Origin of the sequence: Aureivirga sp. CE67, assembly GCF_015767245.1 — a bacterium.
GTDB lineage: Bacteria > Bacteroidota > Bacteroidia > Flavobacteriales > Flavobacteriaceae > Aureivirga.
Genome location: NZ_JADOTV010000029.1, coordinates 1 through 44,307, shown reverse-complemented (window position 1 = coordinate 44,307; position 44,307 = coordinate 1). Strand labels below are relative to the sequence as shown.

Genomic DNA, 44,307 nt, shown 5'->3' with positions numbered 1-44,307 from the left:
TTTTTTTTGGTAATTTTGTTTCCATGCTGTAATTGATTTTTGTTTGTGTCAGAGCCAACAATATAATCTTTTACAGCTTTTTTTATTCAATTGATTCTTAAATATATATTTTTAAACAGATTCAATTAGAAATAGAAAACCAAAAATATAAATCGTTCAACTTAAATTTAAAAAAATGAAAAACATATTATTAATTCTTAGTTTTATTTCATGCTTTAATTTATTTTCACAAGAATTACCGACAGAACCAGCAAAAGGTTTTGCATTTCCTTTAGGGAGTAAGTTTACAATTAAATTATACCCAACAGATTCTATTAACTTTAATTACAGCATAATCAAATTTGAAGAATACAGAGGAGTTGTAAATTTATTTGAAGATGAACTATTTTCTGAAACCGAAAACTATGAAGAAAATACTATTGAATTTTATTTTTGTTATGCCACAACTGGAGATACTGAAGAGGAAAAAGAAAAAAACATGAAAATAGTTTTAAAAGCAAAAAACAGAACCAAATATATTTTAGAATACGTTTCTGACATTCAAAGAGAGGAAGATGGTGAATTTGAGAATACATCAAATGTAGGTTTATTCCCAAATGCATCAGCAACTGAAATGTGGCCATATATGATTTACCATATTGGCTTGTCCGATTTTAAACTTATTGAAAAATAAATATCTCAAAAATCTCAATATATTTATGCGATTTTTAAAAAGTAAATAATTTATAATAAAATGAAAAAAATATTACTATCTGCTACAATTCTTCTTTTAACGATAAGCTGTGTCAAAGATGAAGAAAAACCATTGCTTACAAATTCAAGTGAAATAAGAATTGATAATAATATATTTACTTCTGGACCAAAGGATCCGTTTACAATAGACAATGCATATATTAATAATGATATTCTAACTATTACAATAGATTATGGTGGTGGTTGTGGAACGGTTTCTTATGATTTAGTAACTTCAGATAGTTATTTAACTACAGATCCTTTACAGAAAAATATTCGATTAGCTTTTGATGATAATGATAATTGTGAAGCTTTGAAAGAATTGCTTTTAAATTTCGATTTGAGTAAAATTCAAGATGAAAATTCTGATAAGATTATTATTAATCTGGAAAATTGGGACGAGCCTTTGGAATATAATTATTAAAATTCAGTTTATATATTAGTACACATTTGTTATGAAAAAAATGATTCTAGTTTAATGAAAGGAGGTTATTCTGGACCTGATAAACGTTAAATAAAAAACATATCTTTTAGCTTTTAAATCTCTATTTAAAGGCTTTTTTCTATTTTCACAGAATATTTATTACCAAAAAATTAAAAATTACTATGAATAAAATAATTAAGATTAGTTTTATACTAATTCTGTTATTTACAACTATGCACGTTACAGCACAAAATGTAACAGAAAATGAAAAATTCAAAAATTTTATACAAATCTGGGGATTATTAAAATATCATAATCCAAAAATTGCAAAAGGAGATTATGATTATAATAAAGAGTTTATCGAGGAATTTAATAAGCTTCAAAATATCTCAGATAGAAAAAAAATAAATCAGGAATTATTCGATTGGATTTCGAAATTTGAATCAGGAAAAGAAAAAATTAAACGAAAAAAGGATTTCATTAATAAAAAGAATATTTTCAAGTTAAACAACGATGTTAATTGGATTACTAATTCTGGTTTTGATGAAAAACTTGAAAGTAAATTAAAGCAAATAGAATTCAATCTTGTAAAAAAACAATTTTATGCTACGATAAATAGTATTACCAAAGATGTTTCTTTTGAAAATGACAAAAAACTAGAAAATTTTGATGTGAATAACATTGCTCATAGATATTTGTTTTTGGCTTCGTTTTGGAATCAAATGAAATACTGGAATGTCAATATTCATCTGACTGAAATAAAATGGTCAAAAGTTTTAAAACTTTCTATAATAGATTTTAAAAAAGAAGGAAAAGAAAACTTTGAAAAAGCAAAGGAAATTATCATTTCATATTTAAATGATTCGCATTCAGATTATAAATTTAGTAAGACTTTAAAATCTCTGAAATATTTCCCAAGTTTTGGTGGTAGAATTGTAAATGATTCTTTGGTGATTACTAAAATTCATAATGAAGAAATTTTCAGAAAAGACTCTTTGAATATTGGAGATGTAATTTATAAAGTAAATAATATAGAATTTAAAAATTACTATGAGAATAAATTTTCAAAAGTAATTAGTGCTTCTAATGATAATTATTTGAGAAGTTTTCAAGACATATTATTTCATTTAGCATCAAAAGAGGATTCGATTTATGTTGAAATTTTTAAAAAAAACGGACATATAAGTAAAAAGTACATTCAATTAAAATCGTACAAAGAAATATATAAAAACAGAAAAAAGAAGACAACATCCAAAAATTGGTTTGAAATTGAAAAAGGAATTGGCTATTTAAATCTTGAGAAAATCTCTAAAAAAGAATTAAAAAATGCTTTTAAACAATTCGAAAAAACAAATGGGATTATAATTGATTTAAGAAATTATCCAAAACAAATAATGCCAAAGGATATTGCAAAATATATTTATCCTAAAAAGAAAGTTTATGTAAAATACTTAGCTCCTATGTATCCTTCTTACGGAAAATATGAAAGTAATTGGAAATTTAATTTTATTATTGATAATTCAGCTGCAGGGAAAAATAATAAAAACTATTATAAAGGAAAAATTGTTTTAATTGTTGACAGAAAAACTGGAAGTCTTGCTGAATTTATTGGGATGGAAATACAGTGCGCTCCAAATTGTATCACCATCGGGGAACAAACTTTTGGAGCAGTTATGAATCGTAATCAAATTGATTTAATCGACGGAACTTATGTTGATTTTACGGGAATGGGAGCTTATTATCCTGATAACGTTGGTGTGCAAAGAAAAGGATTGAAAATTGATGTGAAAATATCTGAACAAGCTAAGAATAATAACTCTAATCTTTATATAGAAAAAGCAATTGAGATTATTAAAAAAGATAATTAACACCATTATTAAAATAACTAAAATACGTATTTTGGTTTGATTTTTGCTTTAAAGAGTGTTTTTTAACTATAATTTTATACGTTTTTATAAAGTTATAGTTTAATTAAATTATTTAAGCAAAATTTAAACTTCAAAAAAACTATGAAAATCATTAAATTACTTTCGATTTTAGCAATCGTTTTTAGTTTTAGTAGCTGTACTTTCAGAACGTATTATTTAAATTCAACAAAAGCTATTGAAAATTTCACTATAAATGAAGATAAAAAAATGGCTATTTATCCATTTATTTCTACGGATTCAAATGTGCGAAAAATAAGTACAGATTTATTTATTGAAAAATTAGATACAAGTCTTATTAAATCTATTATCAAACCTAAATCGGTAGATTCTATTTTTACTAAAAATAAAATATATGCTCTACCAAACAACATTCCAGATGAATTAATTGAAGACATCAGTAAAATTATAGATAGTGAATATTTACTTGTTGGATATATAATAAACTGGAACGAAACCGATGAAAATCATGAAGGTTTAGTAGAACAAAAATTAAGTATAATTGATTTAAAACAGAAGAAAGAAATTTGGAATATTAGTAATAAGGTTTACATCTCAGCTCCTGATGAAGACACTTATATTATTGACTCTCCACAATCGGCATATGATAAACTTGCGAAAAGAACAATAAAGGAGTTGAGTAAAATCAGTAATATTAAAAGGAAAACAATTTCTAATACTAAAGGAGCTTGGTAAATTTTAAATTTGAAAATATTTTATCAAAATAATCTTATAAAAGTCAAAAAAAAGCATGAATACAAAAACAAAAGGAATTTTAAGAAGTCTTTTAAACATAATAATTTTCATCATAGTTTATACTTTTATTGTAAAAATTGATTATCTCTTTAATGAATATTTCAAACATGACATTGATATTTTCCAATCCTCTATTACGATTACGAAATTTCAGATTTTTCTAATTTTTCTGTTTTTTTATATTTTGATTTTATTTCTAATAAAGCCTAGGAAATTAAGTGAAAAATTAAGTTTTATAAATAAAAAATATGTTCAAATTTTATTTTTTGGACCTTTGTTTGGGCTATTTTTAACTTGGAACTCTTATAATATCATAACTGGTGTTTCTTTGATGATTAATAAAATAAAAGATGAAGGTGAAATTAACCGAACAATTAAAATCGGATATTATAGTTATGAAACAAAAAAACTTTTCCTTTTAGATGATGGTTTTGAAGATATAGAAATGAGTGCAAAAACGTATAAAAGTTTGTCTGACACTACAAAAATAGAATTGAAATTCAAAAAAGGTATTTTACAAATTCCTTATGATCCTATTCCGACTGAAAGAAATTTTAAATAAAATTCCACAAAAAGAGTTGAAGAATTAAAACTTCAACTCTTTTTCGTTTCAATCTATATCAATCAAAAAAATAAACTGAAGAAAACAAAGACAATTATTAAAAAATGCTATAAAACTCAATGAATCTTCTTGACTTAAAATTTGAAATGTAAATACTAAAACGTATTTTTAATATGTTATACTTTAATAAAAAACGTATGGATATGAAAAGAACATGGCAGTTTACAACTTTATTTTTATTTTTCTCTTTTTTCATTTTTAGTCAAACATCTAATAACAAGATTTTTGTGAAAGAAATGAAAGGAATTAATGATTCTGAAAAAATTCAGAATGCTTTAAAAGAAGCTTATGATTCTAAAAAAGAGACGGAGATAATTTTTGAAAATAAAGAATACGTTTTAAGAGTAAAGGAAGAATCTAAATACTTAATGCAATTGAATAATTATCACGATTTGGTTTTAAACTTCAATAATGCAAAATTTAAACTAGACAATTATAAAAAACTAATTCATATTGAAGCTTCAGATCGTATTACTTTAAAAAATCTGTATTTCGACTTTAATACACTTCCTTTTTCGCAAGGAATTATTACTTCCGTATCAAAAGATAAAAAAACAATAAAAGTCCGAACAGATGAAGGTTATCCTGCTTTTCAACGAATTGTAAATAATACTGATATTTATTTTGGTTTAGTAAATGATAAAATAAGCGGCAAACACCCTAAAAAAGATACAAGACCATTTTATAATGTTTCGGAAATAAGTAGGATTAATAACTCCAATGCTAGTATAACTTTTCAAAACCCTGGAAATATTGAACCTGGAGATACATTTTTATTTATTGGAGCAAAAAAGGATTTTAAAGGATTGATTAATATCGAAAACTCAAATTCTATAAATATCCAAAATATCGTCATCTACTCTACTCCTTTTCACGTTATTAATATTGAAAATTCTGAAACAAATATTGATATGTTAAAAGTAAAAACAAAAAAGAATCGATTGTTTTCAGCTTCGGCAATGGGAATTATTGTAAAAAATAATAGAGAAAAGGTGTCGATTTCAAATTCTTATTTTGAAGCTTTAGGAAAAGATGTTGTTTCAGTAGAAAAAGATCCTTTGAAATTAAAAAAGAAATTGAGCGAAAATCAGGTGATTTTAAAAATAAAAAATACAAACAGCATAAATCTTCAAAAGGATGATATTCTTGTTTTTTATAATGAAAAAAGTGGAGAAGAAATTGGAGAAAATAGGATTTCTTCCGTTGTAAAACAAAACAATACAGATTATCTAATTACTTTTAAAAACAATACTAATATCAAATCTGATAGAAAAAGATATTTAAATAAAATTTTAGTTTATTCAAAATCTCAAAACAATCAAGGGTTTGAAATCTCAAATTCTATTTTTGAAAACAATCACAACAATGCAATTAGCATTTATTCTGGTGAAAACTTGAGTTTTGATAATTTAAAGTTCAAACGAAATGTAAAATATGCGCTTAAATTTGAAAAAAATATTAATCTAAAAAAAGGATTTGATATTGAAAATATTAGTATTAAAAATTCTTCGTTTAATGAAATTTACTCTTCAAGAACAGGAATTGATTTTGCTATAAGTTCGATTATTTTCAGCAATCCTTATGACGATAAAAATGACCTCATCAACTCTATAAATATTGAAGGAAACTATTTTAAACAACCTTGTAATATTAGTGCCATTACAATTCAAAACACGATGAATACCAATATTTCGAAAAACAAAGTAGAAATTGCAAAAAAGTGTTCCGCAGATTTCAGTTATTATCTTAAATATTTGGATGAGAATAATAAACTAACACAAAAAGACAATAATTTTATAATTGAATAAAAAAAAAGCTTAAACAATTTAGTTTAAGCTTTTTCTGTTTTTAAGACATTCTAATATAATTTAGAAATTCATCCTTAAATTTTTGTTCTTTAAATTTCCCTCGAAACTCACTTGTAATAGTATTACTAGAAATATCTTTAATTCCTCTTGAATTTACACACAAATGCTTAGCATCAATCATACAAGCTATATCTTCCGTTTGCAAAATATCTTGAAGTTCTTCTACAATCTGCAAAGTTAGTCTTTCTTGAACTTGCGGACGTTTTGAAAAATAATTCACAATTCGATTCATTTTCGATAATCCAATTATTTTTCCTGAAGAAATATACGCTACATGAGCCACTCCAATAATTGGAAGCAAATGATGCTCGCAAGTTGAATAGACAACTATATTTTTCTCCACAACCATTTCATTATATTGATACGAATTTAAAAAGGAAGAAGTGACTGGTTTTTTCTTCGGGTCCAATCCTGAAAACAATTCAAGCACAAAAGATTTTGCTACTCGTCGGGGGGTATTCTTCAAACTATCGTCTTTTAAGTCTAAACCTAAAACTTCCATTATATGTCTTACGTCTTTTTCTATCAATTCCATTTTCTCTTCATCAGAGATGTCAAAAGCATTTTCACTCATTGGCGTGATTGCAAGTTTTTTTGACGAAAATCTCTCTTTATTGTTTTTCATAAGTAAAATATTAGACTTGTATTCCTAAATTAAGAAAATCAACTATAAATTCCTAGATAACAAATAATTATATCTCAAAAGAAAAGTAAATTCATTTTTTCAAAACAATAACATAATATTTCACTATATTAAAGGTTAATAATTTTAAAGGGTCGTATGAGTAGATTTGTAGTGAAAATTTTATTGTTATTAAATGTTATTTTTTGTTTTTCGCAGAATAATAATGCTGAATATTTATACAATAAGATTGAAGATTCAAACAAAGCTCAATTTCAATATTATTTAAAAAAATATGAAGATTCGATTCAAAAAAATCCTGAAGATTTAGAAAGTCAAATTCAAAGATGTCTTTTTCTAGAAAAATATATAGAAAATCAGGATAATTCAGATTCTTCCAAACAAGAAAACCTTCGGAAATTAGCACAATTTCAAAACCAAATTTATAGTCAATTTAGAAATCATCCTAAAACGATTCTTTACCAATTAAATCATCTTTCTCCTGCAAAACATAAACAAATTCTAGAAAATGCGGAATATTTAATTAAAACTAATAAAGGAAATTGGACTAACAATCAAAAAAGTATTGTTTATGAGCATTTAGCAAATTTATATTTAGAAAAAAACAATAAATTAGCTATTAAATATGCTGAAAATGCTGCACAATTTAATCCTAAAAAAGACTATTCTTTTATTATTGCAAGAGCTCATTATAAAATGGGTAATAAAAATACCGCAACTGAAGTTCTGACAAATAGCTTGGATAAAAATCATCATATAAGCGAATTAAGCAAAAAAGCGAACTTATTATTTGAAATAGGTAAAGTTGATTTAGCTTCAAATACTTATAAAAGAGTTTTAAAGGAAGATTCTACTTATGTTTTAAATAAACATGTAGCAAAATTATTCGAACAAAATCATGAGTATAAATTAGCCAGAAAATTTTTGGTAAAAGATACTGTTGGAAATTGGAATAAAATTGCGCATTTACAAGAATTATTAAACTTTGACATTAAATATTCAGACCCAGAAACTACAATAGAAACTTATAGAAGATTACAACAGTTAAATCCAAAAGATGATTTTTTCGGAATTAAACGCCTTGATATTTTCTTTAAAGATCCTACCTCAACATGGAAATGGTCAGAAGTTCTTCATGTTTTGATTTTTATAGGATTTATAGCTTGCCTCCTATTGATTCCTTTTCTATGGATTTTACCAATTATTGGACTTGAAGTTGTTTTAAAAAATCGAAATATTAAAATTATTCGTAAAACTCCTTTTGATTGGTCAATTCGATTTTTCTGGTATGTAAGTTTTTGTTATTTATTGGCAACTTCTTTAGTTGTTTTCGTTTTTGAATATCAAGATTTTATTGCTATTTATTTAAAAGTTGGAGAAGTAGAAAGTTATACTGAGCAAGCAATTTCGACTTTAGCACAAGCTCATGAAATGATTTTCTTTGTCTTTCTAATGTTTATCACTACACTTTTTACTTTAAACAAAAAAAGACTTGAATATTATTATAACTCAGATTTTAGTATTTATAATATGGTTCTTTATGGTTTTATTTTCGTGATTTTTAATAGTCTTTTACTAAAAGGTCTTGATTATATTTTCCATGTAGAAGAAGTTGTAAATATATCTTATTTCTCAGCAGCAAAAGAAGAAGTTGCAGCTGTTCTTAAAGAATACGGTTTTCCAGTAGCTTTCCTACTTGTAGCGATTATTGTGCCTATTTATGAAGAAACAATTTTTAGAGGAATCATTCTTGGTTCTGTAGAAAAACATATTGGTTTTAGATTGGCTAATATTTTTCAAGCTTGTCTTTTTGGTTTAGTTCACGGAAGTCTACAACTTTTTATCTTCTATTTTATTTTTGGTTTTATTCTCGGAATCGTAGCAAAAAAAGGACAAAGTTTATTAGCAAATATTGTTTTTCACGGAATAAATAATATGGTTGTACTCTATTCTCTTACAAACTTCTAATTTTTGATAAAAAATATTTTCAAATTTTAACACTATAAACTGACATTTCTCATTGCAGTAAAAATTAATCCGAATTACACTAAAAACATAAGGTTTTCTTAACAAAATTTTGCTTGTTTTCTAAGGTTAAAAGTGAATTAAGAAGTATCTTTGTATCACAAAATTTTTGATTATGAGTAAGGCGATTTATATTGCAACAAGCGAACCAAATAGTGGAAAATCCATCGTAACACTAGGTCTAATGCGTATGCTTTTAGGACGAACTGCAAGTGTTGGATATTTCCGTCCTATTATTGATGATTTTAAAGAAGGAGAAACAGATAATCATATTGATACTGTTTTATCTCATTTTGAAATTGACTTAAAATTTGAAGAAGCATATGCATTCAAAAGAAGTGAGATTGTTGCAAAACGGAACAGTGGAAAAGTTGGTGATGTTATCGATACAATTATCCAAAAGTTTAAAGCCTTAGAAGAACGTTTTGATTTTGTTTTAGTAGAAGGAACGGATTTTTCTGGTGAAGGATTGGTAATTGAAATGGATGTAAATGTTTTAGTCGCTAAAAACCTTGGAATACCAGCAATTATTGTTGGTTCTGGTATCGGAAAAACTTTAGAAGAATTGGTTGGAAGTATTCATATTGCTTATGATTCTTTCAAAGAAAAAGAAGTGGAAGTTCTTTCTGTAATTGCTAATAAAGTTGAAGTTCAAAATATTGAATTAGTTAAAAACGGAATTGAAAATAATCTTCCAAAAAATATTATTGTAGAAGCAATTCCTAAAATTGCTGCACTTTCGAATCCTACTGTAAAGGAAATTGTAGAAGCTTTGGAAGCTCATGTGATTCTTGGTGAAGAATATTTAAACAACCAAGTTGAAAATGTGAATGTTGGAGCAATGCAATTAAGAAATTATCTGACGCATTTAAAACAAGATAATTTAGTAATTACACCAGGTGATAGAGCTGATATTATTTTAGGAGCTTTACAAGCAAATTTATCTGCAAATTATCCAAAAGTTTCAGGAATTGTTCTGACTGGAGGATTGATTCCAGAAGATTCGATTGTAAAATTAATTGAAGGTCTTTCTCGAATTGTTCCTATTATTTCTGTAGAAGACGGAACTTTCGCAACTGCAAACAAAGTAGGATCAATCGATTCGAAAATTTACGCAAATAACAAAGATAAAATCTTAACTTCTCTAAAAACTTTTGATGAATATGTAGAGCCAGATCGTTTAGCTGAAAAATTAATCACATTTGAGTCGAATGGAATTACACCTAGAATGTTCCAATACAATTTAGTACAAAGAGCAAGAAAAGAGAAAAAACATATCGTACTTCCAGAAGGAGCTGATGAAAGAGTTTTAGAAGCTGCTGCACGTCTTTCGTATGTTGATATTGTAAAAGTTACGCTTTTAGGAGATATTGACAGAATTCAGAGAAAGGCTGCTGTTCTTGGAATTACAATCGATTATGATAAAGTAGACATCATCAATCCTGTGGAGTCAAAATATTATACTGATTTTGTGGAAACTTTCTATAATTTAAGAAAACACAAAAATGTCAACATGGATATGGCGAAAGATATGATGGCAGATGTATCTTATTTTGGAACGATGATGGTGTATAAAGGTCTAGCTGATGGAATGGTTTCTGGAGCTGCACATACAACGCAACATACAATTCGTCCAGCATTACAATTCATTAAAACAAAACCAAATGTTTCTGTAGTTTCTTCTGTATTCTTTATGTGTTTAGAAGATAGAGTTTCTGTGTTTGGAGATTGTGCGATTAATCCAAATCCAACAGCTTCTCAATTAGCAGAAATTGCAATTTCTTCAGCAGAATCAGCAAAAGCTTTTGGAATTGAACCAAGAGTTGCAATGCTTTCATATTCTTCAGGAACTTCAGGGAAAGGAGAAGATGTAGATAAAGTTAGAACAGCAACAGAAATCGTGAAGAAAATGCGTCCAGAACTAAAAGTTGAAGGACCAATTCAATATGATGCGGCTGTAGATTTCAATGTTGGTAAGAGTAAATTGCCAGATTCGGAAGTTGCAGGACAAGCAAATGTTTTAATTTTCCCTGATTTAAATACTGGAAATAATACTTATAAAGCTGTACAAAGAGAAACTGGAGCTTTAGCAATTGGACCGATGTTACAAGGTTTAAATGCTCCTGTAAATGATTTAAGTCGTGGATGTACGGTAGATGATATTTATAATACTGTAATTCTTACTGCGATTCAAGCGCAAGGATTATAATTTTAAACAAAAAGAATCACTCGATATGAATATATTAATTATAAATAGTGGAAGTTCTTCTATTAAATACCAATTAATTCAAATGCCAGCCGAAACAGTAATTTGTTCTGGAATGGTGGAAAGAATTGGAATAGCAGACTCACAAGTTCATTATAAAACAGATAATAACTCTATTTCTGAAACGCTTTTTATTGAAAATCATAAAGTTGGTTTAGAAAAAATTACAAGCTTTCTTTTAGATGAAAAAGTTGGTGTAATTAAGAGTAAAAATGATATTCGAGCAGTTGGACATAGAGTTGTTCATGGAGGAAGTACTTTTTCTAAAACAACAATTATTGATGAAGAAGTAAAAGCAAAAATCAAAGAATTATTTTCTTTAGCGCCACTTCACAATCCAGCAAATTACCAAGGAATTGAAGTTGCTTCAGAATTATTTGATACAGCAATTCAAATTGCAGTTTTCGATACGGCTTTTCATCAAACTATGCCGACAGAAGCTTATAAATATGCAATTCCAAATAAATTCTTAGAAGAAGAACAAATTCGTTCTTATGGTTTCCATGGAACAAGTCATAAATATGTTTCTGAGAAAGCAATTGAGATGTTAGGAAAAGAAAATTCTAAAATCATCACAATTCACCTTGGAAATGGTTGTAGTATGACAGCTATAAAAGATGGAAAAAGTATGGATACTACACTTGGTTTTGGTCCGATGAATGGATTAATTATGGGAACTAGATCTGGAGATGTAGATCAATCTGTGATTTTCTATTTGGTTGAAAAACTTGGAATTTCTTTAAAAAAAGTAAATACTATTTTACAAAAAGAAAGTGGAATGCTTGGTTTAACTGGATTTAGCGATTTGAGAGATATTGAAGCAAATGCTGAAAATGGAAACGAAGAATGCCAATTAGCTCTTGAAATGAATGCTTATAGAATCAAAAAATATATTGGTTCTTATGCAGTAATCATGAATGGTTTAGATGCAATTGTATTTACTGCTGGAATTGGAGAAAATTCTGATGTAATCCGTAAATTAGTTTGTACAGATATGGAATATCTTGGAATTGAATTAAACACTGAGATAAACGAAATTCGTTCTAAAGAAAATAGAAAAATTAATACTGAAAACTCAAAAGTAGATATTTTAGTAATTCCTACAAATGAAGAAATCGAAATAGCGAAACAATCTTATGAATTGATTGAATCGTAATTTTCTTAGAGCTTGTTTAAAATTGTATCAGAATTTATTTTATAGTTTATTAAAATGCTATTTTGAAGTATTTTTTGGAGTGCATAGCATCGCTATGGAGGAGAAAAAATACAAAAAAGAGCTTTTAAGAAGCGTTTAAACTGTTTTGATATAAATTTAAACAAGCTCTTAAAATTATCTTCATAAAAAACATAAATAAAAGAGATAGAATCACTTAAATCTATCTCTTTTATTTTTTACCAAATCTCACTTTTATTACATATTTCTTTTATTAAAAAAATTAAATGTTATATTAGTAAATTCTAATTTATTTATAATAAATTTGGAATTGTAAACATATTTTCTGACTAAAAAATTAAACAAACATACTTTTATTAATGGAAGTAATTGATATTATTGGATATACTGTGCCTGCCATTGTTACTGCTGGTGCTTCATATTATATTATGGCTAGTTTTTTAAAAAACGACGAAAAAAGAAGGAAGTTTGAACTTTTACAAGAAGGACAAAATACCGCTTTGCCATTAAGACTACAAGCTTACGAACGAATGACTCTTTTTCTTGAGAGAATAAGTCCGAATAAGATTGTGATGAGAATTCAGCCTATAAGCGAGAAAAAAGAAGATTACCTTAACTTGTTAGTTCAAAATATTGAGCAGGAATTCGAACATAACTTAACCCAACAAATCTATTTAACCAAAGAATGTTGGAATGCTATTTTAACTACAAAAAATACAACTATTCATTTATTAAAGAAAGCAACTGCAAACGTTGAAGTAAAAAATGCACAACAGTTGAGAGAAGAAGTTCTAAAACTTATGATTGAAGGAGAATCTCCGACAACTACTGGTTTAGCTTTCCTTAAAAATGAGGTAAGTATGATGATGGTTTAAAACCAATTTTAACATATGACTATTCCTAAATAATCATTAAAGATTTTTATAATAAAATATAAATTAGAGGTAATGAAAATTAAATTTCATTACCTTTTTTATTTTACACCCAACTCCTACTCTTTTCTTAACTCAAAAATACTACCCATACGGATAGTATAAAAAACCCATAGAATAATTACTTTTGAACTATTAATAAAATCATTTATGATAAAAAAATACTTTTGGATTCTTGGGGGACTTTTTTGTGGAACTTTTATGTTTTTATCACTTGATGTTCTTTTTCCTTATGCAGAAGGTAAAGAGATTATAAAAACTGAACTGTGGAAAAGTTTCTCTTTTTGGATGTTTTTTGGTTTTACATTTACATTTTTCTTCGACAAAATCAATAAGAAAGCCATTCAAAATAAAGAAAATAATTAAAATTTATTTCTGGTCAATTCTAATTTCAAAATCACAACATAAGACAATTTGTTGTGATTTTTCTTATTAAAGATCTAGCTAACCAAGTTTTGAAAATAAAGTGGTAAATTTAATAGAACTCAAAATTAGAATTCTGTTATGTTTAAAAAAATATTTTTCGCTGTTTTAATTCTAACATTTATTTCTTGTAAAAATGATGATAATGGAGACTACATTACTCCTGAGAAGAAAATTACTGGTTTTTTATATACTTCAACAAATCCTGTTGGTGAAAATGCAGTTTTAGGTTTCAAACAATTTGATGATGGAACTGTCGAAGAATTAGAAAACTCTCCTTTTTTCACAAAAGATATTGGGGCAAATATCGAAGGTGATTTTGATGCGCAGTTTTCTATTCGAATTGTTGACGATTTTCTTTTAGTTGTAAATGCCGGAAAAAATCCAGAAAATGGTTCTATTTCTGTTTTTAAAATCGATAAACCTACAGGAAATTTAACTTTAATTGATCAAACTCCTGAAAACGAATCTACTTTTAATATCGATAGCCAAGGGATTCGCCCAGTTACTTTAGCTATCACAGAACAAAACGGAAAAACCTGGGTTGTAGTCGGAAATCAACATTCTACATACGGTTTTGCTGGAGAAAGCGAAACTCCAAGCGGAGAATTTATTAATTCTGACAAAAGAAGTGTTGTTCTTTTTTCTCTAAATAAAAATACTGGAATTTTAACTTTTGAAACTATTATCGATTCGTATTTTGATGCAAATATTGGAGGAATTTCAAGTGTCGATTTCAACCAAAACGGTGATCGTCTTTCGGTTTCGACTTTAGGTATTTATCATTTCAGTGTTCCTTTTCCAAACCCAGATATTATAAAACCAAGTTATGTGAATTTTTACGATTTCAACAATGGAAATTCAACTTTAGCACATTCTTTCTTCCAAGATGGAATTAGTGGAACTACAGCTGCTGTTTGGTCTCCAAATGGAACTAGATCTTATGCTGCTAGCTTTAATTTAATTGAAGAAAAAATTGATCATGATGTGTATAGTTTAAATACTTCTACTTATGAAATTTCAGAAAACTTCAGAGCTGGAACTGGATTCGAACCTGGAACTTGTTGGTCAAATATCAGTTTAGACAAAAAAACTTTTTTTGCTGTAAACTTCGGAGAAAATGCAATTATTTCGTATAATATCGGGGAAGATGATGCAATTTCTGAAATCGAAAATGGAAGAGTCGAAGCAAAAGGTTTAGAACCAGATGAATTCAAAGATTTGATTAATTTAGGAAATTATGTTTATGTTATTTCTGCAATAAATGAACATAAAATTTCTATTTTCTATTTAAGTGCAAATGGAGTTTTAACTGAATTAGCAGATTCTCCTTATGAAATTCCAAGTTCCATCGGAAAAACTAGTGCTGATGAAATTTATCTTGGATTAGCAGGTTATGAACTTGAATAATTTTTAATTTTCTGTTCGGTTTTAGATTTTTCTGAGTCTTTATTTTGAATTCAAAATAAATAACCCATGAAAAAAACACTTCTAATTGTACTTTTTATTTGTACAAAAATTCTCTATTCTCAAAATCCAGAAATTGACAAGATATATCATATCAAAAAATTATTGACAGAATTCTCTGAAAATGAAGCTTTTTCTGGAACTGTTTTAATTGCTTCAAAAGGAGAATCTTTTTTTCAAGAATCTTATGGAATTGCGAATAGAGATTGGAATATTAAAATGGAAAACAATACAAAATTTGTGATTGGTTCTATTTCTAAATCCATGACTTCTACTCTAGTTGTAAAACTTGCTCAAGAAAAAAAACTAAACCTTGAAGACCCTATTTTAAAATATTTCCCAGAATTTTCTGCTGAAAAATATAAAAACATAACGATTCATCATCTGATCAGTAATACTTCAGGAATTCCAAATTACTTTTTATTAGACGGTTGGATTAAAGGAAATTTTAATAAATACTTTTCCAAAGAAGAATTTTTAAAAGAAATCGAAAAATTAGATTTATTTTTTGAACCAGGTGAAAGTTATCATTATTCGAATTCCAATTATTTTTTATTAAGCTTAATTATCGAAAAAGTCACGAATCTTCCTTTTGAAAAAGCAATCGACAAACATCTTTTTTTCCCTTTAAAAATGGAAAATACGGGAGTTTATCATTATGATAAAATTGTAAAAAATCTAGCTTCAGGATATCGTTTTTCAAAAAATGGAGGATATCGAAATCAAAATTACATCAATTATTTCCTATTCAATGGTGCAGGAAATATTTATTCTACAGCAGAAGATTTATTAAAATTTGAGCAACTTTTTTATTCTGACAATTATTTAAACAAAACTTCTAAAAAGATTCTTTTTAACCCAAAATATAGAAATGGCTGGAATGTAGAGGAATTTAAATTTGGAAATGAAGTTTTGAAAAACATCAATTATGATGGCCAAATCGAAGGTTATAGCACAATGCTTTATCGTTTTCCAGAAGAGAATCTTACAATCATTTTACTAGCAAATAACGGTATAGGTTATGAAGCAAAAAAATACATTATTGAAAGTATTTCGAAAATTATATTTTTAGGAAAACCAAAAGAAAAAACACCATTCTTCTTAGCTTTAAACAAGGCTGTTTATGAAGATAATCTCGATGTTGCAATTGAAAATTTTGAAAAAAACAAAGACAAATATTCTAAACATCCAGAATTAATCAGTGATTTAGCAAAACAATTAAGTTGGTCTGGATTGACAGAGAAAGCTGAAAAAATCTATCTTTTTGATCATAAATTATTTCCAAATGATATAAATCTAACCTTTGAAATTGCAGAATTCTACAAAGAAAACAATGAAATAAAAAAAGCAATTCCATTTTATAAAATAGTTCAAAAAGAATATCCTGAGAATAATTATATCAATTCAATGTTAAAAGAAAAAGATTAATTGTTTTTTTATTTAAAATTCATTCAAATTATTTAGAATATTTTTAATTTTAGATGCTCAGTTAAAATCAAACTAACAAATCAATGCTAAAAAAAATATTTACTTTTTCGATTATCACAATTTTTATTTCTTGTGATATGACTGAAAATTCAAAAGCAAAAAAAAATACTTCTGAAAAAAAGAAAGAAATAACGCAAGAAACAAATTCTTTAGACTCTACTTTTAACATCAAAGGTTGTGCGAAATATTGGAAACAAATCAGCCCGATGGAAAAAGAAAAAAAGGTTCTTATTCAGAAAATTTATAAGGAAAACCAAGGAAATGAATTAAATAATAAATTCCTAAAATCTTATTTAGATTCGGATTGGAAAATTGAAATGAAGAAAAACAATTATGATAAACATCTTTTCCCTATTTACCGTCTTTTTAAAGATGATGTTGGAATTGTTTCACATCATGCCAATAATTCTGAAAAAAATAAAATCGTAAAACATATTACAGAAATTCCAATTGAAAAAGAGATTAACCTGGTTTATTACCCAGAATATTTAGATTCAATTTTCAAGAATAAAAAGAAACCAACTATTTACACTTACTCAGAAAAAGGTAGAGAAACTAAAACAATTAAAGATTTTGGTTTCGGAAAAAGTAGATGTCTTCAATATTATGAATATTCATACGAACCAACGGATAATCCCGACAAAAATGTTGTTTTCGGTTCTCCGTTTAAGTTAGATTTAGAATATCAAAATTATCCAGAAATTGATGCTATTCTTCATGAAAACTTTATGAAAAACTGCTACGATTGCCCATCAAACGATGATCAATTAAAGACTTTTGCAAAATTAAAAGGTTACAAAAACTTATATTTTGCTTATGCAGATTCATTTCCAATCAACAATCAATTGGAATACCCAACCCGAGTTTTGGTTTACATCAGCGATGATAACAAAATGACTTTCCTTTGGGATATCGGCCTAGATTTATTAGGATGCGGTTGTGTTTAAAACATATAATGAAAATCTGGCGCACTTTTATAAAGTGTGCCCATTGTTTCTAGTATTTGTGTGATCATGAATTACTACACAAATATTAAAAAAATCTTTAATTCTTAAAATAAAAAAACTCCTCAGAAATTGAGGAGTTTTTCACAACACTAATGTCCATTAAATTTTAGGGGCTTCCCTACGGTCGGGCTATCCGCTATATCTTTTTCGGTTTCAAAAAACCAAAAAAGGATGCCGCTACTATCCCTAAGCCAAAAAAATCAACGGGGAAAATATAAACTTATCTAATCATGTTCTATTTTAAATCAAAAAATCTCATTCACTATCTTTCTAATATTCTTCCCATTTCCCATTGAATAATAATGCAAAACAGGAACATTTTTATTTTTCAATTCTTTGCTTTGCTCAATACACCACTGCACTCCTACTTCCGCAACTTCTTTATTTGATTTACATTTCAAAACCTCATCAATTAAAGTTTCTGGCAAATCCACACTAAATCGATGCGGTAATAAATTCAACTGGCGTTTTGTTGCAATTGGCTTCAAACCTGGAATAATCGGCACATGTATATCATGATCTCTACATTTTTCAACAAAATCAAAATATTTCTGATTATCAAAAAACATTTGTGTAATGATATAATCTGCACCATTTTCAATCTTTTGTTTCAAAAACTGAATATCTACATCCAAACTTGGAGCTTCCATATGCTTTTCAGGATAACCAGCAACTCCAATACAAAAATCCGTTTCTGCACAGTTTTCAATATTCGCATTCAAGTATTTCCCCTGATTCAAATCTTGAATTTGAGAAACTAATTCTGAAGCAAACTGATTTCCTTCTTTTTCAGCTTCAAAATAAATCTCAGATTTTATCGCATCTCCACGAAGTGCAACAACATTATCGATCTCTAAAAAATCTAAATCAATCAAAAAGTTCTCGGTTTCTTCTTTTGTGAAACCCCCACAAAGAATATGCGGAACAGCATCCACATCAAAACGATTTTGAATTGCAGCACAAATTCCAACTGTTCCAGGTCGCTTTCGAATGATTTCTTTCTTATACAAGCCATTTTCAGCTTGTTTAAACAAATATTCTTCTCTGTGGTAAGTTACATCTATAAAAGATGGATTAAACTCCATCAAAGGTTCTAAATTGGAAAATATCGATTGAATATTTTGTCCTTTCAATGGTGGTAAAATCTCAAAAGAGAAAAGAGTTCCGTTTTTATTTTTATTTATATGTTCAATTACTTTCATGATAATTCTAGATTTGGTGCTAACCATTTTGCTGCCTCTTCGACAGAAATATTTCTTTTCTCTGCATACACTTTCAATTGATCTTCTTTAATTTTTCCTAAACCAAAATAGCGAGCATTTTCATTTGCGAAATAATAACCACTTACACTCGCTGCTGGCCACATCGCAAGATTTTCGGTTAGTTTTACTCCAATTACTCCTTCCACATTCAATAATTTCCAAATCGTTTTTTTCTCCAAATGATCTGGACAAGCTGGATAACCTGGTGCAGGACGAATTCCTTTATATTTTTCTTTTATCAATTCATCATTTGAAAAAGTTTCTTCTTTCGCATATCCCCAATAATCTTTTCGAACTTGCTCATGAAGATATTCAGCAAATGCTTCAGCAAATCGATCTGCTAAAGCTTTTACCATGATAATCGAATAATCGTCATTTTCTTCTTCAAACTTTTTCACTAATTCCTCAGTTCCAAATCCTGTTGTCACACAAAAACATCCGATATAATCTTCCAATCCAGTTTCTTTTGGAGCAATAAAATCTGACAAAGAAAGATTTGGTTTTCCTTCTGATTTTTTTCCTTGTTGACGAAGTGTAATAAATCGATCTAAATACTCATTTTTTTCATCATAAATTTCAATGGTATCTCCAACAGAATTTGCTTTAAAAATTTGAAAAACAGCTTTTGCTTTTAACAAGTTTTCATCCAATATCATTTCGATAAAATCTAAAGCATCTTCGTATAATTTTGTAGCTTCTTCTCCCACAACTTCATCTTCTAAAATAGCTGGAAATTTTCCAAATAAATTCCAAGTTTTAAAGAAAGGAGTCCAATCAATGTAGTTAATTAAATACTTTAAATTAAAACCTTCAATTATTTGATTATCAATGTTTTGAGGTTTTTTAATTAAAGTTTTACCCCAATTTAAATTTAACCTATTTTCTGTAGATTTCTGATAATCAACATATTGCTTCTTTTTCGTCCTTGTAAGAAATTTTTCTCTAAAAACTTGATAATCAGACTTAATCGTTTTTTTATAATCTTCTCTATTATTTTTCAATAAATTACCGACAACTGTCACTGCTTTTGATGCATCATTTACATGAACCACAGCATCATATTCTGGATCAATTTTCACTGCGGTATGCGCTTTCGAAGTTGTCGCTCCTCCTATCAAAATTGGTACTGAAATTTTTTCTTTTTTCAGTGCTTTTGAAACAGTGATCATTTCATCTAAAGAAGGTGTAATCAAACCACTTAAACCTAAAATATCTGGTTGTTCTTTTTGAACAGTTTCCACAATTTTTTCTGGAGGAACCATCACTCCTAAATCTATAATTTCATAATTATTACAACCTAAAACTACACTTACAATATTTTTTCCAATATCATGTACATCTCCTTTCACTGTTGCCATCACAATTTTTCCTGCTGATTTTACTGAAGAATCTTTATCTTCTTCAATAAATGGTTGTAAATAAGCAACTGCTTTTTTCATCACACGAGCAGACTTCACAACTTGCGGTAAAAACATTTTTCCAGAACCAAACAAATCTCCTACGATTCCCATTCCTTCCATCAGATTTCCTTCAATAACTGTCAAAGGCTTTTCTGCTAATAATCTTGCTTCTTCTACATCTTCGATGATAAAACTGTCAATTCCTTTTACCAAAGCATGATTAATTCTAGATTGCAATTCTTCTCTTCTCCAAGACAGATCTTGTGTTTTTTTCTTTTGCTTATGATTCCCATCATTTTTGATTTCTTCTGCAAAAGCTAAAAGTCTTTCCGTAGCATCTTCTCTTCTATTTAAAATAACGTCTTCTACAAGCTCTAAAAGATTTTTCGGTATACTATCATAGATTTCCAATAAAGATGGATTTACAATACCTAGATTCAATCCATGTTGAATCCCATGATATAAAAAGACAGAATGCATTGCTTCTCGAATCGTATTATTTCCTCGAAAAGAAAAAGAAACATTACTTACACCTCCAGAAACATTTGCATAAGGTAAATTTTCACGAATCCATTTTGTAGCTCTAAAAAAATCTATTGCATTTGTTTCATGTTCTTTGATTCCTGTAGCAACAGGGAAAATATTTGGATCAAAAATGATATCTTCTGGTGGAAAGCCTACTTTTTGAACTAAAACTTTATACGAACGTTCACAAATTTCAATTCTACGATCATAAGTATCTGCTTGTCCAACCTCATCAAAAGCCATTACCACAACAGCTGCTCCGTAACGCAAAATAGTTTTCGCCTGCTGTATGAAAGCTTCTTCTCCTTCTTTTAAACTAATCGAATTTACAACTCCTTTTCCTTGAATCACCTGTAAACCTGCTTCGATAATTTCCCATTTTGAACTATCAATCATCACAGGAACTCTTGCAATATCTGGCTCAGACGCAATTAAATTCAGAAAATGAACCATTTCTTTTTTTCCATCCAGCATTCCTTCATCCATATTGATATCGATGATTTGCGCTCCATTTTCCACCTGATCTCTTGCAATTTCCAATGCTTCCTCATAATTTTCTTCTTTTATCAAGCGAAAAAATTTTCTAGAACCTGTCACATTTGTTCTCTCTCCGATATTGATAAAATTAGATTCTGGACGAACATTTAAAACTTCTAAACCAGATAATTTTAAATATCTATTTGTTTGCGTACTCATAGTCTTTCTGAATTTTTCTAGGTTCATATTTCGCAGCAATATCTGCGATAGCTCTAATATGCTCTGGCGTAGTTCCACAACATCCTCCGATAATATTTATAAGGTTTTCTTGTAAATATTGCTCAATAATCGCTTGCATTTCAGCAGCAGTCTCGTCATATTCTCCAAAAGCATTTGGTAAACCTGCATTCGGATGCGCAGAAGTGTGAAACTTTGATTCTACAGAAAGTCTTTCTAAAAATGGTAACAATTGTTTTGCACCCAAAGCACAATTAAATCCGACACTTAAAAGCGGAATATGAGAAATTGAGTTCAAGAAAGCTTCCACCGTTTGCCCTGAAAGTGTTCTTCCTGAATTATCTGTAATAGTCCCGGAAACCATAATTGGAATATTTAAACTTCTTTCTTCCTTTACTTCTTCAATAGCGAACAAAGCTGCTTTTGCATTCAGCGTATCAAAAATAGTTTCCACCAACAAAATATCTACTTCTGCATCTACCATTGCATTGATTTGCTCTTTATATGATTTTCGTAAAGTTTCAAAATCAATCGCACGGAAAGCTGGTCTGCTCACATCTGGTGACAAACTCGCTGTTCGGTTTGTAGGTCCAATGGAACCAGCAACATATCTTGGTTTTTCTTTTGTAGAATATTTTTTAGTTGCTGCTTTTGCAATTCGTACAGATTCAAAATTTAATTCATACACCAAATCTTCCATGTGATAATCTTCCATGGCGATACTTGTGCTTGAAAAAGTGTTTGTCTCAATGATGTCTGCTCCAGATTCCAAATATTTCTCATGAATTTCTTGAATTGCTTCTGGTTGCGTCAAAGAAAGTAAATCGTTATTTCCCTTTAGATCATGTGAAAAATCAGCAAAACGTTCTCCTCTATAATCTTCTTCTGAAAAATTATAGCGCTGGATCATCGTTCCCATTGCTCCGTCTAAAACTAAAATTCGTTTTTTTATGTCGTTTAAAATTGTGCTCATTTTTGATTAATTTAATCCTTGTTCTAAATCTTCTATTACATCTTCATAATGCTCCAAACCAACTGAAAGACGAACCAAACCATCTGCAATTCCTGCTGCATTTCTTTCCTCAGAAGAAAGTTTGCTATGCGTTGTAGAAGCAGGATGTGTTACAATTGTTCTTGTATCTCCAAGATTTGCGGTTAAAGAAGCTAGTTTTAATTGCTTCAACAGTTGCTTTCCAGCTTCCAAACCTTCTTTTAGTTCAAAAGCGATGATATTTCCTCCTTTTCGCATTTGTTTTTTGGCAATTTCATATTGAGGATGAGATTTTAGAAAAGGATATTTTACAGATTTTATCTTTGGATGTTTTTCTAAATATTCTGCTATTTTCAGTGCATTTTCACAATGTTTTTCTACTCGAAGCGCTAGTGTTTCTAAACTTTTAGAAAGAATCCAAGCGTTGAATGGAGAAAGTGAACTTCCTGTATTTCTTGCAAAAAGATAAATCTCTCTGATGTATTCTTTTTTTCCAACTACAATTCCTCCAAGTACTCTTCCTTGTCCATCAATAAGTTTTGTTGCAGAATGCAGTACCAAATCTGCTCCAAAATTGATTGGATTTTGTAAATATGGTGTAGCAAAACAATTGTCTACAATAAAGATCAGATTATGTTTTTTCGCAATCGCATTCAGTTTTTCTAAATCCACTACTTCTACTCCTGGGTTTGTTGGAGTTTCCACAAAAAGGATTTTGGTGTTTTCTTGAATCAAACTTTCGATTTCATCTGAATCTGCCGTGGTTCCGAAATAAGAAGTTTCTATGTTCCATTTTGGTAAAAAAGTAGTGAACAAACTATGCGTTGAACCAAAAACACTTTTACAAGAAACAATATGATCTCCAGAATTCAAAAGCGCAGCGAACGTATTGAAAATCGCAGCCATTCCTGTTGCAAAAGCATAACCATCTTCCGCATTTTCTAGAGCGCACATTTTTTGGATGAACTCTGTATTATTTGGATTTGTAAATCTAGAATAAATATTTCTGTCGATCTCTTCGGAGAAAGCAGCAGCCATTTGTTCTGGATTTTCGAAAGTGAAACTAGACGTAACGTATAAGGGTGTTGTGTGTTCTTTATTTTCACTTTTATTTATTTCTGTTCGAATTGCTTTTGTTTCAAAATTTGCAGCCATTTTTCTTGTTTTTAGATATTTAGAACTTTTTCCTTTTGTTCGGCTTAGGGATTGCAGCGGCATCCTTTTTTGCTTTTCTTCATCCAGTTGAATTAGCAAAAAAGATATAGCGGAAAGCCCGACACGTAGTGGAAGCTCCAAAAAAATTATATGATTATGATGTTATTTTTCTTGTTTGGGTTTAATAAACTTTTGTTATTAAATTTTCTTTTGTTAATTGCAAAACCGATTTCGACTTCGCTCAATCTCCGTGATTTTATTTTAGATTTTTTCTGATAATTTTAGAATATCTCCGAAAACTCCACGAGCGGTAACCTCTGCTCCTGCTCCTGCTCCTTGAATAATTATCGGATTTTCACCATAGGATTTTGTGTAAATTTCGAAAATAGAATCGGCTCCTTTCAACGTTCCTAAAGCGGAAGTTTTTGGAACAGAAACCAAATCAACATTCAGAGTTGCAGTTTCGGTTTTCGATAAATCTCCGTGTAAATCTCCAACATATCGAAGCACATGATTCTCTTTTTGGTTTTGTTTAATTTCTTCGAAAATCGGATTTAAAGCTTCCGATTGATTGTAAAATTCTTGAATCGAAAGTTGCTGAAAAGTCTCTGGTAAGAGATTTTTAATTTGAATTTCTGAAAATTCTTTTTCCAACTCCAATTCTCTTGCTAAAATCAATAATTTCCTTGCAACATCGTTTCCTGAAAGATCTTCTCGAGCATCTGGTTCTGTAAAACCTTTTAAAATTGCTTGGTTTAAAACTTCTGAAAAAGCAATATTTTTCTCTGAAAATTCATTAAAAATATAGCTCAACGAACCAGAAAAAATTCCTCGAATACGAGTAATATCTTCTCCAGAATCGTGTAAAAGTTTAATAGTATCAATTAGTGGAAGTCCAGCTCCAACATTAGTTTCATACAAGAAATGCTTGTTATATTTCTTCAGTTTTTGTCGAATTTCGTTGTAAAACGGAACAGATAAAGTATTTGCGATTTTGTTGGATGCTACAATATGGAAACCATTCTCGATTAATAATTGGTAATTTTTTGTGAATTCTTTGTTTGCCGTATTGTCAATCGCAATTAGGTTTTCCAGATGATTTTCTTTCGCAAAAGAAATTACATCCGCCACTTTATATTCTTTTTTGTTTGTATTAAAGTTTTCTTGCCAATTTCTGAAAGATAAATCTTCATTTAAAATAGCATTTTTACTATCCAGAATTGCGAAAATATTGATTTCTAAATTTCTTCTTTTCAGACAAGATTTTTTGTTTTCAACCAACTGATCAATCAATGCTTTTCCAACATTTCCTTTACCAAAAACAGCAATATTTATCTTTTTGGCAACATGAAATAATTTTTGATGAATAATATTAATCGCTTTTGTTTTATCATTTTTTTCAACTACCAAACAGATATTATTTCCAGAAATTGTATTGTTAATCAAAAGCGGTTGAATTTGATGTTGTGCTAAACTTTCTAAAGCTTTATGGAAATTTTCTAGTTTTTCTCCAACAGTTGTTAGAACACAAACTTCTTTTGAGTTTTCAATGTTTAAGTTATACGATTCAAAATTAGACTCTAAAGTTTCAATTGCTTTTTCTAACTGAGAATTATTCAAAACAATTTCGATTCCGATATCTAAAGTTGTTTGATTTAAAAAGAAAATCTCAATGTTTTGTTCAAAAAACAACTGAAAAACCAAAGATTCAAGTTTAGATTTTGATTCAAAATCTTTGATAGAAAATTGTAAAAGAGAAACATTTTCGATGCAATTGATACTTTTAAATTTCGAATCATTGTAAAAATGACGAATCAAAGTTCCTTCCGATTCTTGGTTGAATGTGTTTAAAATTCGTAATGGAATTTGCTTTTCTTTTAGTGGATTAATGGTTTTTGGATGTAAAATTGTCGCACCATAATTTGCTAAAACACTTGCTTCTTTATAATTCAAAATACCGATTTTTGTAGCTTTTGCAACCAATTCAGGATTTGCAGAATACACTCCATCGATGTGTGTGTAATTTTCAACTTCTTGCGCATTTAGAATATTTGCTAATAAAGTTGCGGAATAATTACTTCCATTTTTTCCAAGAGTCGTCGGTTTATTTTCTGTAGAAGAAGCTATAAAACCCGTAACAACAGGAATCGTATTTTTATTCCAATCTTGGAAATAATTCGTAACTTTTTCTGTACTTTCTTCCAACTGAACCTTTGCATTTCCGTAAGAATTATCTGTAACGAACAGCTTTCTGCTATCTACGAAATTGGCGCTGATATTTTCTTCTTTTAACAAAAGAGCAATTGCTTTTGCAGAAATAATTTCACCATAACCTAAAATTGCATCTTTGTGTTTTTCGCTGTTTTCATTTAAAAGATAAATTCCTTTTAAATAATTACCCAATTCTAGAAACTCTTCTTTGAATGGATTTGAACGAAAAGGCTCTAACTGATAATTTACAAACTCGTTGAATTCTCTAGAATAGGATTGTTTAGAAACTGATTTTTCGTAAATCTCTTCCAATTTTGCTGTTGTATTTCCTCTTGCAGAAACCACCACAACGATTTCTTCCTGATTTTTGATTTTATTTTTAATGGTATGAATCACATTTTGTAAACCTTTACCGTTTGCTAGCGATTTTCCGCCGAACTTTAAGACTTTCATTAGATTTGTTTTATAGGATTTGTTGAATGATGTTTGCGACTTGATCATGTTCAATCAGAAAAGCATCGTGTCCATGTGGAGATGAAATTTCGTGATAAAACACATTTTCTTTAATTGATTTTAAGTTTAGAAAAATTTCTCTATTTTCTGAAGCAGGAAAAAGCAAATCAGAATCGATTCCGACGATATGAATTGAACTGTTTAGTTCTTTTGCTTTAGAAATAAATTCCTTTTCATTTGGAAAAACTTCAATTGTTCCAAGAAGATGATTTACTAATTTATAAGCTCGTAAATCGAATCTTTCAGAAAGCTTTTCTCCATGAAAATCTAACCAATCTAAAACCTCAGCATTCTTAGTATTTTCAAATTTCACTTTGTAAGAATCTGGATTTCTATAGAAATTCATGGCGTGCTTTCTAGCTTTTTGCAAAGGCTTTTCGTCAGATTCCAATAATATTTCTTGGATATGAAGATTTGCTTTTAACCAATTTGTAGTTTTCCAATCTGAAGCAATTGAAACAATATTTTTCACTTTTGAAAAAGAAAAAGCTAATTCCCAAGTCAAAGCTCCACCAATCGAACCTCCAATAATAGAATGAAGTTCGTCGATTTGCAGTTCTTCTAAACCTTTTTGGAATAGTTTTGCAATGTCTTTTAGTGTAAAATCTTTGTAGTTTGGAATATAAAATTGATCGAAACCATTTCCAGGAATATTGAAAATAAGCACTGTAAATTTGTTTAAATCAATTGATTTTTCGGTTCCAACAATTGGATTCCACCAACCATTTTTTCCAGTGATTTCAGAATTACCTGTCAAAGCATGATTTACAAGAATAACTGGAGAAGTTCCTAATTCTTGACCAAAAACCTGATAAGACAGAGGAATTTTAGAATATGAAAATCCTTTTTCCGTTTGGAAATTTGAAATAATGATATGTTTTAATTTTTGCTCCATTTTGTGTTTAAAAGGAGTTCAAAAATTTAGAAGAAGTTATTTTGATTTAGAAATACAAAAAAATTATCGCACAGAAAAGCTGTGAAATTTAAAATCAAAAAATAAAGAAAATGTGAAAACAAATAGAAAAGTGTATAATCTGAATTATACTTTAAAGAAATTTCTCTGTGTTATCTTTCCAAAAACATTTGGTAGAATGTAGCACCTTCTCTGCAAAATTGCAAAGGGTTGCTAAGGTTTCAAAGGGTCTATTCCCTCCACCTTTCTTTATAACAACTAAATAAATTTAAGAACGGTTTTGTGATTGCAAAGTAATGGTAAGAAAATTTAAAATCCAACATAATTTTGAAAAAAAATAATTTATTTAACTTTTTTAAAAACAAAAAACACCATTAAACTACTGAAAGTCAATGATGTTTTTCATTAAAATATTTTTTAAAAAAATTATCTATTTAAATATAATTTCCCCTGATATGGTTCTTTTTCAGCTTCATTAAAATCTAAAACGAAGAAATAAACTCCAGCAGCTGCTCTCGTATTATCTCCATCTAATTGTCCGTTCCAATGTTTTCCTTTTTCGTCTGTGTAGACTTTATTTCCCCAGCGATTGTAAAATTCGATTTTATAATTTGGATATTTTTCAGCAAGATTTTTAATTACAAATAAATCGTTTATTCCATCTCCGTTTGGAGAGAATCCTTCTGGAATCTCTATCATTAATTCTTCACAATCTCCTATTTTTAAAAAGATTAAAATTTCATTCGTACAATTTTCATTAAGCGTATTTTTTAAATTCACTCTGATTTCCTGAGGTTTTGAATCAAAAGTATTTGGAAATGGAGAAGGTAATTCATTTCCTTCTTCATCGAAATAAGAAATCTCTACATTTTCTTGGTTATTGAGTAAATTCTCATGAATAGAAGATGTATCAAAAGAATAGATGATACCATCTTCAGTCTTACAACTTTTAATTAATAAATCATCTAAAACTGTAGGAACATCAAAAACAACAACCTCTTTTTTTACTTCATGTAAAACATTATTTTGCTCATAATTTAATGTAATTATATAATTCCCTGGAGAAGAATATAAATGAGAAGGATTTAAACCAAAAGCTATATTTGTATCAGAATCTGGTTCTCCAAAATCCCATTGTATATTTTGGATAAAATGTTCTTCAAAATCAATATTTAATTCTTCTCCAACACATATATTATCAACTGTAAAATCTGGGTCTTTAAAATGAGTTTGGATAAATGTAGGTAAACCAGCAGATCCAAATACTGTGAAATTTTCAAAAACTTGCTCAATTCCAACATCTACACCTTCAATATTTGGATTATTAATCACAAACATTCTCCCAAAAGAATGGATATAAATTTTCCTATCCATTCCTAATTGAAAACCTCCTAAAGAAGGATTATCATAAACAAGTAATTTCGATTCATTAATCTGTTCTTCTGTCGAATAACTTAAATCATATTTTAAAATCCCTTCATTGCAGTCTAAATATATATAAGTTGAATTTGAAGAAAATTCTATTCCATAAGGAGCAATATTATCTGTAATTGAAGACCTTAATTCTATCCTATTTGTTAAGGTTAAATCATTTTCAAAATCATAAACACAAGCAACTAATTCACTATTCTCTCTTATCGTCATAGCTACTTTCTTACCATTTGGTGAAAACTTCATTTGACCAAAAAGATATAATTTATTATCAATATCTGTATAAATAAAATCATCTTCAACTCCATTTTCTGTAACTTTTATAACTAAAAATTGATCTGGAACTGATAGATTTTCATCATAATCTTTTATAGTTGCAACATAATATGTATTAGTATTTATATCATAAACAGCAGAAAACTTCTCACTTATGTTCTCCTCTTCTAATATTATATTTTTATTATCTGTCACCCCTCCTAAACCATTATCCAAAGTCATATCTATTTCTGAAAAACTTAATTTGGGAGCATTACAAAATATATAATATTTGTTAGGATCATTAGGTTTAGGAATGATAATAGATGATTGGGTAGAAGATAGATTACTTAACAACCCTTCACCATTTAACATTATTTCATGATTCTGATTATATATGGTAACACCATCAGAATAAAATAATAAATTCCCTTCTGAATCAGAATGACAAGACGTTCCTTCTGGCGCAAAAATTGCATTCCCAGATAATTCACTTACGGGATTATTATTAAAGGTTATCCCATGATAATTACCAAAAAACCAATTACTTGTTTCTTTTTGAGCATGTATTAATTGTGTAAATAACAAGAATAATAGCCCTAAAATTAGATGTTGTTTTTTTTTCATAAGATTTTATTATTTATTTAAATATAATTTACTTTGAAAAGATTCTCTATCACCATCATTAAAATCTAAAACAAAGAAATAAACTCCAGCAGCTGCCCTTGTTTTATCTCCGTCTAATTGCCCATTCCAATGTTTTCCTTTTTCATCTGTGTAGACTTTATTTCCCCAACGATTGTAAAACTCGATTTTATAATTTGGGTATAATTCATAAAGATTTTTAATTACAAATAAATCATTAATTCCATCTCCGTTTGGAGAGAATCCTTCTGGAATCTCTATCATTAATTCTTCACAATCTTCCTCATTTTTAAATTTTATTTCAAAAGATGAAATATCATAGCATTCTGTCGTCTTATTTTCAATTCTGATATAAATCGTTTCTTCTTCTTGAAATTGTGAAATAAAAGTAATCGAATTTTCCTTAAACTGAGCATTTTCTTCTGAAATGTAAAAAGAATACTCATAAATATCTTGATTATAACTAAAATCATTTTGTTCTACATATTCTAAAATATTAAATTCTGTAGCTTCACCTTTACAAATAAAAAAATCTGGAATTGGTTCTTGATATGGGTTTTCATTTACTTCAAAAATAATAGACGTTTCATTTGTGCAATTTTCGTTTAAAGTATTAGTTAAAACAGCTGAAATTGTTTGTGAATTCGTTTCGAAAGTATCTGGAAATGGAGTTGGTAATTCGTTTCCTTCTTGATCGAAATAAGAAACTTCAACATTTTCTTGATTTCCAATTAATGTGGACTCAACTGATGATGTATCAAAGGAACCAATACCTGCACTATCATTTTCGCATGAATAAAAATCATTTATCTCATTTATATGGGGTACTTCATAAATAGTAATATTTTTATTTACCTCATAACTCTCATAACCTATTGTAATTTTCAAAGTAACTTCAAAATCACCTGGTGAAGAAAAAACATGAGTAGGACTTACATCATTTGAAATATTATCTTCAGAAACAGAATCTCCAAAATTCCATTCAATATTTGTTATCGAATCTATATCCAGATAAAAATTTGCACTATCACCAAAACATAAATTTTCAACATCAAAATCGACTTTCAAAAATAAGGAAGATTGAAAAGTTGGCAAACCTGAAGTACAGTATTTATCATCACCTAGAAACACATAATCTTTCTCAATATTTGTTCCAATATCATTTGGATTATGAATTACACTTAAATAATTTAAACCATTTATTGCAAAATAAATTTTAAGATCTGGTCCTAATTGTAGTGCTCTTGGATAATAAATTTCTTGTGTATTCTCAAATATATTTATTTTAGAACTAATTATCTCCTCCGTATTTTCTAAGCTTAAATTATACTGCTCAATATAATTATATTCCCCCCAATAAGATGCATACAAAACTTTACTATTTGCTGAAAATTCAATTCCATAACTAGATGCTATAGTTGAAAGCTGAATTGGATTTGAAAATTCACCTGTTAGTTTATCAAAATCAAGTAACCATAAACCCTGTTCCCAATTTGCAATTGCCAATTTTTTACCATCAGGAGAAAATTTCATATATCCAAAAGATGGACCATTAAAATTTAAATCTCCTAATTCGCTTACAACAAAAGTTGATTCAACTCCACTCTCTGTTAATTTATATGTAAGAAGTTGATTTGTATCTTTCCTAATTGTAACTATCCAATATGTATTTGTTTCTCCATTGAAATATGCAGCTAATTTTTCATAGGAATTTTGATGTATCAATATATCTTTTTCATCAGCAATAACTGCACCTAACCCTCCATTTAAATTTTTATCAATTTTAGAATATCTAAGTCCTAATCCTGATGGATAATTTTGAACTTGATCTACGGTAAAAAGGTAATAGAATTGATCTGAATTTATTGCTTCTAGAAAAACTGCTGAGTGTGTACTAGAATTTCCACCACTTAATTCATCCCCATTCATCAAAATAAGATTATTTTGATTATAAATAGTGGTACCATGGGAATAGAAAAGTAAATTACCTTCAGAATCTGAGATTGAAGAACAACCTTCATGTGTATTTAATTGACCATCCGACAAAGCTGAAGGAGGATCCGTATTAAAAGTTATTCCTGCGTTACCTCCAAAATACCAATTGTATCCTTCTTTTTGAGAAAAACAATTAAATATTATACTAAATAAAAAAACAAATAAGTAAAAATTCTTTTTCATAATAAGTTATATTTTAAGGATTATCTTTTCAAAGTAAAATGCCCGCGATATTCTTTTCCGTCTTTTTCTAGCAAAAACCAATAATCTGTAGAAGGTAGCTCTATTCCATTTTTGGTTCCATCCCAACCTTTTCCTCGTGGATATATTTTTTCTATTAATTTTCCATAGCGATCAAAAATATAAAGTTTAGCATTTTTTAAGTTTTCATTTCCATGTACTTGCCAATAATCATGGATTCCATCTCCATTTGGTGTAAAATATTTTGGATAAAACATCAGTGTAACTTCCTCTGAAACAACTCCACAACCATTTTTATCTCGGACATAAATAATATATTCTCCAAAAGTTAAATCTGTAAACTCATTGGAATCTTGGTAATTTTCTCCATCTAAAGAATATTCATAATCTCCTAAACCAGAAACTAATATTTCAATAACATTTTCTTGACTTGTCCAATCTTGGATTTTTATTTCTTCAATTATTGCTGCCGTAGATTGGTAAACTTCAAATTCATGAGTTGTTTCACAGGATTCTCCAAAAGTTACATCATTAGTTAAGGCAACAGAATATGTCCCGGCTTCTGAAATTTCAATCGAATTGGTTATTTCTCCAGTTGACCACTCTACACGACCATCAAACTCTGGAATTTCTAAAATCAAAGTATCTGAATTACAGAATATATATTCCTCCTCCAAATTTATTTCTGGTATTTCTACTTGAAGTACAGTAAAATTAAAAACCAAAAAACAACCTTCTAGCAAAGGATTCTCAACTCGAATAAATAACACATGTAAACTTTCTGTCATTGAAAAAAGAGAGTCTAAAGCACTCAAATTTTCAAAAGCATCGTTTTCCGAAAGATGGAAAGTAATATTATAATCCTCTAATAAATCTTCTTCTAATACAAAACTCTTTAAAATATTTAAATCTAAAACTACTAAACCATCATTATCTTCATTACAGATTTTCACTTCTTCTATTTCTATATTATTAGGTTTTTCAAATATTTCTACTTCTAAAAACTCAATATTAAAACAACCTGTTTCAAGATCTTCGATTCGAACAAATATTTCTGTTGTTTCTGTAAATTGCTGAGTATTTTCAATTGCGTTTTCATTATTTAAAGCATCTTGTTCATTTAAATAAAAACTAATTTCATATCCTGTTACAGTATTTTGATTTAAATATTCCAATAAATCAATTTCAAAATTTTCACCTGAAAAAAGACAGCTTTTTATATTCAAAACCTCCTCTTCTAGTTCTGGATTTTCATTAACAATAAATGAAATCATAACTTCCTCTGAACACTCTTCGTGCAAAGCATTTTTTAAAACAGCTGTTATATCCTGAGTATGAGAATCAAATGGATTTGGCAATGGACTTGCTAATTCATTATCATTTTCATCAAAATATCTTATTTCAACATTAGTCTGTCCATTTAGCAATAATGCTTCTAAATTTGACGTATCGAAACTTCCTAGAGCTGTATTTTCATTTTCACAAACTATGAAGGCATTTATTTCGGGTATTTCGGGTATTTCGGGTACTTCATAGATTGTTATAATTTGAGTTTTCTCAAATTCTTCTCCATTAATTTTAAAAGTAAGAGTAACTTCATAATCTCCTGTTGATATATATATATGTGTAGGATTTAATTCATTTGAAGTATTAGTACTTGAAGAGGGGTCTCCAAAATCCCATTCTATATCCGTAGCCAAATCAAATTCATAATAAAAAGCTGTAACATCTCCTAGACATAAATTTTCAAATTCAAATTCAGGAGCCTCAAAAAAAGATTGTATAAAGGCTGGTAAACCTAATTTTGTAAATTTGTTTTCAAGAAAAATACCATTTGGTTCTATATAACAACCGACACCTATAATATTTGGATTATGAATTATACTTAAATAATTCTCATTGAAAGGAGATACATATATCTTACTATCTGGTCCTAATTGCATAGCACAATAGTTATATTCCACTGCTGAAGGCATTTCTAATTGATATTTCGATGCTTGAACCTCTGCCTGTGTCGGTAGAGAAATATTATATTGATCAATATGATTATATAAATCCCCATAACTCACATACAAAAGATTATTGTTTGGAGAAAATTCAATTCCATAAGGATCTCCACCTTCAGCAGGAAGTATATATTCATTACTCACCCCCCCCGTATCAATATCAAAATCAAACACATAAACACCTTCATCATACCCTAGAGCCATTGCTAACTTCTTACCATTTGGAGAAAACTTCATATATCCCGATGAGTGATCAAAATTATACATGTTTAAACTAATATTTGAAGAAACAGCAATTGTGCTCACCCCAGAATTGTCTATTTTATATGCTAAAACCTTATTAGAATTTAATTGAGGTGAAACTACCCAATATTCTTGGGTTTGATGATTATAAATTGCTGTCAGTTTTTCCATAGCATCTGTATGCAATAAAATATTCTTTTCACTTACAACAACTCCTCCTAACCCTCCGTCCAAACTCATATCTATAGTGGAGAATCTTAAGCTATCAAAATCATTATAATAAGCTGGCACAGTAAAAATATAGTATATAATAGTTGATCCAGGTTTAGGTACAATTACTCCTGATTGGGTACTTGAAGTGTTTCCCATCAAACCTATTCCATTTAACATCACTTCATGATTTTTATTGAAAACCATAGAACCATTTGTATAAAAAAGTAAATTCCCTTCAGAATCAGAAATGGAGGAACAGCCTTCAAATGTATTTAATTGACCATCTAACAATGCTGAAGGGGGGGCTGTATTAAAAGTAATTCCTGCTTTAGCTCCAAAATACCAATTATTCGCTTCTTTTTGGGAAAAAGCATTAAACGTTATTAATAAAAATAAAAAGAGTAGTTTTTTTTGTTTTTCCATAATGATTTTTTGTTTTTATCTTTTCAATGTAAAATGACCTCGATATTCTTTTCCATCTTTTTCAAGTAAAAACCAATAATCTGTAGAAGGAAGATCTAATCCATTTTTGGTTCCATCCCAGCCTTTTCCTCGTGGATATATTTTTTCTATTAATTTCCCATAACGATCAAAAATATAGAGTTTCGCATTTTTTAAATTTTCATTTCCATGAATTTGCCAATAATCATGAATCCCATCTCCATTTGGTGTAAAATATTTTGGATAAAACATCAGTGTAACTTCTTCTGAAACAACTCCACAACCATTTTTATCTCGAACATAAATAGTATAATCCCCAAAAATTAAATCTGTAAATTCATTGGAATCCTGGTAATTTTCTCCATCTAAAGAATATTCATAATCTCCTAAACCTGAAACTAATATTTCAATAGCATTTTCCTGACTTGTCCAATCTTGAATTTTAATTTCTTCAATTGTTGCTGCTGTAGATTGGTAAACTTCAAATTCATGAGTTGTTTCACAAATTTCTCCAAAAGTTACATCATTAGTTAAAGTAACAGTATATGTTCCAGCTTCTGAAATTTCAATAAAATTAGTTATTTCTCCAGTTGACCATTCTACACGACCATCAAACTCTTCTATTTCAAAAATCAAAATATCTGAATTACAGAACATATATTCCTCCTCCAAATTGATTTCTGGTTTCCCTATTTGAAGCACTTTAAAATTAAAAATTGAAAAACAATCTTCTGATAATGGATTTTCAACTCGAATAAATAATTCTTGTGAATTTTCTGTCATTGAAAAAACAGATTCTAAAGCACTCAAATTTTCAAAAGCATCGTTTTCTGAAAGATGGAAAGTAATATTATAATTCTCTAATAAATCTTCTTCTAAAACAAAACTCTTTAAAATATTTAAATCTAAAACTACCAAACCATCATTATCTTCATTACAGATTTTAACTTCTTCTATTTCATCAACTTGTGGAATAAAATATAATTCAATCAATAGAGGTTTTATTGTAAAACATCCTGTTTCTTCATTTATAATTTTAATAAAAACTTCCGTATTTTCAGATATAATCTGTATTGTGGAAATTTCTTCTTCAGAGTTTAAAGCATTATCTTCCGAATTATAAAAATTATATGTAAAATCTTCAGAAATATTTTGATGAACATAATTCAATAAGTCAATTTCATAAGAACCTTCGACTTCAACACATTCTTTAATATTTTCTAATGCTTCTATTTCTGGATTTTCATTAACAATAAATGAAATCGTAACTTCCTCTGAACATTCTTCATGCAAAGCATTTTTTAAAACTGCAGTTATTTCCTGAGTATGAGAATCAAATGGATTTGGCAATGGACTTGTCAATTCATTATCATTTTCATCAAAATAACTTAAAACTACATCAGTCTGTCCATTTAGTAATAATGCTTCTACATTAGAAGTATCAAAACTTCCTAAAGCTGTATTTTCATTTTCACAAACTATAAAGTCATCTATTTCCGTTATTCCCGGTACTTCATAGATTGTTATAATTTGAGTTTTCTCAAATTCTTCACCATCAATATTAAAGGTAAGAGTAACTACAAAATCCCCTATTGATGTATATATATGTGTAGGGTTTAATTCATTTGAGGTATTATTACTTGAAGAAGAATCTCCAAAATTCCATTCTATATCCGTTGCTAAATCAAAGTCATAATAAAAGCTTGTAACATCTCCTAGACATAAATTTTCAAACTCAAATTCAGGAGTTTCAAAAAAAGATTGTATAAAAGCTGGTAGACCTGCTGTCGTATAATTATCTCCAAGATAAATACCATTTGGTTCTATATCACAACCGACACCTATAGTATTTGGATTATGAATAATACTCAAATAATTTGAAAAACTAGGAGATGTATATATCTTACCATCTGGTCCTAATTGCAAACAACTAAATGAGTATATTTGATTTGAAGGTATTTCTAATTGATATTTCGATGCTTGAACTTCTGCTTGTGTTGGTAAAGAAATATTATATTGATCAATATGATTAAATGAAACCCAATAACTCACATACAAAAGATTACTATCTGGAGAAAATTCAACTCCATAAGGTTCTATATTTTCAGCAGGAAGTATATACTCATTACTCAAAACACCTGTATCCACATCAAAATCAAATACATAAATACCTGTACCATACCCTAGAGCCATTGCTAACTTCTTACCATTTGGTGAAAATTTCATATATCCCACTGTGTGTCCAAAAGTAGACATGTATAAACTAATATCTGAAGAAACAGCTATTGTACTAACCCCAGAACTATCTATTTTATACGCTAAAACTTTATTAGAATTAAATTGAGGAGAAACTACCCAATATTCTTGGGTTTGATGATTATAAATTGCTGTCAATTTTTCCATCGAATCTGTATGCAATAAAATATTCTTTTCGGCTAAAATAACTCCCCCTAACCCACCATCTAAACTCATATCTACAGTGGAAAATCTTAAACCAATAGAAGAATAAACTGGTACTGTAAAAATATAATATATAGTAGTTGATCCTGGCTTTGGAACAATTACTCCTGATTGTGTACTTGAGGAGTTTCCCATTAAACCTGTTCCATTTAACATCACTACATGATTCTTATTGTAAACTGTAGAACCATCTGTATAAAAAAGTAAATTTCCTTCGGAATCCGAAATAGAAGAACATCCTTCAGATGTACTTAATTGACCATCTAACAATGCAGAAGGGGGATCTGTGTTAAAAGTTATTCCTGCATTAGCTCCAAAATACCAATTATTCGCTTCTTTCTGTGCATGTAAAAATTGAAAAAGGAATAAAAAACAACAAAATAGTGGGGTGATTATTATTTTTTTCATATTATTATTTTTGTTTAGATTTTAAATATACATTTTTTTAACACAAATAACACGTTATACTAAAACACAGCTATTCAATCAAATGAGATATCAAAAAATACTTACAGAATTATTCATAAATAATAGAAATAGTTTCAATTCTAAAATGAAGAAGAACACAATTTCTATTCTTTCATCTAATGATGAAATGCCTACAAATGCTGATGATCTAATGGGTTTCGCACAAAACAATGATTTATTTTATCTTTCAGGAATTGATCAAGAGGAAACGGTTTTACTTATTTACCCGGACGCTTACAAAAAAGAGAATCGTGAAATCTTGTTTATAAAAGAAACTAATGATTTTATAAAACGATGGGAAGGGAATAAATTAACCAAACAAGAAGCTTCTGAAATTTCTGGAATCAAAAATGTAAAATGGCTTCATGAGTTTGAAAAAACATTGCAACTTTTCGCTTTCGAGGCAGACGGATTTTATCTTGGGCACAATGAACACATCAAACGTGTAACAGCAAATATGCAAACACAGCAAGATAGAATGATTCAATGGTGTAAAGAAAAATATCCTCTTCATGAGTATCATCGTGTTGCAAAAATTACGAGAGAACTTCGTCCGATAAAATCGGATTTGGAAGTTGCACTAATTCAAAAAGCTGCGAATATCGGAATTGAAGGTTTTGAAAGAGTTTTAAGAACGTGTAAACCTAACTGTAAAGAATATGAACTAGAAGCAGAACTAACTTATACGCTTGTAAAAAATGGTGCAACTCGTCATGCTTTTAAACCTATTGTGGCGAACGGAATCAATGCTTGCTCTTTACATTACAACACAAATGATTCTATTTGTAAAGATGGAGATTTAATATTAATTGATTTCGGAATTTGTTATGCAAATTACAATTCAGACACTACTCGTTGTATTCCTGTGAATGGGAAATTTTCAGAAAGACAAAAAGAAGTTTATAATGCTGTTTTATATTGTTTGAAAGAAGGTTCAAAACTATTAACTGTTGGTAAAAACCATGCAGAATATGAAAAAGAAATGGCAAAACTGGTGGAAGAACAACTTTTGAAATTAGGTTTATTAACACATGAAGGAATCGAAAATCAAGATCCAGATTATCCTGCTTATAAAAAATATTTTATGCATGGTACTGCTCATCATCTTGGTTTGGATGTGCACGATGTTGGGCTGTATAGCGAAAACCTAAAAGAAGGAATGGTACTTACTTGCGAACCTGGAATTTATATCGAAGAAGAGAATTTGGGAATTCGTTTGGAGAATGATTATCTGATTACTATTGATGGTCCTATTAATCTGACAAAAGAGATGCCTATCGAAATTGAAGAAATTGAAGCTTTGATGGCAGAATCTTGATCTTTTGCGAAAGGGATTGTAGTGAAAAGCTTTTTCTTTTATGGAAATTAGAAATTCTTGACAAACGCAGGCGACCTTAGAAGCCCGCGGATTGTGTAGAATTTCTTTTTCAGAAAAGAAAAACTTGTAGCGTAAAGCCCGACCTTTTTCTGAGTTTTCTGAAACGAAGAAAAATGGTTTCGCCCTTAAAAATATTAGAAATAATAATTATTTACACAAAAAAATAGACTTCCAATTAAACGGAAGTCTATTTTTAAATTAATCTATCTTAAAGAAATTACTTCTCAACAAGCACTCCATCTTTAAAAGTTCTTGTCTTGGTTAAATTTCCATCTCCATCATAATAATTAACAGTACCATTTCCATTGATTAGAGTTCCTTTTTCAAGATGGTTTCCTTGATTATCAAAACAGGAAATAACATTCATAAATTTTCCTTTACTTTATAATCTTATCTGATAAAGATTACCATTCTCGTGATATACCTTCCATTCTCCTTCTTCTTTTCCATTTTCAAAACTCCCTACACTTGATAACTTACCATTCTCGTGAAAAGATTTCCATTCTCCTTCTTCTTTTCCATTTTCATTTTCTCCAACACTTAATAATTGATCATTTTCGTGATAAAATTTACATTCTCCTTCTTCTTTTCCATTTTTATAATTCACTATATTGAATAAGTCACCGTTTTCGAAATAAAATTTCCATTCCCCTTCATATTTTCCATTTTTAATTCTCCCTGTATTTGACAACTGACCATTTTCATGATAATACTTCCACTCCCCTTCTTGTTTTTCATTTACATAATTTCCTATACTAGCTAAATTACCATTTTCATGATATGATTTATAATTTTTTTGGCTACAAGAAATAAATATAAACAACAGCAACACAATCGAAAAAAGTACTTTTCTTTTCATAATATTATTTTTTAAAGTTTTATTTTTTTGCAAATATATTTTTTTAACATTAATAGACAAAAAAATAGACTTTCAATTAATCGAAAGTCTATTTAATATTTATATTTTTATGAAATCATTCCTCTACAGAAACACCATCTTTATAAGTTCTTGTTTCAGTTAAATTTCCTTCTTCATCATATAAATTAACTGTCCCATTACCATTGATTAAAGTTCCTTTATCTAAAGAATTTCCCTGATTATCAAAACAAGAAATGATATTCATAAATTTACCTTTATTCCATAATCTTATCTGATAAAGACTACCATTCTCATGATATATCTTCCATTTTCCTTCTGCATCATTTTTTATAAAATTTCCTTTTTGTGATAATTGACCATTTTCATGGTAAAATTTCCATTCACCTTCTAGTATTCCATTTACACAAGTACCAATACTTGATAATTGACCATTTTCATAGTAAAATTCCCACTCACCTTCTTGATTACCTTTTACAAAACCACCTATAGTTGACAATTGACCATTTTCATAATAAACTCTCCAGACGCCTTCTGCTGTTCCATTTTTATAATTTCCTATTTGTGATAACTGACCATTTTCATGGTAAAATTTCCATTCACCTTCAACTTTTCCTTTTTCATAATTACCAATATTTGATAATTGTCCATTTTTATGATAATCTTTCCACTTTCCTATTTTTATTCCTTTTTCTATTTTACCTTTACTTGATAATTGACCATTTTCATGATAATATTTCCACTTACCTTCTTCTTTTTCCTTTTCATAAATCCCTATACTTTGTAATTGTCCGTTTTTATGAAACATTTTCCATTCTCCTTCAGCATTCCCATTTTGCATCTTCCCAATCAATAATAATTGACCATTTTGGTGATAAAATTTGCATTCTCCTTCTCGTTTTCCGTTTACATAATTCACTAAACTTTTTAACTGGCTATTTTCATGATACAACTTCCATTGACCATCTTCTTTTCCATTTACAAAATTTCCTAAAGATTCTAACTTACCATTTTCATGATACGCCTTCCATTCTCCTTCTCGTTTTCCATTCTTCAAATTTCCAATTGCTTTCAATTGTCCATTTTTATAATATTCTTTGGAAACTTCCTGCCCATAAGAAGTAGATATAAGTAATAGCATAGTAAATAAATAAAGGACTTTTCTTTTCATCATATTATATTTTTTAAAGTTTTATTTTTGACAAATTTATTTTTTTAACATTAATAGACAAAAAAACGATTATTACACTAATAATCAAATAAATATTACTTAAACAAAAAGGGAATTCGATTTATTATTCTTTTTAAATGATCTGGAACATCATTTTCCAAATTTGTCTTTTGAATAGCATCTAAAACATACGCTCTCTCAGCTGCCTTAATTTCTTGGCTAAGACGTATAGTGTAATCGAACCAACCAACTAAAAACCCATAAGATATATGTCTGATTTTAGGATTTTCATCATTAATTCCTTTTATAAAATCTCCTGCAATACTCCAACCACCATAATTATTCAACAGCTTCAATACTTGTAGTTTTGTATCTGTTGTTCCGTTTTTATATAGCTTTCGAAGTTTTGTAATATCTTCCAATAATTTTTCTCTAATTATCAGATTAGAACAAACTTTTTTCACAGAATTTGAATCATCATTCAGCATTTCAAATGCGATTTCTTTTGCTTTTTTCTCGTCTAAATTAGAAATAGCATAAAGTGCTGCTGATCTCTGTTTTATGATTTTTGAGTTTAAAAAAGTTTCTAATAAAGCTAAATCCGACTTATCTCCCACTTCTGAAAGTCCAATAATACTTCCTGTGTTCGGATTTGATTGTACTTTTTCTCTATATAATTCGACATAATTTTGCGATTTTATAGAAGAAAGCAAGTGCCTAGAAGTTGTTCTCAAAAAAGTAGAATTATCAAAAAGCAAATGATTTAGTTCTTCTTGAAAAACTTCCACATTATTTTTAGATATATTATAAATTGCGTAAGTTCTAATTTTTTGATTTTTATCTTTTAAAAGCTTTTTCAAAACATCTGCTCTTTCAAGCAAATTGATATTTCTAACAGCCAATAATCGAATCAAATAGATTTTATCTTTTAGAATTAAATCAAAAATCTGATCATTTACTTTTCCTTGCTTAATTAAATTTTTGAAGATAAATAATCGTGCTCCTTCATTATAATCTTGAATAGTTTCAAGCGTCGATTCTATATTATTTTCATCAAAAATAAAATCAATTATTTTTTGGTGTATATCACGGAGATCTGCTCTGTTGACATCTAATAACCATTCAACAATTTTATGATTGTGAATAAAACAAGAAGTTTCCCCTTTTTCTATTAATTTTTCAATTCCTTTTTTAGCCAAATCTCTAATATAAGGAACCCAATCTGAAAGTCGAAATAATAAAAAAGGCAATGTAGATTTCGTTGGATTTTTAATCAAATTTCGAAGAGCTTCCTCTCGAATATATCCATTTCTATTCATGGAAGTGATACAATATAAACTATTCTGTATTTCGCTTTCAAAATCTAAAAATTTACTCAGATTTTCATTTCTCAAATAAATATCTTTAACAGAGTTATAAAAATCACTATTTCTAATTAAAGTTTGCGAAGTAAAAATTCGATGAATCGCTTCTGCACTTTTTGTGGCTGTTTCTTTATTTTGATTAAAAACCCAACTAAAAACACTAGAAATCTGACGTATTTCTGTCATAGATTCTAGATCTGGCAATGATTCTTCTGAAGAAGTAATTATACTATTTGTTTTTGACTTTTTTTTATAAAATAAATTTTTTAAAAATTCCATTTTTTTTATTTGTTGTAGAAATATTTTTTTTAATTGAATAAATATTATCATGTTTGAAATCAAATTAGAGAAATTTAATTATTTCAAAATCTTCCTTTCGTTTACCGTTTTATCAATCTCAAGAACAACTTGTTCTTTTTCTTTCATTGAAAAATCTACAACATCTACTAATCCTAGATTTTGAATAATCCAATCTTGTTCTAGATACGATCTCTGCCCTCTTCTCGTTCCCCATGAATCATATTTATAATTTGATTGATATCGCATTGTTTTATTCGGTGCTAAAGTAGCAATAATATGTGCCATCCTATTTGGCGATGGTAATTCACTAATTATAGGATCTTTTGTAGCAATTGTTAAAATCTCTAACATAGAACTTTCCATTTGCTTCACCTCTAATGCTTGCAATTTTATAGATGAAAAATCTTTGGGGAATGTTTCTATTAAAGTGTTCTTTCTCTCATTTTGATCTAATCTCTCGAATTTTTCATGGATCATAATCAAACCAACTGATTTATCAATTTTTATTGTAGATTTAAATTTTTCTAATATTAAAAGTTGGTTATCAATAATTGATGATGATGAAAATTTCTTAATATCCAACCAACCATCTAATTGTTTTCTATATTCCGTAGTATAATCTAATTTCATTAGTCTTTCGTCTTTTGAAAAAACTCTAATGACTTGTATTTTATTTTTCATTTCTTATATTTTAATTATTTTAAAACACATCTAGTCCAGTTCTCAAGAAGAAAATTTGATAATCGGTAAATCTTCATAGAAAATAAATCGTGATAAAATCTATTTTCGCATTTAAAACTCACTAGGAGAAACTAAACGTAGAGATATCTATTATTAAAATCTAATAATAAGATAAATCTTGCAAACTCTTATTTATGGTCTTCATATTTTAAGACAAAATGTAGAGAAAAAATTCCATTTAAAATTAAATTCAAAAGAATTAAATAAGATAACAAAGAAAAAGGTATTATAAGAAATGACATCAAAATTACTGGCACAAATAGACCAATAATCTTATGAGATTTTCTTTTAAAAGTTAGGATAAAAAAGTATGAAATATAAACAAGTGCACATAACAAAGCCCAAGGAATAAAAATGAATAATCCTAAACCTCTTTCTCCTTGTATATTTTCATTTCCAATTAACATTAAAAGGATTGGAACTACATTTAGCAATATTGCAATTCCATAATAAATCCAGATATATTTTTTTAGCATTTCTAAAATTGAATAAAAATTAAAATTTATCACATTTAAAATCTTATGAGAGAGTTTTAATTATTTTAAAAACACACCCCTAGCCCCTCTCAAGAGCAGGGCTGTCACGTTTGTTTAATTATTTATTATATTCGCAAAAAAGAAGAACTATTGTCCTTATTTGACCATTTATCAAAAATAGAAGATCCTCGAAGAAAAGCAGGAAC

General features: G+C 28.6%; 32 protein-coding genes and 1 riboswitch. Of the genes, 15 read left to right on the top strand and 17 right to left on the bottom strand.

Translation table 11 applies throughout. The annotated features are described in order from the left end of the window. Positions 1–175: 175 nt before the first annotated feature. From I0K12_RS20550 to I0K12_RS20525, 6 genes are all read left to right on the top strand, one after another. On the top strand, positions 176–673 hold the full coding sequence (locus tag I0K12_RS20550; RefSeq protein WP_196890064.1) for a hypothetical protein: 498 nt from the start codon (positions 176–178) through the stop codon (positions 671–673). 60 nt (positions 674–733) lie between these two features. Continuing rightward, positions 734–1,156: a hypothetical protein gene (locus I0K12_RS20545; RefSeq protein WP_196890063.1), complete on the top strand. Its 423-nt coding sequence runs from the start codon at positions 734–736 to the stop codon at positions 1,154–1,156. A gap of 182 nt (positions 1,157–1,338) precedes the next feature. After that, positions 1,339–3,024 (top strand): S41 family peptidase, encoded by a 1,686-nt coding sequence (locus I0K12_RS20540; RefSeq protein WP_196890062.1) that lies wholly within the window; start codon positions 1,339–1,341, stop codon positions 3,022–3,024. Between the two features lie 141 nt (positions 3,025–3,165). After that, entirely contained in the window at positions 3,166–3,777 is a 612-nt protein-coding gene (locus I0K12_RS20535) for a hypothetical protein (RefSeq protein WP_196890061.1), read from the top strand. A 55-nt stretch (positions 3,778–3,832) separates the two neighbouring features. Beyond that, complete coding sequence (locus I0K12_RS20530; protein WP_196890060.1) at positions 3,833–4,399, top strand: hypothetical protein; 567 nt, start codon at positions 3,833–3,835, stop codon at positions 4,397–4,399. Between the two features lie 203 nt (positions 4,400–4,602). Beyond that, positions 4,603–6,267, top strand: coding sequence for a hypothetical protein (locus tag I0K12_RS20525; protein WP_196890059.1), 1,665 nt, complete (start codon positions 4,603–4,605; stop codon positions 6,265–6,267). A gap of 40 nt (positions 6,268–6,307) precedes the next feature. On the opposite strand, the gene folE is transcribed toward I0K12_RS20525, so the two are convergent. Then, entirely contained in the window at positions 6,308–6,952 is a 645-nt protein-coding gene (gene folE, locus I0K12_RS20520; protein WP_196890058.1) for a GTP cyclohydrolase I FolE, read from the bottom strand. A gap of 156 nt (positions 6,953–7,108) precedes the next feature. Between folE and I0K12_RS20515 the strand changes: the two genes are divergently transcribed. The 8 genes from I0K12_RS20515 (at position 7,109) to I0K12_RS20480 (ending at position 17,692) form a co-directional block, all read left to right on the top strand. Next, entirely contained in the window at positions 7,109–8,938 is a 1,830-nt protein-coding gene (locus I0K12_RS20515) for a type II CAAX endopeptidase family protein (protein ID WP_196890057.1), read from the top strand. A 172-nt stretch (positions 8,939–9,110) separates the two neighbouring features. Continuing rightward, a complete protein-coding gene (gene pta, locus I0K12_RS20510; RefSeq protein ID WP_196890056.1) occupies positions 9,111–11,204 on the top strand; it encodes a phosphate acetyltransferase in 2,094 nt (697 codons plus the stop codon). Positions 11,205–11,229: 25 nt separating this feature from the next. Next, positions 11,230–12,417, top strand: coding sequence for an acetate/propionate family kinase (locus I0K12_RS20505; RefSeq protein WP_196890055.1), 1,188 nt, complete (start codon positions 11,230–11,232; stop codon positions 12,415–12,417). 377 nt (positions 12,418–12,794) lie between these two features. After that, complete coding sequence (locus I0K12_RS20500) at positions 12,795–13,310, top strand: hypothetical protein (RefSeq protein ID WP_196890054.1); 516 nt, start codon at positions 12,795–12,797, stop codon at positions 13,308–13,310. Between the two features lie 207 nt (positions 13,311–13,517). After that, positions 13,518–13,733, top strand: a complete 216-nt coding sequence (locus I0K12_RS20495; RefSeq protein WP_196890053.1) for a hypothetical protein — start codon at positions 13,518–13,520, stop codon at positions 13,731–13,733. A gap of 138 nt (positions 13,734–13,871) precedes the next feature. Next, positions 13,872–15,200: a hypothetical protein gene (locus tag I0K12_RS20490; RefSeq protein WP_196890052.1), complete on the top strand. Its 1,329-nt coding sequence runs from the start codon at positions 13,872–13,874 to the stop codon at positions 15,198–15,200. Positions 15,201–15,266: 66 nt separating this feature from the next. Further along, positions 15,267–16,685: a serine hydrolase domain-containing protein gene (locus tag I0K12_RS20485; RefSeq protein WP_196890051.1), complete on the top strand. Its 1,419-nt coding sequence runs from the start codon at positions 15,267–15,269 to the stop codon at positions 16,683–16,685. Positions 16,686–16,768: 83 nt separating this feature from the next. After that, on the top strand, positions 16,769–17,692 hold the full coding sequence (locus I0K12_RS20480) for a hypothetical protein (protein WP_196890050.1): 924 nt from the start codon (positions 16,769–16,771) through the stop codon (positions 17,690–17,692). A gap of 305 nt (positions 17,693–17,997) precedes the next feature. Here I0K12_RS20480 and metF read toward each other — a convergent pair whose 3' ends face one another. The 10 genes from metF to I0K12_RS20435 all read right to left on the bottom strand — a co-directional run bounded on the left by metF (position 17,998) and on the right by I0K12_RS20435 (position 37,734). Next, on the bottom strand, positions 17,998–18,954 hold the full coding sequence (gene metF / locus I0K12_RS20475; RefSeq protein ID WP_196890049.1) for a methylenetetrahydrofolate reductase [NAD(P)H]: 957 nt from the start codon (positions 18,952–18,954) through the stop codon (positions 17,998–18,000). Next, positions 18,951–21,635, bottom strand: a complete 2,685-nt coding sequence (gene metH / locus I0K12_RS20470) for a methionine synthase (RefSeq protein ID WP_231372822.1) — start codon at positions 21,633–21,635, stop codon at positions 18,951–18,953. Before metH ends, metF begins: the two co-directional genes overlap by 4 nt. Beyond that, positions 21,616–22,626 carry a homocysteine S-methyltransferase family protein gene (locus tag I0K12_RS20465; protein ID WP_196890047.1) on the bottom strand — a complete coding sequence of 337 codons (1,011 nt, stop codon included), beginning with the start codon at positions 22,624–22,626 and terminating at the stop codon, positions 21,616–21,618. Before I0K12_RS20465 ends, metH begins: the two co-directional genes overlap by 20 nt. A 6-nt stretch (positions 22,627–22,632) precedes the next feature. After that, complete coding sequence (locus tag I0K12_RS20460) at positions 22,633–23,799, bottom strand: trans-sulfuration enzyme family protein (RefSeq protein ID WP_196890046.1); 1,167 nt, start codon at positions 23,797–23,799, stop codon at positions 22,633–22,635. Between the two features lie 261 nt (positions 23,800–24,060). Next, positions 24,061–26,463: an aspartate kinase gene (locus I0K12_RS20455; RefSeq protein ID WP_231372821.1), complete on the bottom strand. Its 2,403-nt coding sequence runs from the start codon at positions 26,461–26,463 to the stop codon at positions 24,061–24,063. A 10-nt stretch (positions 26,464–26,473) separates the two neighbouring features. Further along, positions 26,474–27,418, bottom strand: coding sequence for an alpha/beta fold hydrolase (locus tag I0K12_RS22055; protein WP_231372820.1), 945 nt, complete (start codon positions 27,416–27,418; stop codon positions 26,474–26,476). 167 nt (positions 27,419–27,585) lie between these two features. Beyond that, positions 27,586–27,694, bottom strand: a riboswitch (SAM riboswitch). Positions 27,695–27,862: 168 nt separating this feature from the next. Then, positions 27,863–29,749: a gliding motility-associated C-terminal domain-containing protein gene (locus tag I0K12_RS20450; protein WP_196890045.1), complete on the bottom strand. Its 1,887-nt coding sequence runs from the start codon at positions 29,747–29,749 to the stop codon at positions 27,863–27,865. 9 nt (positions 29,750–29,758) lie between these two features. Then, on the bottom strand, positions 29,759–31,945 hold the full coding sequence (locus I0K12_RS20445; RefSeq protein ID WP_196890044.1) for a gliding motility-associated C-terminal domain-containing protein: 2,187 nt from the start codon (positions 31,943–31,945) through the stop codon (positions 29,759–29,761). A 20-nt stretch (positions 31,946–31,965) separates the two neighbouring features. After that, a complete protein-coding gene (locus I0K12_RS20440; RefSeq protein ID WP_196890043.1) occupies positions 31,966–34,848 on the bottom strand; it encodes a T9SS type B sorting domain-containing protein in 2,883 nt (960 codons plus the stop codon). A gap of 15 nt (positions 34,849–34,863) precedes the next feature. Continuing rightward, a complete protein-coding gene (locus tag I0K12_RS20435; protein ID WP_196890042.1) occupies positions 34,864–37,734 on the bottom strand; it encodes a T9SS type B sorting domain-containing protein in 2,871 nt (956 codons plus the stop codon). Between the two features lie 82 nt (positions 37,735–37,816). On the opposite strand from I0K12_RS20435, the gene I0K12_RS20430 reads away from it, so the two are divergent. Beyond that, positions 37,817–39,112 carry an aminopeptidase P family protein gene (locus tag I0K12_RS20430; protein WP_196890041.1) on the top strand — a complete coding sequence of 432 codons (1,296 nt, stop codon included), beginning with the start codon at positions 37,817–37,819 and terminating at the stop codon, positions 39,110–39,112. Between the two features lie 277 nt (positions 39,113–39,389). Here I0K12_RS20430 and I0K12_RS20425 read toward each other — a convergent pair whose 3' ends face one another. The 6 genes from I0K12_RS20425 to I0K12_RS20400 all read right to left on the bottom strand — a co-directional run bounded on the left by I0K12_RS20425 (position 39,390) and on the right by I0K12_RS20400 (position 44,101). Continuing rightward, on the bottom strand, positions 39,390–39,539 hold the full coding sequence (locus I0K12_RS20425; RefSeq protein ID WP_196890040.1) for a hypothetical protein: 150 nt from the start codon (positions 39,537–39,539) through the stop codon (positions 39,390–39,392). Between the two features lie 15 nt (positions 39,540–39,554). Continuing rightward, positions 39,555–40,031: a toxin-antitoxin system YwqK family antitoxin gene (locus I0K12_RS20420; protein WP_196890039.1), complete on the bottom strand. Its 477-nt coding sequence runs from the start codon at positions 40,029–40,031 to the stop codon at positions 39,555–39,557. A 115-nt stretch (positions 40,032–40,146) separates the two neighbouring features. Continuing rightward, positions 40,147–41,220, bottom strand: coding sequence for a toxin-antitoxin system YwqK family antitoxin (locus tag I0K12_RS20415; RefSeq protein ID WP_196890038.1), 1,074 nt, complete (start codon positions 41,218–41,220; stop codon positions 40,147–40,149). A gap of 95 nt (positions 41,221–41,315) precedes the next feature. Next, entirely contained in the window at positions 41,316–42,863 is a 1,548-nt protein-coding gene (locus I0K12_RS20410; RefSeq protein WP_196890037.1) for a HEAT repeat domain-containing protein, read from the bottom strand. A 78-nt stretch (positions 42,864–42,941) separates the two neighbouring features. Next, positions 42,942–43,565, bottom strand: coding sequence for a hypothetical protein (locus tag I0K12_RS20405; RefSeq protein ID WP_196890036.1), 624 nt, complete (start codon positions 43,563–43,565; stop codon positions 42,942–42,944). A gap of 188 nt (positions 43,566–43,753) precedes the next feature. Beyond that, entirely contained in the window at positions 43,754–44,101 is a 348-nt protein-coding gene (locus I0K12_RS20400; protein WP_196890035.1) for a hypothetical protein, read from the bottom strand. Between the last annotated feature and the right edge of the window lie 206 nt (positions 44,102–44,307).

Excerpts from the sequence above, each read along its gene's own strand:
- I0K12_RS20550 (WP_196890064.1), top strand. The coding sequence starts at position 176 with ATGAAAAACATATTATTAATTCTTAGTTTTATTTCATGCTTTAATTTA.
- I0K12_RS20545 (WP_196890063.1), top strand. The coding sequence starts at position 734 with ATGAAAAAAATATTACTATCTGCTACAATTCTTCTTTTAACGATAAGC.
- I0K12_RS20540 (WP_196890062.1), top strand. The coding sequence starts at position 1,339 with ATGAATAAAATAATTAAGATTAGTTTTATACTAATTCTGTTATTTACA.
- I0K12_RS20535 (WP_196890061.1), top strand. The coding sequence starts at position 3,166 with ATGAAAATCATTAAATTACTTTCGATTTTAGCAATCGTTTTTAGTTTT.
- I0K12_RS20530 (WP_196890060.1), top strand. The coding sequence starts at position 3,833 with ATGAATACAAAAACAAAAGGAATTTTAAGAAGTCTTTTAAACATAATA.
- I0K12_RS20525 (WP_196890059.1), top strand. The coding sequence starts at position 4,603 with ATGAAAAGAACATGGCAGTTTACAACTTTATTTTTATTTTTCTCTTTT.
- folE (WP_196890058.1), bottom strand. The coding sequence starts at position 6,952 with ATGAAAAACAATAAAGAGAGATTTTCGTCAAAAAAACTTGCAATCACG.
- I0K12_RS20515 (WP_196890057.1), top strand. The coding sequence starts at position 7,109 with ATGAGTAGATTTGTAGTGAAAATTTTATTGTTATTAAATGTTATTTTT.
- pta (WP_196890056.1), top strand. The coding sequence starts at position 9,111 with ATGAGTAAGGCGATTTATATTGCAACAAGCGAACCAAATAGTGGAAAA.
- I0K12_RS20505 (WP_196890055.1), top strand. The coding sequence starts at position 11,230 with ATGAATATATTAATTATAAATAGTGGAAGTTCTTCTATTAAATACCAA.
- I0K12_RS20500 (WP_196890054.1), top strand. The coding sequence starts at position 12,795 with ATGGAAGTAATTGATATTATTGGATATACTGTGCCTGCCATTGTTACT.
- I0K12_RS20495 (WP_196890053.1), top strand. The coding sequence starts at position 13,518 with ATGATAAAAAAATACTTTTGGATTCTTGGGGGACTTTTTTGTGGAACT.
- I0K12_RS20490 (WP_196890052.1), top strand. The coding sequence starts at position 13,872 with ATGTTTAAAAAAATATTTTTCGCTGTTTTAATTCTAACATTTATTTCT.
- I0K12_RS20485 (WP_196890051.1), top strand. The coding sequence starts at position 15,267 with ATGAAAAAAACACTTCTAATTGTACTTTTTATTTGTACAAAAATTCTC.
- I0K12_RS20480 (WP_196890050.1), top strand. The coding sequence starts at position 16,769 with ATGCTAAAAAAAATATTTACTTTTTCGATTATCACAATTTTTATTTCT.
- metF (WP_196890049.1), bottom strand. The coding sequence starts at position 18,954 with ATGAAAGTAATTGAACATATAAATAAAAATAAAAACGGAACTCTTTTC.
- metH (WP_231372822.1), bottom strand. The coding sequence starts at position 21,635 with ATGAGTACGCAAACAAATAGATATTTAAAATTATCTGGTTTAGAAGTT.
- I0K12_RS20465 (WP_196890047.1), bottom strand. The coding sequence starts at position 22,626 with ATGAGCACAATTTTAAACGACATAAAAAAACGAATTTTAGTTTTAGAC.
- I0K12_RS20460 (WP_196890046.1), bottom strand. The coding sequence starts at position 23,799 with ATGGCTGCAAATTTTGAAACAAAAGCAATTCGAACAGAAATAAATAAA.
- I0K12_RS20455 (WP_231372821.1), bottom strand. The coding sequence starts at position 26,463 with ATGAAAGTCTTAAAGTTCGGCGGAAAATCGCTAGCAAACGGTAAAGGT.
- I0K12_RS22055 (WP_231372820.1), bottom strand. The coding sequence starts at position 27,418 with ATGGAGCAAAAATTAAAACATATCATTATTTCAAATTTCCAAACGGAA.
- I0K12_RS20450 (WP_196890045.1), bottom strand. The coding sequence starts at position 29,749 with ATGAAAAAAAAACAACATCTAATTTTAGGGCTATTATTCTTGTTATTT.
- I0K12_RS20445 (WP_196890044.1), bottom strand. The coding sequence starts at position 31,945 with ATGAAAAAGAATTTTTACTTATTTGTTTTTTTATTTAGTATAATATTT.
- I0K12_RS20440 (WP_196890043.1), bottom strand. The coding sequence starts at position 34,848 with ATGGAAAAACAAAAAAAACTACTCTTTTTATTTTTATTAATAACGTTT.
- I0K12_RS20435 (WP_196890042.1), bottom strand. The coding sequence starts at position 37,734 with ATGAAAAAAATAATAATCACCCCACTATTTTGTTGTTTTTTATTCCTT.
- I0K12_RS20430 (WP_196890041.1), top strand. The coding sequence starts at position 37,817 with ATGAGATATCAAAAAATACTTACAGAATTATTCATAAATAATAGAAAT.
- I0K12_RS20425 (WP_196890040.1), bottom strand. The coding sequence starts at position 39,539 with ATGAATGTTATTTCCTGTTTTGATAATCAAGGAAACCATCTTGAAAAA.
- I0K12_RS20420 (WP_196890039.1), bottom strand. The coding sequence starts at position 40,031 with ATGAAAAGAAAAGTACTTTTTTCGATTGTGTTGCTGTTGTTTATATTT.
- I0K12_RS20415 (WP_196890038.1), bottom strand. The coding sequence starts at position 41,220 with ATGAAAAGAAAAGTCCTTTATTTATTTACTATGCTATTACTTATATCT.
- I0K12_RS20410 (WP_196890037.1), bottom strand. The coding sequence starts at position 42,863 with ATGGAATTTTTAAAAAATTTATTTTATAAAAAAAAGTCAAAAACAAAT.
- I0K12_RS20405 (WP_196890036.1), bottom strand. The coding sequence starts at position 43,565 with ATGAAAAATAAAATACAAGTCATTAGAGTTTTTTCAAAAGACGAAAGA.
- I0K12_RS20400 (WP_196890035.1), bottom strand. The coding sequence starts at position 44,101 with ATGCTAAAAAAATATATCTGGATTTATTATGGAATTGCAATATTGCTA.